The organism is Calothrix sp. FACHB-168, assembly GCF_963889195.1.
Lineage (GTDB): Bacteria > Cyanobacteriota > Cyanobacteriia > Cyanobacteriales > Nostocaceae > Aulosira > Aulosira anomala_A.
Map to the genome: position 1 here is coordinate 1 of NZ_CAWPNJ010000049.1, position 57,671 is coordinate 57,671.

General features: G+C 39.9%; 46 protein-coding genes and 3 pseudogenes (1 of these 49 running past the window's edge). 34 read left to right on the forward strand and 15 right to left on the reverse strand.

What is annotated here, in order from left to right:
- Both AACW45_RS26785 and patD read right to left on the reverse strand, forming a co-directional pair.
- Positions 1-281, reverse strand: a pseudogene (locus AACW45_RS26785) (RNA-guided endonuclease TnpB family protein); the annotation flags it as partial.
- A gap of 489 nt (positions 282-770) precedes the next feature.
- On the reverse strand, positions 771-1,127 hold the full coding sequence (patD, locus tag AACW45_RS26790) for a heterocyst frequency control protein PatD (protein WP_190636023.1): 357 nt from the start codon (positions 1,125-1,127) through the stop codon (positions 771-773).
- Positions 1,128-1,423: 296 nt separating this feature from the next.
- Between patD and AACW45_RS26795 the strand changes: the two genes are divergently transcribed.
- The gene (locus AACW45_RS26795; RefSeq protein WP_190636025.1) at positions 1,424-3,694 is read left to right on the forward strand and encodes a RelA/SpoT family protein; all 2,271 of its coding nucleotides are present in this window, start codon (positions 1,424-1,426) and stop codon (positions 3,692-3,694) included.
- A gap of 242 nt (positions 3,695-3,936) precedes the next feature.
- Here AACW45_RS26795 and AACW45_RS26800 read toward each other — a convergent pair whose 3' ends face one another.
- Both AACW45_RS26800 and AACW45_RS26805 read right to left on the reverse strand, forming a co-directional pair.
- Positions 3,937-4,818, reverse strand: a complete 882-nt coding sequence (locus tag AACW45_RS26800; protein ID WP_190636027.1) for a succinate--CoA ligase subunit alpha — start codon at positions 4,816-4,818, stop codon at positions 3,937-3,939.
- 411 nt (positions 4,819-5,229) lie between these two features.
- A complete protein-coding gene (locus tag AACW45_RS26805; protein ID WP_190636029.1) occupies positions 5,230-6,456 on the reverse strand; it encodes a succinate--CoA ligase subunit beta in 1,227 nt (408 codons plus the stop codon).
- 632 nt (positions 6,457-7,088) lie between these two features.
- On the opposite strand from AACW45_RS26805, the gene AACW45_RS26810 reads away from it, so the two are divergent.
- The 5 genes from AACW45_RS26810 (at position 7,089) to AACW45_RS26830 (ending at position 12,423) form a co-directional block, all read left to right on the forward strand.
- Positions 7,089-9,086, forward strand: a complete 1,998-nt coding sequence (locus tag AACW45_RS26810) for a hypothetical protein (protein WP_190636031.1) — start codon at positions 7,089-7,091, stop codon at positions 9,084-9,086.
- A 106-nt stretch (positions 9,087-9,192) separates the two neighbouring features.
- Entirely contained in the window at positions 9,193-9,462 is a 270-nt protein-coding gene (locus AACW45_RS26815) for a hypothetical protein (RefSeq protein ID WP_313933808.1), read from the forward strand.
- A 345-nt stretch (positions 9,463-9,807) separates the two neighbouring features.
- Complete coding sequence (locus tag AACW45_RS26820; protein WP_190636032.1) at positions 9,808-10,701, forward strand: isocitrate lyase/PEP mutase family protein; 894 nt, start codon at positions 9,808-9,810, stop codon at positions 10,699-10,701.
- 26 nt (positions 10,702-10,727) lie between these two features.
- Positions 10,728-11,213: a glutathione peroxidase gene (locus AACW45_RS26825; RefSeq protein WP_190636034.1), complete on the forward strand. Its 486-nt coding sequence runs from the start codon at positions 10,728-10,730 to the stop codon at positions 11,211-11,213.
- A gap of 388 nt (positions 11,214-11,601) precedes the next feature.
- Entirely contained in the window at positions 11,602-12,423 is an 822-nt protein-coding gene (locus AACW45_RS26830) for an SDR family oxidoreductase (protein ID WP_190636036.1), read from the forward strand.
- A gap of 123 nt (positions 12,424-12,546) precedes the next feature.
- On the opposite strand, the gene AACW45_RS26835 is transcribed toward AACW45_RS26830, so the two are convergent.
- The gene (locus tag AACW45_RS26835; protein ID WP_190636038.1) at positions 12,547-13,143 is read right to left on the reverse strand and encodes a hypothetical protein; all 597 of its coding nucleotides are present in this window, start codon (positions 13,141-13,143) and stop codon (positions 12,547-12,549) included.
- Between the two features lie 728 nt (positions 13,144-13,871).
- On the opposite strand from AACW45_RS26835, the gene AACW45_RS26840 reads away from it, so the two are divergent.
- The 4 genes from AACW45_RS26840 (at position 13,872) to AACW45_RS26855 (ending at position 18,597) form a co-directional block, all read left to right on the forward strand.
- Complete coding sequence (locus tag AACW45_RS26840; RefSeq protein ID WP_190636040.1) at positions 13,872-15,008, forward strand: sensor histidine kinase; 1,137 nt, start codon at positions 13,872-13,874, stop codon at positions 15,006-15,008.
- Positions 15,001-15,684: a response regulator transcription factor gene (locus AACW45_RS26845; RefSeq protein WP_190636043.1), complete on the forward strand. Its 684-nt coding sequence runs from the start codon at positions 15,001-15,003 to the stop codon at positions 15,682-15,684. The genes AACW45_RS26840 and AACW45_RS26845 overlap by 8 nt, the downstream gene beginning before the upstream one ends.
- Positions 15,685-15,767: 83 nt before the next feature.
- A complete protein-coding gene (locus AACW45_RS26850) occupies positions 15,768-17,888 on the forward strand; it encodes a substrate-binding domain-containing protein (protein WP_190636044.1) in 2,121 nt (706 codons plus the stop codon).
- Positions 17,866-18,597, forward strand: a complete 732-nt coding sequence (locus tag AACW45_RS26855) for an FHA domain-containing protein (RefSeq protein ID WP_190636046.1) — start codon at positions 17,866-17,868, stop codon at positions 18,595-18,597. The genes AACW45_RS26850 and AACW45_RS26855 overlap by 23 nt, the downstream gene beginning before the upstream one ends.
- 198 nt (positions 18,598-18,795) lie before the next feature.
- Here AACW45_RS26855 and AACW45_RS26860 read toward each other — a convergent pair whose 3' ends face one another.
- Entirely contained in the window at positions 18,796-19,677 is an 882-nt protein-coding gene (locus AACW45_RS26860) for an eCIS core domain-containing protein (RefSeq protein ID WP_199331243.1), read from the reverse strand.
- A 178-nt stretch (positions 19,678-19,855) separates the two neighbouring features.
- On the opposite strand from AACW45_RS26860, the gene AACW45_RS26865 reads away from it, so the two are divergent.
- The 10 genes from AACW45_RS26865 to AACW45_RS26910 all read left to right on the forward strand — a co-directional run bounded on the left by AACW45_RS26865 (position 19,856) and on the right by AACW45_RS26910 (position 33,671).
- Positions 19,856-20,107: a hypothetical protein gene (locus AACW45_RS26865; RefSeq protein ID WP_242045774.1), complete on the forward strand. Its 252-nt coding sequence runs from the start codon at positions 19,856-19,858 to the stop codon at positions 20,105-20,107.
- Positions 20,107-20,628 carry a phage tail protein gene (locus AACW45_RS26870; protein WP_190545354.1) on the forward strand — a complete coding sequence of 174 codons (522 nt, stop codon included), beginning with the start codon at positions 20,107-20,109 and terminating at the stop codon, positions 20,626-20,628. Before AACW45_RS26865 ends, AACW45_RS26870 begins: the two co-directional genes overlap by 1 nt.
- A gap of 123 nt (positions 20,629-20,751) precedes the next feature.
- Entirely contained in the window at positions 20,752-24,612 is a 3,861-nt protein-coding gene (locus AACW45_RS26875; protein ID WP_190636048.1) for a hypothetical protein, read from the forward strand.
- Positions 24,613-24,653: 41 nt separating this feature from the next.
- The gene (locus tag AACW45_RS26880; protein WP_190636050.1) at positions 24,654-25,196 is read left to right on the forward strand and encodes a CIS tube protein; all 543 of its coding nucleotides are present in this window, start codon (positions 24,654-24,656) and stop codon (positions 25,194-25,196) included.
- A 62-nt stretch (positions 25,197-25,258) separates the two neighbouring features.
- Entirely contained in the window at positions 25,259-26,998 is a 1,740-nt protein-coding gene (locus AACW45_RS26885; protein ID WP_190636052.1) for a VgrG-related protein, read from the forward strand.
- Between the two features lie 262 nt (positions 26,999-27,260).
- Positions 27,261-27,773: a PAAR domain-containing protein gene (locus AACW45_RS26890; protein ID WP_190545346.1), complete on the forward strand. Its 513-nt coding sequence runs from the start codon at positions 27,261-27,263 to the stop codon at positions 27,771-27,773.
- A gap of 816 nt (positions 27,774-28,589) precedes the next feature.
- Positions 28,590-29,003, forward strand: a complete 414-nt coding sequence (locus AACW45_RS26895; RefSeq protein ID WP_190636054.1) for a GPW/gp25 family protein — start codon at positions 28,590-28,592, stop codon at positions 29,001-29,003.
- 124 nt (positions 29,004-29,127) lie between these two features.
- Positions 29,128-31,335 (forward strand): putative baseplate assembly protein, encoded by a 2,208-nt coding sequence (locus AACW45_RS26900; RefSeq protein ID WP_306415009.1) that lies wholly within the window; start codon positions 29,128-29,130, stop codon positions 31,333-31,335.
- Between the two features lie 11 nt (positions 31,336-31,346).
- The gene (locus tag AACW45_RS26905; RefSeq protein ID WP_190636056.1) at positions 31,347-32,378 is read left to right on the forward strand and encodes a phage tail protein; all 1,032 of its coding nucleotides are present in this window, start codon (positions 31,347-31,349) and stop codon (positions 32,376-32,378) included.
- Positions 32,379-32,471: 93 nt separating this feature from the next.
- Positions 32,472-33,671 (forward strand): DUF4159 domain-containing protein, encoded by a 1,200-nt coding sequence (locus AACW45_RS26910; RefSeq protein WP_190636057.1) that lies wholly within the window; start codon positions 32,472-32,474, stop codon positions 33,669-33,671.
- A 468-nt stretch (positions 33,672-34,139) separates the two neighbouring features.
- On the opposite strand, the gene AACW45_RS26915 is transcribed toward AACW45_RS26910, so the two are convergent.
- The gene (locus AACW45_RS26915) at positions 34,140-34,862 is read right to left on the reverse strand and encodes a 2-phosphosulfolactate phosphatase (protein ID WP_190636059.1); all 723 of its coding nucleotides are present in this window, start codon (positions 34,860-34,862) and stop codon (positions 34,140-34,142) included.
- Between the two features lie 314 nt (positions 34,863-35,176).
- Here AACW45_RS26915 and AACW45_RS26920 point away from each other — a divergent pair, with 314 nt between their 5' ends.
- Positions 35,177-35,644 (forward strand): phosphate-starvation-inducible PsiE family protein, encoded by a 468-nt coding sequence (locus tag AACW45_RS26920; protein WP_190636061.1) that lies wholly within the window; start codon positions 35,177-35,179, stop codon positions 35,642-35,644.
- Positions 35,645-35,691: 47 nt separating this feature from the next.
- On the opposite strand, the gene AACW45_RS26925 is transcribed toward AACW45_RS26920, so the two are convergent.
- A complete protein-coding gene (locus tag AACW45_RS26925) occupies positions 35,692-37,005 on the reverse strand; it encodes an MFS transporter (RefSeq protein WP_190636063.1) in 1,314 nt (437 codons plus the stop codon).
- Positions 37,006-37,485: 480 nt separating this feature from the next.
- Positions 37,486-37,653 carry a hypothetical protein gene (locus AACW45_RS26930; protein WP_190636064.1) on the reverse strand — a complete coding sequence of 56 codons (168 nt, stop codon included), beginning with the start codon at positions 37,651-37,653 and terminating at the stop codon, positions 37,486-37,488.
- Between the two features lie 531 nt (positions 37,654-38,184).
- Here AACW45_RS26930 and AACW45_RS26935 point away from each other — a divergent pair.
- Positions 38,185-38,571, forward strand: coding sequence for a hypothetical protein (locus tag AACW45_RS26935; RefSeq protein WP_190692866.1), 387 nt, complete (start codon positions 38,185-38,187; stop codon positions 38,569-38,571).
- Between the two features lie 513 nt (positions 38,572-39,084).
- Positions 39,085-39,774, forward strand: a complete 690-nt coding sequence (locus tag AACW45_RS26940; protein WP_190636065.1) for a DUF305 domain-containing protein — start codon at positions 39,085-39,087, stop codon at positions 39,772-39,774.
- A 274-nt stretch (positions 39,775-40,048) separates the two neighbouring features.
- Here AACW45_RS26940 and AACW45_RS26945 read toward each other — a convergent pair whose 3' ends face one another.
- Positions 40,049-41,737, reverse strand: coding sequence for a patatin-like phospholipase family protein (locus tag AACW45_RS26945; RefSeq protein ID WP_190636066.1), 1,689 nt, complete (start codon positions 41,735-41,737; stop codon positions 40,049-40,051).
- Between the two features lie 320 nt (positions 41,738-42,057).
- Here AACW45_RS26945 and AACW45_RS26950 point away from each other — a divergent pair, with 320 nt between their 5' ends.
- The 3 genes from AACW45_RS26950 (at position 42,058) to AACW45_RS26960 (ending at position 47,444) form a co-directional block, all read left to right on the forward strand.
- Positions 42,058-43,767 carry an efflux RND transporter periplasmic adaptor subunit gene (locus tag AACW45_RS26950; RefSeq protein WP_190636067.1) on the forward strand — a complete coding sequence of 570 codons (1,710 nt, stop codon included), beginning with the start codon at positions 42,058-42,060 and terminating at the stop codon, positions 43,765-43,767.
- Between the two features lie 95 nt (positions 43,768-43,862).
- Positions 43,863-46,934, forward strand: coding sequence for an efflux RND transporter permease subunit (locus tag AACW45_RS26955; protein WP_190636068.1), 3,072 nt, complete (start codon positions 43,863-43,865; stop codon positions 46,932-46,934).
- 24 nt (positions 46,935-46,958) lie between these two features.
- Positions 46,959-47,444 carry a hypothetical protein gene (locus AACW45_RS26960; RefSeq protein WP_190636075.1) on the forward strand — a complete coding sequence of 162 codons (486 nt, stop codon included), beginning with the start codon at positions 46,959-46,961 and terminating at the stop codon, positions 47,442-47,444.
- A 107-nt stretch (positions 47,445-47,551) separates the two neighbouring features.
- On the opposite strand, the gene AACW45_RS26965 is transcribed toward AACW45_RS26960, so the two are convergent.
- On the reverse strand, positions 47,552-47,842 hold the full coding sequence (locus tag AACW45_RS26965) for a hypothetical protein (RefSeq protein WP_190636078.1): 291 nt from the start codon (positions 47,840-47,842) through the stop codon (positions 47,552-47,554).
- On the opposite strand from AACW45_RS26965, the gene rppA reads away from it, so the two are divergent.
- A complete protein-coding gene (rppA, locus tag AACW45_RS26970; RefSeq protein WP_190636079.1) occupies positions 47,843-48,538 on the forward strand; it encodes a two-component system response regulator RppA in 696 nt (231 codons plus the stop codon). It abuts the gene before it with no gap.
- Between the two features lie 156 nt (positions 48,539-48,694).
- A complete protein-coding gene (gene rppB, locus AACW45_RS26975; protein WP_190636081.1) occupies positions 48,695-50,110 on the forward strand; it encodes a two-component system sensor histidine kinase RppB in 1,416 nt (471 codons plus the stop codon).
- A gap of 124 nt (positions 50,111-50,234) precedes the next feature.
- Here the strand turns inward: rppB and AACW45_RS26980 are convergent, their stop codons facing one another.
- The 3 genes from AACW45_RS26980 to AACW45_RS26990 all read right to left on the reverse strand — a co-directional run bounded on the left by AACW45_RS26980 (position 50,235) and on the right by AACW45_RS26990 (position 53,163).
- Positions 50,235-51,191 carry a protochlorophyllide reductase gene (locus AACW45_RS26980; protein WP_190636083.1) on the reverse strand — a complete coding sequence of 319 codons (957 nt, stop codon included), beginning with the start codon at positions 51,189-51,191 and terminating at the stop codon, positions 50,235-50,237.
- A gap of 206 nt (positions 51,192-51,397) precedes the next feature.
- Complete coding sequence (locus AACW45_RS26985) at positions 51,398-51,829, reverse strand: EamA family transporter (protein ID WP_190636085.1); 432 nt, start codon at positions 51,827-51,829, stop codon at positions 51,398-51,400.
- A gap of 383 nt (positions 51,830-52,212) precedes the next feature.
- Entirely contained in the window at positions 52,213-53,163 is a 951-nt protein-coding gene (locus AACW45_RS26990; RefSeq protein WP_190636086.1) for a class I SAM-dependent methyltransferase, read from the reverse strand.
- A gap of 170 nt (positions 53,164-53,333) precedes the next feature.
- Here AACW45_RS26990 and AACW45_RS26995 point away from each other — a divergent pair, with 170 nt between their 5' ends.
- Positions 53,334-53,474: a hypothetical protein gene (locus AACW45_RS26995; RefSeq protein ID WP_190636088.1), complete on the forward strand. Its 141-nt coding sequence runs from the start codon at positions 53,334-53,336 to the stop codon at positions 53,472-53,474.
- On the opposite strand, the gene AACW45_RS27000 is transcribed toward AACW45_RS26995, so the two are convergent.
- Positions 53,457-54,110: a DUF3386 domain-containing protein gene (locus tag AACW45_RS27000; protein WP_190636090.1), complete on the reverse strand. Its 654-nt coding sequence runs from the start codon at positions 54,108-54,110 to the stop codon at positions 53,457-53,459. The genes AACW45_RS26995 and AACW45_RS27000 overlap by 18 nt on opposite strands.
- A gap of 103 nt (positions 54,111-54,213) precedes the next feature.
- On the opposite strand from AACW45_RS27000, the gene AACW45_RS27005 reads away from it, so the two are divergent.
- From AACW45_RS27005 to AACW45_RS27025, 5 genes and pseudogenes are all read left to right on the forward strand, one after another.
- Positions 54,214-54,891, forward strand: coding sequence for a helix-turn-helix transcriptional regulator (locus tag AACW45_RS27005; protein ID WP_190636091.1), 678 nt, complete (start codon positions 54,214-54,216; stop codon positions 54,889-54,891).
- A 168-nt stretch (positions 54,892-55,059) separates the two neighbouring features.
- On the forward strand, positions 55,060-55,701 hold the full coding sequence (locus AACW45_RS27010; RefSeq protein WP_190636106.1) for a hypothetical protein: 642 nt from the start codon (positions 55,060-55,062) through the stop codon (positions 55,699-55,701).
- Between the two features lie 192 nt (positions 55,702-55,893).
- Positions 55,894-56,901, forward strand: a complete 1,008-nt coding sequence (locus tag AACW45_RS27015; protein WP_190636092.1) for an aspartate carbamoyltransferase catalytic subunit — start codon at positions 55,894-55,896, stop codon at positions 56,899-56,901.
- Positions 56,902-56,994: 93 nt separating this feature from the next.
- Positions 56,995-57,249 (forward strand): annotated as a pseudogene (locus AACW45_RS27020) (ArsR/SmtB family transcription factor); the annotation flags it as partial.
- Between the two features lie 126 nt (positions 57,250-57,375).
- Positions 57,376-57,671: pseudogene (locus AACW45_RS27025) on the forward strand (Clp protease N-terminal domain-containing protein); its annotated part runs 181 nt beyond the window's last position; the annotation flags it as partial.

A 57,671-nucleotide genomic window follows, 5' to 3' on the forward strand; every position in this document is an offset into this window, starting at 1 on the left:
GGAATCTTTTTCTTGCAATTATCAAAAAATCTTGAAATTGCTGCCCACGCTCGTTCTGCCATTGCCTGTCTTGCTGTTGAGTTCAGTTTTGATACCCAAGGAAAGTCAGGATTGTCTGACAAAACTTTCGTGTATTTGTTTAAATCAAATCCGGTTTTTGCATGACTATCTAACCAATAGCGCAAGCAAGAATTACGCACAAAAAGAGCAGTTCTCAAGACTTCATTTATCTTGAACAACTGCTCTTTTGTTGTTTCCGCTTTTGCTTCGTAGACTATCATGTTTATACTTAATTTCTATCAAGAATAATACCAAAAGATTGTCAAAAACTCAACTACCCTCCTAGACTAATTTCGTTGCACGAAATATCGTCTAAAAGGGTGTTTCGTTTTTGACCGCTATTCATCTCCCACTAAACCGAAGGTTAGCGGGAGTCTTCTAGCTTAGACTAGATAAATGATGAACTAAAGTTTAGTTTTATATACTCTGATTAGAGAAAAATATTATATGGCAAAGAAGTTTTTTTGACTCAGGTGTGGGATAATGAAAACCTTTACACATCAGAATTTCAGATTTTGAGTATCAGGAAAACGTATGTTTGGGGATCAAAGTTTTTGTAAATTTTCTCCACAGTTGTAATTGCCGAGTCTGCGGTGGGGATCGCGTAAGTTCAAGGGATAGATAACTGATTGGAGAACTTGTGGCGAAAATAGCTGTCAACAATCAGTTTTAAATGGGATGATAAAGTAACAACAGAGAGCAGGGATTAATTATGATTCTTCCCTTGTTTCTTCTGGTCGTAGGATAGCATCGCAATATCGGATCAGAGTTGTCAAGCGATCGCTAATTGTTTGCAGCCTTGCTTGTGCAGTTGACACCTGCCTTGCTCCTTGGAAAAACATAATGTCAATTTCCAACAACCGTAGCTGCTTACTCATCTCTGTCCGATAAGACTGCTCCTTTGAGTCTTCCTCAGTTAAAGGTACAATCTGCTGTACAAACAATTGTTTTAAGGAGGCTAAACGCTGTCGCAGTTGATTCGCATTGAGTTGGGTGTTAGTAGCATCAGAGCGGAACTCCTCTAGAAAGCTAGCCAATACCTGATATTTATCTGTATTTAGAGACATCCAGTGCTAGTTAAGATAGTATTAATGTCAAGTAATTTTTTTTCTACAATAAACTTTCTTAAGCTCTTTTTAGAACTAGAAGCCTCAAATTACGCTTTGAGGCTTCATTTGCCAGCAATATATATTTGGGATGATGCAGCAAGAAACCCGCACTGGATGATTACCATAGGCAATAAAGGTATCAGATTTATATGACTTGATGAACTAGCCTTTGGACAACAGCATTTGCTATCGACAATGCTGTAATTTTTGTCCCTATCTGAAATTAACCACAGATCACCTCTAGTCCCCTTTGTATGAGCACTATAGTTATTAATTCTTCAGTTGATATTCCTCTTCCGGATTGGCTTAAGAAATGCATAACCCATTCAAAAACTAGTAATGGCAATGCTGAAAGCGATCGCAGGTTTAATGATGCTAATTTAATTTGTCGTGCATTTGAATTTGCTTATCAACTGCATCAAGGACAATACCGTAAATCTGGCGAACCTTACATTTGTCATCCCGTCGCTGTAGCGGGATTACTATATGATTTAGGTGGTAGTCCTGCTATGATAGCAGCTGGATTTCTCCATGATGTAGTGGAGGATACAGATATCACAATTGAGCAAATAGGAGAGCTTTTTGGCGCAGAAGTTAGACAATTAGTTGAAGGCGTCACCAAACTTTCTAAAATTAATTTCAAAAGTAAAACAGAAAGTCAAGCGGAAAACTTTCGGCGGATGTTTTTAGCAATGGCGCAAGATATTCGAGTCATTGTTGTGAAGTTAGCAGATAGATTGCATAATATGCGAACTTTACAAGTAATGCCAGATGAAAAACGCCGCCGTATTGCCCAAGAAACCAGAGATATTTTTGCGCCCTTAGCTAATCGTTTGGGGATCTGGCATTTTAAATGGGAATTAGAAGATTTATCTTTTAAATATTTAGAGCCTGATGCTTTCCGGCAAATTCAACAGCACGTTTCTGAGAAACGCACATCGCGAGAAGAAAAATTAGCCAAAGCCACAGCCATTTTACGCGATCGCTTGCAACAATCTGGCATCAATTGTCTGGATATTAGCGGTCGTCCCAAGCATCTTTATAGTATCTACCAAAAGATGCAACGACAGCAAAAAGAATTTCATGAGATTTATGACTTAGCAGCATTGCGGATAATTGTTGAAACTAACGAAGAATGTTACCGTGCTTTAGCCATAGTTCATGATGCCTTTCGCCCAATTCCTGGTAGATTTAAAGATTACATCGGACTACCAAAACCAAACCGTTACCAGTCATTGCATACTGGTGTAATTGGGCTGACAGGTCGTCCGTTAGAAGTACAAATTCGCACAATGGAAATGCACCATATTGCGGAGTACGGAATTGCTGCCCATTGGAAATATAAAGAAACAGGCAATTCTAACAATAGCCATTTAAGTACCACTGATGAAAAATTTACTTGGTTGCGGCAATTACTCGAATGGCAAAGCGATTTAAAAGATGCTCAAGAGTATTTAGATAGCGTCAAAGATAATTTATTTGAAGATGACGTATATGTATTCACCCCTAAAGGTGATGTCATACCCTTAAGCCCTGGTGCCACCAGTATAGACTTTGCTTACCACATTCATACCGAAGTCGGCAACCACTGCGCCGGGGCAAAAGTGAACGGGCGCATGGTTCCCCTCTCAACCCGCTTGCAAAACGGCGATATTGTGGAAATCATGACGCAAAAGAACAGCCACCCCAGCTTGGATTGGTTGAACTTTGTCAGAACCTCCGCCGCTAAATACCGGATTAAACAATGGTACAAGCGATCGCGCCGGGAAGAAAATGTAGCTCGCGGTCGGGAATTACTAGAAAAAGAACTGGGTAAAACCGGTTTTGATAGCCTGCTGAAATCAGATGCAATGCAGAGTGTCGCCGAAAAATGTAATTACCACAGCGTAGAAGATTTACTTGCCGGTTTAGGTTACGGTGAAATTACCCTAAATTTAGTATTAAACCGTTGGCGCGAAGTAGTCAAAGCCCAACAACCCCTTGCTGTTGTCCAGCCATTTCTCCCCAAAGAATCAGCCGCAGCTAACAAAGCTTTACGCGATGCGCCTGCAACCTCCCGTGCCAGTGATTCGCCAATTGTTGGGGTAGAAGGTTTGGTATATCATCTAGCTGGCTGTTGTACGCCCATTCCTGGCGAACCAATTATTGGTGTAGTTACCAGAGGTAAAGGCATTTCCATCCACCGCCAAGGCTGTCATAACCTGGAATGCGTGGAATATGAACGCCTAGTACCAGTAGGTTGGAATGCAGCCGCCGAACATAGTTCTCGTCCCCATACTTACCCGGTGAATGTTCAAATTGAAGCATTAGACCGAGTGGGTGTTTTAAAGGATATTTTATCGCGGTTAAGCGACCAGGGAATTAACGTCCGCTACGCCCAGGTAAAAACAGCGATTGGACAACCAGCATTAATGGACTTGGGTATAGATATACGCGATCGCCCCCAACTAGAACAAGTGTTTGTGCAAATTAAAAAAATGAGCGACATTCTCAATATTCGGCGCATCGGTCAAATTGACGAGTAGGGGCGGGGAAACCCCGCCCTTTGTGCCAATGGTCAGTTGTTAGAGACGCGATTAATCGCGTCTGTACAATGGTAAGGGACATCCAATTTTTTAAATACCCAATAAATTTGTAGTGCGAGCATCTTGCTCGCTTTTGAACACCTGCGAGCAAGATGCTCGCACTAAGAAATATGGGTAATTTATTTTTTGTCAGTCCCTAAATGCCCCATGCCCAATGCCCAATGCCCAATGCCCCATGCCCATCACTTAATCGCTTTCCTCACTAATTCAGGAATTTGTGAAGGGCGTTCGGCTACGGGGACATGTGCTTCTTGGAAAGCCAATAATTTATGTTGTGCTGTGCCAAAGTTGGGATCGCGGCCGATAATGGTGGCTAACGTGCCAGTTTGCCGCCAATGTTTGCCTGGGGGGGCGTGTTTCCCTGCAATATAGGCAATTACTGGTTTATCAATGGCTTCGGCAATGTAGCGGGCTGCGGCTTCTTCACTACCGCCGCCTGGTTGCCCGACTAATACAATTGCTTGGGTGGTTTCATCCTCATCGAGAATTTGCAGCCATTGCAGAAATGATGAGCCGACTATGGTATCGCTGCCAATACTAACGCTAATCGATTGCCCTAAACCTGCTTTGGTTAATTCCCAAGCGACTTCGTAGGTGAGAGTACTGCTACGGCTGACAATTCCCACATTACCAGGGGTATAAAATTCACTGGGGTGAGTACCGAGAATAATTTTTCCCGGAACGATGATCCCCGGACTGTTAGGGCCGACTACCAAAGTTTCACAGGCTTCGGCTTTGCGGAGTAATTGCACCATATCTAAAGGTGGCACGCCAGCTGAGATGATGATAATCTGGCGAATATTAGAAGCGATCGCTTCTAAGGCTGCATCTAGAACTTGGTAAGGATTAACACATATAATAGTTGTGTCAATTGCCCCAAACTGTTTGACAACTTCCTCTACTAAATCGAAGACTGGCAGATCGTACAATTGTTTTCCACCAAATCCAGGATTTACACCAGCAACTAAATTAGTACCATAAGCTTTCATTTGCGTCACATGAGTTGCTGTGATAAATTCACTGAAACCTTGGATGATGACTTTACTGTCTAGGGTTAAATTCATAAAAAATTACGGTAATTTTGCCATCCCAGCGCTATAAGTACGGGGAAGATATCAATACATGAGTTAACGATCCGCTAATTTGCACAATCTTGGGTTAAGACAGTCATTAGTTGTGAAAATAGCAATAACCAATGATAGATAAAGCGATCGCACAATAAATATGTGTTTTAGATTACACGGGGTTACAACAGATAATTTTGACTATATTTTACAAATATTGTGGAAAAAAACTGATTAATTCTAGGTTATGCTACAAAAATGTTAAACAAGTATTGCATAACACATTCACTTATTGTTACTTTTCCCAAAGTTCCGATGAATTGGGATCGCTAACACAAGTTAGTTGTTAATTACAATACTCATTCAACATCTAGTGTATGTCTTAATCGCAGCTATTTTGATTTGCAGAATTTACCGTTTAGATACAGTTGACTTAGCCAAACGTACTGATTCTGCTACTGCTTCGTCTAGATTTTCGACTACGATCAGGCTATCACTTTGGGCTTTTAAGGTAGCTAAATATTTTCTAGCTGTGTTAAATTCTGAACCAGCCAGCCGGACTACTAATCGGGGAGAACCACTATCACGACGGCTTCTTTGCCCGTTAGAACGGACAGCTTGGGGTTTAATTTCTGTTTGATATTGTTGAATAAATTTGCCAATCACCTCAGCCAATTCTGTATCTTGGGAACTGCTACCCAAGAGATTGATCAAAATTACTTGTATGCTTTTATCAGCAGTCAAGATTTTTAAACTGGTATCTAAGCGATCGCAAAATGTCGTCTCGGCTGTATCGCTTAAGAAAGCATGGCGTAAATTTAAGCACAGTCCCGGCTTACCGCCAGAATTGACAACTAAATCTAAAGTTGCCAATACCGAACCCGTACCATTACCGAGAATGCCGATTTTACCGTGTGTTTCTCCACTATCCCATTTACCCCCATGACCGTTATTCTCGCTATTACCGTGAGATTTGACGATTTTGGCTGCCATTTGGGAAATTTCTGGATGTCGCCCAATCGCTCTTTCATTAACTCTGACTTTGCCATTCAAAGCCATAACTTGACCGGAAGCACTCACCCCTAGAGGATTAATTTCGACTAAGTCTAAATCTTTCTGGATGAATAAATGATACATTTTCTCGATCGCATCGCTAATCGACTGCATCAAGGTACCTTCTAAACCCAACTTTAAAGCTAATCTGCGGGCATAAAAGGGCGAAAATTCCTGTTCTACCACCACATACTCCATTTTTTCCCCAGCTGATTCCCAATCAATATCAGCTTCCTTGCAGCCTAAAAGCACTGGGCGACAGACCGCAGTATCTAAAACTACTGCTAAATATAATTCTTGCTTGGCATCATATTTTGACTCTGCCAATACCACCTCCGGTAACTCGCCCCAAATTGGCAAATTGAAGATTGTTTGCGCAGCTGCGATCGCATCGATGGTTGTTTCTACAATCCTGACACCACCTGCTTTCGCCCGTTCAGCTGCATGGACTTGCGATTTTAACACTACAGGATAACGAATTTTTAACCGCTTGAGATCGGTGGGATGATCGATTCTTTGAGATGGCAATACAGGAATGCCGATTTTCCCAAACCATTCTTTAACTTGGTATTCTAATAAATCCATGAACACGCACCTGGTAGCGACATTTGCAGAGTATTTCTGTAACTATTGCTGTTAATCTTTCACAGCAACTTGATGACAAACTTAGCTATACATACCTATAAAAATTTAATTTCATCAATCAATTTTATCTAATTCAGTCACTAAGGTAAATTAAACTTTCTCAGTCAAAAATTAGTAGTAGTTCCCCAATAGGTAATTAATCTCCTCAGTAAATTTCCCAGGTTGTCAGTGAATCATCATATTCATCAGCAACCGCGATCGTCAGGTATATTTAGCTTTTGACAATTCTTAGTGTACTGTAAATGCTCAACTCAAGCTCAGTAGCAGCGATGCATTTTATCTGCCTTAGGAACTGAGGGAAAATAACCAAAGATTTTATTATGCCCATTTTTTAGGAGTAATTTCTCATTTCTGTAAGATTGTCAAATAGTACTTGAATTCGGGGACAACTAGGTAGAGACAGGTAATTCCTGTTCTATAGATTTTTGGTGAAAACTCAGAATTTGTGTTAGAAAGTTGGTCAATCTGATTCTCTGGCTCTGGTTGCTTAAACTGTGCATCTGCATTCCAAAAACGAAAGTCCTAACTTTCCCACTCTCGAAGATAAGAAACACTATATAGAAGAAACCTCTATGAAAGTAGCAGTTCAGCAAGATGACCTACAGCTACTAACCAAAACTTTGCAGGAACTATTTCTGGCCGAAGTCCCGTTTGGTGGAGCCTTCCAAGTGAAGTGTGCTGTCAATAATGATGAACTAATGATTCTCATTCAACATCCAACAGGCTTGACAGTTGACACTCACACCGTCTTTCAAGTACTTGAGGATGCCATTCAGTCACTACTAAGTCATCGGCATGAACCTATACAATGCTTTCTGCGAGTATTGGGTGAAAAACGTCCTTATACCAAACGTTCCCTCTATATTAATCAGAGGGTAGAAATTGATGAAATAAATACCTATAATCCGCAACAGGCAAGTGTTGCCCAAGAATCTACTGATAATACTTTTGGTAATGAGTTAATTTTCCCTTCTTTATCTGACCCCATACCAGAGAACAGAAGCGATGCAGTGAATTCCGACTTCACGCCAACTAATGCCAAAACTGCATTCAGTGATGAGACTGACTTACCTTTTACACCACCTGTATTTGGCCGTTCATTCGCTGATGAACTTGACGACTCATTCCCTCCCCCTGATTCCACACCAACATTCAGCGATTTCAACCACGAATCCGATGCAGCCTTCGCTTCTACTATCTCCAATGGTTCCTTTAGGGATGACATTGAGGAAGAAGCACCCTTCGATCCCTTCGCAGACTCACCAAATTTATTAACTTCTAAGTCCAAAAAACCCATCAAGTTAATATTGTTGGCTGTAGCTGGTGTAGGAACTTTGGTTTTAGGTAGCGGAATTTACTTTCTCGCCAATCCTTGTATTCTTTCAAATTGTCCAGCAATACAAAATGCGGAACAATTAACAACTGAATCTAAACGCTTGATGCGTCAGGCGAAATCTGAGCAGCAATTAGTCGCATTACAACAACAAATCGAAGCTTCCAAGACTGAAATAGCACAAATTCCTGCTTGGTCGCTAAATAAGGGCAAAATTGAAGAACTAAAAACTAATTTAGCTAGCTCGACTGAAAAAATTGATGCCGTAGTCAAAGCTTTACAAGCAGGAACTTTGGCTATCAAGAAAACCCAAACGCCTACTACTAACTTAGAGGAATTACAGGCGAGACAAAAACTATGGCGAAGAGCGATCGCTCCATTAGAAGCTATATCTAATAATAGCGAATTATATAATTTAGCTCAAGTAAAATTGCTGAGTTATCGTGCTGGATTAAACGGTGTTAATCAGCAATTACTCGCAGCAGAGAAATGGCTCAAAAAACTGACTGCCGCAAAAGCTGTAGCGAATGCAGCCGCCCAACAAGAAACCACAATTAAATCCTTAAGGGACTTAATCAAAGTTCAGTCTACTTGGCAAGTAGCAGTTAATGCTTTGATTATCATTCCGCCTAGTAGCTCAGAATATCAACAAGCACAAGAACTGTTAAAAGAATATAAACCAAAATTAGCAACAGCACGCAATCGCGCCACTAAAGAACAACTAGCCGCGAAAACCTATCAACAAGCTATTAACGCCGCCAAGCAAGCTAAAGAGTTTGAGCAGAAGCAACAATGGCAAGGGGCTGTTGCCCAATGGGAACTAGCTTTACAGTCTGCTAAACAAATAAATGAGGATAGCTTTCAATATCGTCAGGCACAATCTTTAATCGAACCTTATTCTTCCACCCTGAAACAGGCACAAGTAAAACTAGAAATTGCAAATAATTTGCAAAAAACTCGTACCGATCTTAATAAAGTTTGTACTCAAGGGCTGCGGATATGTACTTTTACTATCAGTAATCAAGAAATTAATGTCCAGTTAACCCGTGAATATGACCAAGCAAGGCAAAGTAATATACCTGCAAATTCAGGAAATCCGGGGATGATTGCCAATGGTAATAGACACTTAGAAGTTTTACAGCAAGCTTTAGGTGTAATTAGTGACAATGCGAATATGTCTTTGGCTATTTACGATTCCCAAGGCAGACCAGTATATAAGCGATCGCTAGAAGGGTAAATTTGATTATAGGGCATGGGGCATGGGGCATGGGGCATTGATTGCCCTGTGTCTTTGTTTGTGCTTGTCCTGAGGATTTTTTGATCACAGACTAATGGATTTTCTCATGCTTATGGCTAGTGGAATTTATGCGATCGCTAACATTGGTCGGTTTAAAGTGTTTGTTGGTGATGTCCATAGTATTAAACTAGTGTGGCCGGGAATCTTGGACATGCTGAACAGTGGTAGTTATCCGCACACAGCATTACAACAAGAGTGGCGACAAGTCTCACAGCAGCGACATTTCACATTTCACACCCAGCAAGAAATTCAAAACAATCCAGAAATTGTTGGTATTGAGCAACTGGAACCCACAAAAACCACAGCAATCTCGTAGGATTGGGATCACCCCCACCTGTGTCAACTTAAGGTGAAATCCGCTTGATGAAAAGGTTTCGACCTCACCCCCAGCCCCTCTCCCCTGGGGAGAGGGGAGCTAGAGATCCAATTCCCCTTCTCCTTGGGGAGAAGGGGTTAGGGGATGAGGGCGAGAGGGTTTTGCACAACGCCTGCCCTATATAGCTTTCGGCTTAAGTTGACACCTATGGGGGTCACCCCGCCCCTACAATTTGGCATAATTTATTCTTTGGAGTTCCCTAACAACTGACAGGCATAGCGAATCAAATTTGGCATCCAACGCTGTATTCTCAAATAGGGGAATTCTCGATTAAAAAATTACTCTATGTCAGCTGGACAAAAACTGCGTCAGTTATTAGCGCGTCCTGAAATTATTGTGATTCCTGGTGTTTATGACTGTTTGGGTGCGAAACTAGCCCAAAAGTCAGGTTTTGAAGTAGTAGCTACTAGCGGTTTCGGTATTGCTGCTTCTACCTTGGGTTTACCAGATTATGGTTTTCTCACGGCTACAGAAATGCTCTACAGTGTAGGGCGAATTGCTCAGTCAATTGATGTACCGTTGATTGCGGATTTAGATACTGGCTATGGTAACGCCTTGAATGTGATGCGGACTATCAAGGATGCTGTACAGTTAGGTTTGGCTGGGGTACTGTTAGAGGATCAGGAATGGCCGAAAAAGTGCGGTCATTTTGAAGGTAAGCGCGTAGTTTCCCTGGCAGAACATGCAGGTAAAATCCGCGCTGCTGTAGAAGCAAGAGGTGATAGCAATTTAGTTATTATTGCCCGGACTGATGCCCGCGCGCCACTGGGTTTAGAAGAAGCGATCGCTCGCGGTCGTGCTTATATTGCAGCTGGTGCAGATATACTATTTGTGGAAGCGCCCCAATCTGTTGCAGAATTAAAAGCGATCGCTGCCGCTTTTCCTAATGTGCCATTAGTCGCTAATATCGTTGAAGGTGGTAAAACTCCGCAGATGTCTCCGGCTGAGTTACAGCAATTAGGTTTCAAAATCGTCTTTTTCCCCTTAACTGCTTTATTAGCCGTCACAAAAATTATGACTGCTTGCTTTGAGCAGCTTAAAGCCGAGGGAAACACAGCGAATTTTTCCGAATTAGTCAGCTTTCAAGATTTTCAAGCACTGGTTGGCGTTCCGCAATATCTGCAAATTGAAAAGGAGTTTGCAGCAGAAAATTACAAGCCAATTTCTGACAAAATTTAGTAATAATTCACCAGCAAAAATTTAACATGAGCGCTAACATTTCTGACATTACAGTCACAACCATCAATGGTGAGAATAAGCAATTGAGCGAGTACCAGGGTAAAGTACTCTTAATTGTGAATGTCGCATCCTACTGTGGTTATACTCCTCAATATGAGGGATTAGAAAAGTTGAACCAAGAATATCAAGATGCGGGATTAAGCATTTTGGCTTTTCCTTGCAATGATTTTGGCGCACAAGAACCAGGTAGCAACGAAGAAATTGTTCAATTCTGTACTAGTAAGTATGCAGTTAGTTTTGAACTATTCGATAAAGTGCAAACTAAAGGGCCGCAAGAACACCCACTTTATGCCAGACTCACAAATGCAGTTGAACCAACCGGGCCTGTAGCTTGGAATTTTGAAAAGTTTGTAGTTAATAAGCAAGGTGAAGTTGTAGCGCGATTTAAAAGTAGTGTCAAGCCATATTCACCAGAATTAATTGCAACTCTCGAAAGTGAATTAGCAAAATAATCAATTCAAGGATGAAGGATAAAGTAAGTAAGTGTCATTTGTCATTTGTCATTTGTCATTGGTAAAGACTTTATTGTTTACTGACTTACTTATACTTTATCCGTCATCTTTAAATTTTATGATTATCAATACAGCTAATCACACAACAATCACACAACAAAGTTATACAGCAGATTGTAAGTTGGTGAGGTACAGATTATCGTTGATTGTAGGGGCACTGGCACTGCCATGCCCCCAAGCGCGTACCTCATTTACTAGCCTATGTTTTTGAATTCGTAGTGATTACTAAAGTTTTTACTACAAAAAATAACTATAATTAATTTTGCGTAATTCCTGAAAATCATAACAATCTTTCTTTTCTCATCCCTAATCCCTAGCCCCTATCTTTATGAATATTGCAATTATTGGTTGTGGTTATGTTGGTTGTGCAGTTGCTAAATATTGGCAAGAAAAAAATAACTTTGTCGTGACTGCAACTACAACGACACCTGCAAGAATCTCAGAATTAGAAACCTTATCCCAAAAAGTGATTGTCACAAAAGGCAACGATTATGAGGGGTTAAAAGCAGCATTAAAGAATCAAGATGTAGTGCTGTTAACTGTCTCTGCTAAAGGTGGTGATTATGAAACAGCCTATTTGCAAACGGCTAAAACTTTAGTATCTATCTTACCTGAAATATCTACTATTCGGCAAGTTATATATACAGGTTCTTATTCTGTATATGGTAATAGAAATGGCGCGGTTGTCGATGAAGAAACAATCGTGAATCCTAGCAACCAGAATAGTATTATAATGCGACAAACTGAAGAAGTATTACTATCAGCAGCTACTGACAATCTTCGGGTATGTATTTTGCGTTTGGGCGGTATTTATGGCCCTGGTAGAGAACTGATTAAAATATTTGGGCGCGTTGCGGGTACAACTCGTCCTGGTACTGGTGATGATATCACTAATTGGATTCATCTTGATGATATTGTGGGTGTAATTGACTTGGCGCGAGAAGATAATTGGCAAGGTATTTATAATGTGGTAGATGATGCACATTTAATTAATCGAGAATTTTTTGCTCAGTTATTTGCAAAACACAATTTACCGTCAATTAGTTGGGATACTTCTCAAGAAAGTAACCGCCCATATAATGTTTGGGTATCGAATCAAAAAATCAAAGATGCTGGATATGAATTAATTCACCCCCAAATGATTTTTTAATTGATATAGCATATTTCAGGAAAATGAGGTATGCGCTTCGGGGCATGGCAGTGCCAGTGCCCCTACAATCAACGATCATTTCTACCTCACTAACTGGCAATCTGCTGTATATAATTTGCTATCTCACCAATCATTAGATGCTTGAAACCAATACCAGCGATCGCCTAATGGATAAATATGGTAATTAGCAGCACCAAAGGGGCTAGTTTGCGAATTTGGTTGATATGCAAAGCCGTAAGAAACTGTATCCGGGCCTAATCCATCGCCATGACTATAAACTCTAAAATAGCTACCACCATTAGAACTTGAGGCATATTCATCAACTTGATAAATACCTAATTTAGCCTCAATTAATCGCGGTTGGTTCGTTTTGCTGGGATTTTTTGCTAACCATTGTACAAACGCTGGGCGAGAAAAAAAGAAGCCAATTCTCCGGGGTACATAAAACTTTAGCAAACTATAGGAAACTATAATAATAAGGAATGTGACTGTTAACCTTTGGAATTCTGACTTGAGGGTTGGTTCTTTGCGCCTTAACCAAAGTTTAATTCCCGCGATCGCACAAGCAGCTAACAAAATTAACCAGAGAAATGCGATCGCAATAAAACCTAATAACCCATTAAGAACACCAGGATATATACTCAACACCAAGGTTAAAGCACAGGTGAAAATTGCATAAAACAATAGTAAGTTGGTTGGTGCAATGAAAATGGCTGTCATTGGTCAATAGTCAATAGTCAATGGTCAATAGTCAATAGTCAATAGTCATTGATTATTGGTAGGGGTACGGTGCTGTCTGAGAATTATCTGTATTCAGCAAATTGTAATCTGCTGTAAGTAATTCGGTATAAATCAACCTAAATATATTAAGAAATGTAAATAAACCTTAACCTCTTACCAATGACAAATGACAAATGACAAATGACAAATGACAGCCTTTGCCAGCTATATTTAATTACGCCGACTTACATATATGACCAATCATAATTATTTTTTGAGACTTAATATTTATTTTAGAAATTAGCGCTCAGTTAATTATTCAAGGCTGAAGAAATATTACAGCAGTCCACTCTTGATTAACGTTGGTAAACGCCCAACATTGAGCTGAAGGCAAATGATAATATCTAATTATAGTTAACCCCTCCTGCGAAAATCCCTAACCTGGAAGAGTTTGTGATTGCTTTGACGAGCGATCGCCTGTTTGCATTAACGTTTTGATCCTCCTGCGGGATGATGTCTTCAAAAAAATTAAATATTTTTTGCCTTGTATAGTTTTATGCTGTTCTGCTATACACAGGTAAGTTGTGACTGAGTGGTGGAGGTGCTTAACTGAAGTAGGCGATCGCAATCTGTCTGCTGATGAGTTGATTCAGTAGTCAGTATTCGGTTTTTTTGGGTGTATTTATTTGCTTAAGTATAAATCTTTATTCGCATAAGTGAGTCAAGCTATGAAAACAGGCTTTTCTCCCCAGCACACAGAACAGGATTTTGATGATTTAAATTCATTCAATATTCAAAGTTTTTGTCAGCTGCAATCTGAGCAATTAATTAGTCACTATCCCATTATATTTGCGCGGATTGTCTATCATGATTGTCTGAGAAAAAATCATCAAGAAGTTATTAGTTATGCACCAAATCAACCCCCATTCTCTGTTAAAGAATTAGCTTATCTTCGTTCAGAAAGTTGGCTGAATAATTACCCCCCAGTCTTTGAGGTACAAGCCAGTAATTTGCATAATCTTGCCACTTTCGCTTATATTTGCCCCATAGGTTATAGAAATCAAAAACCAGAATATATTCAGATAATTACAAAGGAAGCACTTTCGTTAGATCGGCAACAGCAATTACAGCAATCTGCAATGTTACTGAGTAAGTATGCCAGCATATATTTAGTATATGGCAGACAAAAAACCGAAATCCAATTACTAGAAGAGTTAATCCATAAAATTGGGCATCAGTTGCGTAATTCTTTGGCAATGATTGGACTTTACGCTCACAATTTATACTTGGGCTTGACCGGGAATAAATACCAAGAACAAGCTACAATTATTCGTGAAGGTATAGAAGATTTAGATACTAATTTAAGTCAATTAATAGATTGCGGTCAAGGGGCGAAATTAAGAAAATCTTCTCAAGATTTAAGAACTTTAGTGCTAGAAAGTATCAAAGGATTAGAACCGTTAATTCAACAAAAACAAATCAACATTAATATTCCTACGACATCTACCAATCTCCTCATAGACCGCTTACAAATGAAGCAGGTTTTTGATAATCTTTTAAGTAATGCAGTTTACTTTAGTCCTCATGCTGCAACGGTAACTTGTAGCTGGCAGATTTTTCAGGAAGAAATTTTAATTAAAATTAGCGATCGCGGGACGGGATTATCACCAGAAGATATTCAAAAAATATTTACGCCTTTTTATTCTAAGCGTCCTGGAGGTACAGGATTAGGTTTAACTATTGCGAGAAAAATTATTTTAGACCATCGCGGAAACCTATGGGCACAAAGTGTAGCAGAAGGTGGTGCGCAATTTTGTGTAGTTTTACCTCGACAGAAAATGTCTAGGAGTCTGGAAGATGGTTAATAGTAATAGTCACAAACTTACTGTTCTGCTCGTAGATGATGAAGAACGTTTTCGTCAAGGTATACGTACTCTCTTGAATTTTTATAGTATTAGTGCAGCATTACCAATAGAAGTGGTAGGTGAAGCTGATTCTGTAGAGCAAGTGTTAAAATTTACGCTAAAAAATTCACCAGATTTAATTTTACTAGATTTACAATTAAGCGGCAGTGATGGCATTACAGTTTTACTCAGGCTGAAAGAAATTGCTTACACTGGTAAAGTTTTAGTATTATCAGCACATCAAGAAGATGATTGGATTTTTCGCGCTATGCAAGCGGGTGCTGCTGGTTACGTGTTTAAAAATCGTTTGGCTACCCAATTAGGTGATGCTATTAATACGGTGATGCAATCGGAGATTTACTTACCTTCAGAAGTTGCTAGCCGATTTTTCCGGTTTTTTCAAGCTTACTCCGATTCGACTTTAAGAGCTTGCCATCAGTTACACTTAACAGAAAGAGAACAAGAAGTTTTATATTGGTTAACTCAAGGTGCTTCTAATGAGGAAATTGCTAAACATTTATATGTGACAGTTGCTACAGTCAAAGCTCATCTGACGAGTATTTTTGATAAGTTAAAAGTTACTAGCCGAACTCAAGCTATTGTAGCGGCGCTGAAGTTAGGGTTAGTAAAAGCGTGATTTGTCATTTTTCAGAGACGCGATGAATCGCGTCTGTACAATTGTCCCCCTAGCCCCTATTTTCTCCTCTCGCTTCCAACCTTATGCCTGCGGAATTTTATCAAGAATATCCTTGTTCCTACAATGCTCCTTTAAATTGCGATCGCCCTTTTCAAACTGCGCAGGAAATCAAAGGTGCTAAATTTTGTTTAGAATGCGGTTTTCCGGCGACTTTACCCGAAGAAGCTGTGATTAAGGGAAATCGGGATAATTATCAGGTAGGTAATTTTTTGGGAACGCGGGGAAATGGGCGATTATATACAGGAATTCAACTTAAGGATCGCCAGCCTGTAATTATTAAAGAATACCTCCTCCCCAGCCGTTGTTTTAACGAACAAGAAACTCGCGAACGCAAAGACACTTTTAAGCGGGTGGGAGGGGTAACGTTAGCAGATAGCAGAACACAAAATTTCCGACTTGTCAATACCTGGGAAGCGATCGCGGATGAAAAAGGCGAACGCTGCTATTTAATTACCAAAGGTACAGAAACCGCCCAAACTTTACGTCAATATATTACCCAAAATGGGGCAATGACAGCCCTACAAGTGCGCGAATTACTCAATCAAGCTCTGCAAACATTAGAATTTTTACATAGTCAAAAACTGCGGTTTCCTTCAAATCAAGTGCAGCAAGGATTAGCACATGGTAACCTGAGTTTAGATAGTATCTTAATTCAACTAGAAAATAATCAACCATATATCTATTTTGACGATTTAGCTATTTGGGAAAATGTCTTTATTCCTCCCGCTAAAACCCAACCTGCACCTTGCAAGCGAGAACAAGATTTAGAAGCATTAGGATTAGTGGCGTTTTATTTATTGGTAGGAAGAACCACAACTTATTCTAATGAACCTCTCAACCCTAGAGACAACGATCATTGGCCGCATACAGATAATCATTTAAAAAAGTTTATTTATCGCCTATTAAGGCTCGAAAACCCCTTTGCTAGTGCGGAAGCGGCGCGTCAAGCTTTACTGCAACTTCCCCCAGAAAATCAAGTAAATAATTCATCGCAATTATCAGCATCAGAAGATAAAGAAAAAGATTTCCGGAAAAAATTAATTTGGCTGTTAATCTTTGTTTTATTATTACTAGGCGGGGGAATTTGGTATTATTTATCCCAGCGCCAACCAATAGAAGATAAAAGCAAATATGCAGTTTGGCTGGGACTTGTTCGCAGATTTTCGGAAGTAAATAATGTACCTTCTGGGAAATTCAGCTATACAGGTGAAAGAGATGGAACCTGGAGTTTTATTCTCAAGCAACAAATTGAAGATCAGACGCTGGAAAAATGGTTAACAAATCCCAAACCAGAAGTTAAAGCCGAATTTAACTATCAACCAGTTAAGTCTCAAGATTTAGATAATGTTAATCAATCTTTAGAAGCAGTAATTAGCGGCGAGCAAAACTTTGCAATTACGAGTGTAGTTGATAAAATCACAGATAAATTAGAGAAAAAGTCCTTTGCTGATGATGGGTTACTTGTATATGTAGCATTTAATAAAAAAGATTCTAATTTAGCCAATGCTTTAGGCGGAAAAATTACCCTAGAGCAATTACGCCAAATTTATACGGGTAAAATTACCAATTGGCAACAAGTTAATCCTAAATTGCCGAATTTACCAATTAAACCATACGCACCGACTGAACCGGAAGCGATATATCAATTTCAAAAATTAGTTTTGCAAAACGATCCTCAAGATGTAGCTTTATTTAAAAATATCCCCAGACTGGATACAACCAAAACGCAAAACACCATCCGCAGTGAAATTTTGGAGGGTAAACAAACGGGAATTATTGGTTTTGGGATTTTAACCAAAACCTGGGCCCAGTGTACCGGCTATCCTTTGGCGATAGTTAATGGTAATAACAATCCTAGTCAACCCCTATTTCAAAAACGCGATCGCCGTCCCATTAACCCTGCTGATGACCTGTGTCAGCATGATAACTATTTTTTTGATGTCACGGCTTTTCAACGCTATCCTTTAAGATACCCTATATTTGTGGTCTACCCTAAAGACAAAAGTCGTCAACCACCGGGGTCTACATTTGCTGAGATACTAACTACTCGTCAGGGCCAGTGTTTACTTAGTAAAGTAGGTCTTGTCGCTTTACAAAATATACCTGATGATATAAAGTCCTATGCCTGCAAATCGGTGCCCTAATCCTAGTTGTGAATATTTTAACCGGGCTTTGCCCAACAACGCCAAAGTTTGTCCTTGGTGTTCAACTCCCTTGGGGAATGTAATTTCACCCACACCAACCAAACAAGTTTCGCCACAACCAACATCACCCCAAGCATATCCCCAGCAGCCAATTCCACCCCAACCACATCCACCCCAACCACATCCACAGCAACAAATTCCCCAACAGCCAATTCCCCAACAGCCAATTCCCCAACAGCCAATTCCACCCCAACCAAGTGCTATACCTGGGGTAAATCAACCCACCTATCAACCCCCAGCTGATTATGCTACAGAATATCAGCAACGAGGGAATCCATATATTCCACCTGTACAACCGGGTTATCCCCCACCACCAAGGCTACCAGTTCTCAAGCTGATTCACACCACAGGTAGAGAATTTATTTGGTCGGGAGAAGCAGGTTTTATCGGTCGTCGCAGTCAAAGTATGACAGTTGCCCCAGAAATTGACTTAACAGGGATTCCCAATGAGGGGATAGTATCTCGTCGCCATGCACGCGTCAATTGGGACTGGTCGCAAAATGCTTATATGATTGTTGATATGAGTACAAATGGTATCTATTTAAACAACACACCTTTAAATCCTGGTGTGCAATATCGTTTACTCAATGGCGATTCAGTGCAGTTTGGTCAGGATAATCTCGTAAGATTTACGGCGTATATTATGTAGCGATAATTACTTTGCTTATAGGTTAAAGACTCTCATCCTCCGCAGATTTGACGGAGGATTTTTTTCTTAGTCAATAGTCAATAGTCAATAGTCAAGAGTCAAGAGTCAAGAGTCAATAGTCAATAGTCAATAGTCAATAGTCAATAGTCAATAGTCAATAGTCAACCGTCAACCGTCAACCGTCAACCATCAACAATTTCAATGATTTTGCTGAACAACGTGGGTTAATTCGTGCGCCAGTAATTCTTGACCTGATTGGCTTCCTGGTTTATATTCACCTTGACGGAAGAAAATATCTTGTCCGGTGGTGAAGGCGCGTGCTTGAATTGATTTGTTCATTTGGTCTGAGTTAGAATCGTTGTGGATTTTAACACTACTGAAATCATAACCAAATGCTTGCTCCATCGGTTGTCTGACATCATCGCCAAGGTTTTGTCCGCTTCCGCGTGCTTGTTGAATAGAACTTTCTAGATTTGATGAGGTGTCTATTCCACTTCCAGTAGATTTGGCTTGTAATTCTTGATCTTCTTCTGGCATTTCTTCCCGTTGTAGGGGAGTTATAGAATTTGTCAGAGATTTGGCTTGTAATTCTTGATCTTCTTCTGGCATTTCTTCCCGTTGTAGGGGAGTTATAGAATTTGCGAGAGATTTTGCTTGCAATTGCTCTTCATCTTCTTCTGGCATTTCTTCTCGTTGCACTAGGGGAGTGATAGAATTTGCGAGAGATTTGGCTTGCAATTGTTCTTCATCTTCTTGTGGCATTGCTTCCCGTTGAATCGACTGCTGATTTGCAGGTTGACTCATGTTTTGCATTACCTGCTGTGCAACTCTATCTGCTTCCTGTTCGTACATATCGTTAGGCTGACTAACTGTTAGTTTAGCTTGAGGACGCAGGGAGATGCGGCTAATATCATGGGTTAATGGTTGACTTTGGCGTTGTACCTGAGTCAAGGCTTGAGGTGTAGTTTCAGCAGATTGGGAACCAAAGCCACGTTTTGCTTGCTTGAGTGTAGGTATGGAAATGGGTGGAATAGCTGTATTATTAGTCTTCTGACGCTGGGCTAATATCCGTTCTTTCATAATTTTCTCCTAATGCCCTAGCAGCAAGCAAATTTTTTACCAATATGAATATCTAGGATACTGCGATCGCATTTCTCAAACTATTCTGCCAAAGTCTAATTTGGTGTAACTCAAGTTCGACTTTTGGCTAATGTTGATTCTGCGGCAGTACCTTTAGCCTTGATTTTAGGATAGATTTTTGATTTTTAGTATGGATTCCCAAGACAAGCAAACTTTTTTTACACCTGTGGGCGAGGTTGGGGGTTCTGTTGCTTATGGGGGTGTACCCATCACTTCTAACGGCAAACAGGCGGCTAAAGCGGCTGATAAGTATCTTAAAGATTCATTGCTGTTAAATAAGCTGACGGATCGTGTGTATGAACTTTTACTGACAGACTTGCGTTGTCAACAGGAAAGATTTAGTAACTATACTCATCAAAGGTGGTTGTAATGCCTGAAGGTAATAATAACGGCAATGTTACTCACGAATTAAAGTATGTCACTACCAATCACTTCTATTTAGAAATAGATAGTACGATTGCTGCGTCTTTTACAGAATGCTCTGGTTTAAGTTTACAAATCAAGAAAAATGTTTTTATGGAAGGAGGTGTCAACGATCAGCAAAGAATTTATTTAGGACATGCTGAATTTTCTGATGTTACTTTAAAACGTGGAATTACCGATAACCCTGGTTTTTGGAACTGGATTAATGCCATGTTTGATGAAAATTCTACGAAGCGGCGTAATGTCAATATTCTGGTTTTTAATCAAGCTGGTGAAACTATGATGAGTTGGACTTTAATTGGTGCAATTCCCATTGCTTGGAAAACCCCAAATTTACAAGCAGATGGTAATGCAGTCGCAATAGAAGAATTAACTTTAGCTTATGAAGGTTTGCAATTAGGTAAATCTAATGGAGGCGGTAATCCGCAAACTAGGGAGAAAAAATCAGGATTTTTCTTGTCTAATTAATTGGCAATTTTTCTATGGAAATCATGCCTGTTATTCAACCAATATTAAGTAAATCGGTAATTACATCCAACTATATTAAACAATATCAATAATCTGGAAACTCTTACCAAAGACAAATGACTAATGACTAATGACAGCCCTTCTCAGCTATCTTTAAATGCACCGCGATACTTGGTAAATAGAATCCCATTAATTGGACTAGGGGTAAAAAAGCCTCTAGGTCAAAAGTATAGCCTTTTAGCGCGAAAAGAGTCTAGTTCTGTGCCTGGACAAAGCAGTGCAATTAAGCCTATAGGAAATCATTTACCATTAGTTACAGCTTCACAATTTTTACTATCTCCAGAAAATCCCACTTTCAGCGAACCGATAATAGATAATCATGATGCTGCTGAACCGGATTATATTAATACTGGGGTTACTTTTATTGATTTTGATAATGCTGATATTAATGAAGAAGTTAGCAATAGTTTAGATAGTCAAAATATAGATAATAATCCGTTAGACTTAAATCATCAAGCTCAGTCTAATTCTAAAAAATCTCAAAAAAGTTCTAGTAAACAAGAAAAATCAAAAGCTAAACCTAAAACGACGAAAAAAGCTAAATCATCGGTTAAGGATAAAGGTAACAAGCAGGATCAGCAAATTAACTTGAGTGCAGTAGATGATGCTGCAAGTACAGCTATAAATTTAGAAAATAATCAAGCACCTAAATTCACAGATAATAATAATGATAGAGATACAGCCAGCACAATTCCCAATACTATATTTTTAGATTCGCCTTTAGGAGAAAATTTAATTAGTGAGGAAACATCAGGATTTACTGATGCTGCTGCTAGTAATGTGAATTTTCATGATGAAAATATATCTGATAATCTAACGCGATCGCCAGAACATACAACGTCGCAAACTCCCATAAATCAAGGGTTTCAGACTCCAACAACAGAAAATAATATTGAAAACGCTGTTAAAAATACAGTCTCATCGGATATTAATATTCGCCAAATTCCCCAACAGCAAGAGGCTGATAATTCTGCCAAGTTTATCGCAAACCAAGCAGTAGATAGGGAAGGAGTAGTTTTAATTGAAAGAAAATCAAACGCGGATAATATAATTTCCGAACAGCCAATAGTCGCTTCACAAGCGGTTGATTTATCAGATATATCAGAAAATATAATTGCACGAAAATCTGATATTTCTAGCAATATACCTGTTGAGTTTACACCAACTCCACCTGTAATCTTCAATCCGGTGGAAGTGACGGAGGAACAAACAGACACAGAAATAGAGAAAGTTGTAATTCATAGGGAATTTGACACAGATAATATTATTGCAAACCAACCAATAGTTGCTTCCCAAGCGGTAAATTTGAATGTGTCAGAAAATGCGAGCGCGCGCCAAAAAGAAAATCCCAATATCCCTGTAATTGCGGATAATTCAGTAAATTTGGATGTGTCAGAAAATGCGATCGCGCGCCAAACAGAAAATCCTCATTTACCCGTAGAGTTAACGCCAACACCACCTGTAATCTTCAATCCGGTGGAAGTAACACAGCAAGCAATAAACAGCGATAATATCATTCCCCATCAACCAACAGTTGCTTCCCAAGCGGTGAATTTGGATGTTAGGGAAAATGCGATCGCACAAAAATCAGAAAATCCGAATATACCTGTTGAGTTAACGCCAACACCACCTGTAATCTTCAATCCGGTGGCAGTGACAGAGGAAGCAATAAACACCGATAATATCATTCCCCATCAACCAACAGTTACTTCCCAAGCGGTGAATGTAGATGTTTCAGAAAATGCGATCGCGCAAAAATCAGAAAATCTGAATATACCTGTAATTGCAGATAAACTTGTACATTTGGATGTTAGGGAAAATGCGATCGCGCAAAAATCAGAAAATCCGAATATACCTGTTGAGTTAACGCCAACACCACCTGTAATCTTCAATCCGGTGGAAGTGACAGAGGAAGCAATAAACACCGATAATATCATTCCCCATCAACCAACAGTTACTTCCCAAGCGGTGAATGTGGATTTGAGGGAAAATGCGATCGCGCGCCAAACAGAAAATCCCAATATACCCGTCGATTTAACTCCCACTCCACCTGTAATTTTCAATCCGGTGGCAGTGACAGAGGAAGCAATAAACACCGATAATATCATTCCCCATCAACCAACAGTTGCTTCCCAATCGGTGAATTTGGATGTTTCAGAAAATGCGCTCGCGCGAAAATCGGAAAATCCCAATATTCCTTTGGAATTAGCACCAACTCCACCTGTAATTGCAGATAAACTTGTACATTTGGATGTCTCAGAAAATGCGATCGCACAAAAATCAGAAAATCCGAATATACCTGTTGAGTTAACGCCAACACCACCTGTAATCTTCAATCCGGTGGAAGTGACAGAGCAACCAACAGACACCGATAATATCATTCCCAATCAACCAACAGTTGCTTCTCAACCGGTGAATGTGGATTTGAGGGAAAATGCGATCGCGCGAAAATCAGAAAATCTCAATATAACTGGGGAATTAACCCCAATTCCCCCTGTAATTGCGGATAATCTTGTAAATTTGGATGTTTCAGAAAATGCGATCGCGCGCCAAACGGAAAATCCCAATATCCCCGTTGAGTTAACACCAACTCCACCTATAATCTTCAATCCGGTGGAAGTAACGGAAGAACCTATAGACACCGATAATATCATTCCCAATCAACCAACAGTTGCTTCCCAAACGGTGAATGTGGATTTGAGGGAAAATGCGATCGCGCGAAAATCAGAAAATCTCAATATACCTGGGGAATTAACCCCAATTCCCCCTGTAATTGCGGATAATCTTGTAAATTTGGATGTTTCAGAAAATGCGATCGCGCGAAAATCGGAAAATCCCAATACACCCGTCGAGTTTACTCCTACTCCACCAGTAATTGCAGATAATCCAACATTCGCTTCCCAGACGCTAAATTTGTCAGATGCGCCAGTCAGTCAGGTTTCAGCGTTAGATAATAGCCAAGTCAACACAGATATTCCCACTGGTGTGACTCCACCTATTTTCAGTGAAAATACAGAAGTAGATGCAAATATAGCATCTAAATTTACTCAATTTAACCTTACCAAAAATCAGACACAAAACCTAGATAATATACCAGCACCTCAAGGTTACGCCACAGGGGGACAAGTCACGCATTCCTCAGTAGAGAAGCCACACATAGCATCTTCGGATACTGTACCTGCTATGCTCACACCTGGGGAGTTTGTGGTTAACGCTAACGATGCTCAAAAAAATCTTCACATACTCCGGCATATTAATACAGGTGGTGTAGCAGAAGATATAATTCTTCCCAGTTTAGAAATACCTACTCCAGAAAATCCGACTAAAGTCGATTCTTTTGACGACACTTCATTACAGCGTCATCCTGCTGACTTGGGAACAGAAATTAGTCAGCAAAGGTTGTCTCCACATAATTCTTTGCAGCTGAATCATGTAAATCGTCAAGCTACAGCAGCAAATCCACCCTCACCCCATTACTCCCTACCAACATTAATATTCCGCAAACCAAGCGGTAATGATAACACAGCTTATGAGACTCCTAACCAATGGTCAACTGTAGAAGAATTGCTGAATGGAAGTAACGATCCATTTACATTTTTTAACTTAAATAATGAAGGAGAATCTAATTGGCAAAATTCTTCAGATTCTCAAAGTTCTCAATCATCATCAACATCACCACAGGTATTTACTAAACGTCTATCTCCCCAAGGCTTTGCTAATGGTGGTGAAGTAAAAGCGCCTGATATAGCTACAGATATACCACCAGTTACTCAAACAATCCAAAATCCATCTGTAGCTAATCCTGAAGCTGATGAATCTGCAAATTTGGAAGCTTTAGCCTATGAAATATATAACAGATTGCGCCAAAAAATAGAAGTTGAGCGAGAGCGTCAAGGTATCTATTTAGGACGCTTACCTTGGTAAATTTTATCTCAAAGTCACCCCAAAGAAGGAGAAAAATTAAAATGGCTAATCCATCAATTTTCATTCCCACCAAACGCAATCCCCAACTGCAAAAAGCTAAACTTGTGGGTTATAACGGCGAAGCGCCAGATATAGAAGTTATGTTTAATCCCACAGAAATCAGTTTTACACGTACTGTTAGCTGGAAAAGCGATCCAGGTAATAGAGGAACTACGCTTTTACCTAAAGTTAACTTTTCTGGTGTCGAGCCTTTTAAATTTACTTTAAAACAATTACTTTTTGATACTTATGAAACCAAAAAATCAGTCATAGATGAACATATTAATATTATCAAAAAAGGAGTAGAAACTATTGAAGGAAATCCCGACAAACGCCCGCCAGTGTACATTTTTACCTGGGGAACCGAATATTTTTACTGTGTAATTACTAGTCTAACATACAATTTAACCATGTTTCTCACCGATGGTACACCAGTCAGAGCAATGGTAGATATCGCCTTACAAGAAGTAGATAAAAACAACCTCCCCGGTAACAGACAATCAGCTTCTACAGGCTCAGATCGCGCCAAAGATTCCCGCATATGAACAAATTAATCTAACTTGCTGTTGATCGGAGTAAAACGAAAAAAAAAGACAAATGACAAATTATGCCTGATCCAACTCTCTATTTAAGCCAACCAAAAATAGAATTAGGAGGACAAGCCGCTTCTCCTGAATTAATGAAAGATTTATTACAAATTACTGTAGAAGAAAGTTTACATTTACCAGCGATGTTTACGCTGGTTGTGCATAATAGTTATATGCCCACGGTTGACCGTGCAGAATATAAACCTTGGCGACATGAAAATCTCTTTGAAATTGGTAAAAAAATTAAAATAGGATTTACTTCTAGTACGACGCAAGACGGGAATTTTCAGAAAAAATTAGATGATTATTTAATTGAAGCAGAAATTACAGCAATGGAAGTTCACTTCAATGAAAAATCGGAAGCCCACATGATTATACGCGGTTACGATATCTCCCATCGTCTCCATAGAGGTCGTTATAATCGCTCATTTTTAAATAAAACTGATAGCGATATTGTTAAAGACATAGCTTCAGAAGCGGGAATAGGAATTGAGAAAATAGAACCCAGTGGAGAAGTTCATGAATATGTCTTTCAAGAAAACCAAACTAATATGGAATTCTTGCGCGAAAGGGCGGCGAGAATAGGTTTTGAGTTATTTATTCAGAATAATAAATTATATTTTCGCAAACCAGAAAGCCAGGAATCGATAAAACTAAAATGGCTGGTTGATATTAGTAAATTTAGTACCCGCGTTACCAGCGCAGAACAGGTGAGTTCTGTAGAAGTGCGCGGTTGGGACTATACTCAAAAACAAGCGATCGCATCTACAGCCAAAGCAGAAAAGGTAATAACGGAGACAGGCAATAATAAAGGTAGCAGTAGTAGTACCAAGTTCGCCAACTTAAAAGCGCCGAAAATGACAGTAGTCGATCAACCCATTGCTACCCCTAACCAAGCCCAAAAAATGGCGCAAGCTTTGTGCGATGAACTTGGCGGAGAATTTGTCTACGCAGATGCAAAAGCCGTAGGTAATCCCAAAGTTAGGCCGGGAAAAGTAATTGAAATTGAAGGTTTGGGTAAACGCTATAGTGGTAAATATTATGTCACCGAAACTCGGCATTTCTACACCCAGCGCATTTACACCACAGAATTTAGCATTCGCGGATTGCGGGCGGGTAACTTATTTACCACTCTTTCCAGTCAAACCCGTCTCCAACCCGGACAAACCTTCTTAGTCGGAATTGTTACCGACAACAAAGATCCCAAAGGATTGGGGAGAGTAAAAGTTAAATTCCCCACCCTCACAGAAGAACATGCTAGCCACTGGGCGCGAATCGTAGCTGCGGGCGCAGGAAATCAACGGGGGTTTGATTGTTTACCAGAAATCAACGATGAGGTATTAGTCGGGTTTGAACATGGTGATATTCATCGCCCCTATATACTAGGCGGCGTTTGGAATGGTAAAGACGCACCACCAGAAGGCGTGAATGATACAGTTGTCGGCGGTAAAGTTAGATTACGCACCGTTAAAACCCGTACAGGACATACCTTACAATTTGTCGAAGAAGCTCAAGGAAGCAGTAAAGCCGGAGTGCGCGTCCAAACCAAAGGCGGGCATAAAATTTATCTTAACGATAGCGATCGCTGTATTGAAATTCAAACCAACGGCGGTCATAAAATTAAAATGGACGATCAAGGCAAAGCAAAAATTACCGTAGAATCCACAGGCGACTTGTCATTAAATGCACCAAAAGGTAACATTGAGATTACCGCCGGGATGACTGTAACCGTTAAAGGTACGTTGATTAAGTTGAATTAATAGTCGTATATTTTTACTCACGCCAAGACGCAAAGGCGCAAAGAATTTATCGTACATTCAAGGGTTAAATCCCCGACAAAAAATGTCCTTACAGCATCTTCCTGTAAATAGACCACACTGTAGGGGCACGGCACCAGTAAAATTATTTTATGTGCCAAAAGATTGTCGGTGCCGTGCCCCTACGACAGATGTGGTTTAAATAGGTGAAAACTGCTGTAATTTTGAATTTTGAATTTTGAATTTTGAATTTTGAATTGTTATTATGCCAGGAAAACCAGCAGCAAGAATTACAGATTCTGTAGCCCATCCCTTACCGCCAGTTCTGACACCGGGGCCTGGTAGTAAAGATGTGTTAATTGGCAATTTACCAGCTTGGCGAGGAATACCAGCTGCGGCGGTTCCAGCTTTGCAGTCTGCAAAACAAGCAGCCGATGTAGCTATTCAAACAGCTGAAGCGGCAACGGCGGCGGCGGCAGGAACACCAGGGGCACCAGCCGCTTATTCAGCAGAACAAACCCTGAAAACATCGTTAGGGGCGAGTATGGGTAGTATGATTTCTGCGGCGGCTGCATCTGCTATTCCTGGCGCAGATATTCATCAATGTACTACACCCTTACCCGTACCTCCTCACGGCCCTGGTGTAGTCATTGACGGAAGTAAGACAGTATTAATTAACGGACTACCCGCTTGTCGCCTGGGTGACACTGTTTTAGAAGCACTAGGCCCGCCCAATAAAATTACCAAAGGTGAAACGACTGTTTTAATTGGAGGTTGACTTAAGAGGCTGGGGGGTAGGGTAGGGACTTCCAAATAAAAAAATATACAACTATTTATTGTGGGGTGGGCGTCTCGCCCGCCCATAGTCAAAGGTGGGCAAGATGCCCACCCCACAAGATTGGATAATTTATTTCTTGGAAGTCCCGTATTGGTGTCAACTTAAGCTAAAAATAGCCTGACTCTTAGCTTTGTCGCCCGCCTTTCGACTTCGCTCAAGGCTCATAGTCCAAGTCTACTGAAGTAGACTAAAGATTTTGAGGATATTTAGTCATCTTGAGATGACTTTGGCTATGAGCAAGGAACTTCAGTTCCTTGCGGGGCAAAATGCGCCAGCTTTATGATTTACAAATATTCAAGACTCATTTTGAAATTTTGTGTAAACAAAAAAGGCGATCGCTTTCTCATTTATCTCAATCAAGTACTCATTTTCCCATTTTCAGTAAGCAAAAAGCCATTTCACCTTCTCATTAAGCCATATCGCCTACTCATTATTGTGTTTTCCGCAAGTAAAACACCATTTCACCTACTTAAAAAGCCTTATCGCTTACTCGTTTCGGTAAATCACGCACCCATTTTAGTGTTTTCCGCAGGTAAAATACTATTTCACCTACCCATTTAGGTAAATCGCGCACCCATTTTAGTGTTTTCCGCAAATAAAAAGGTATATTGCTGGCGCAAAAATTGCCATGTTTGACAATAGGCAGCTGTCTAGCTACCCCCTACCCCCTATCCTCATCTCGACCTTTGGCGAATAGGCTTAAATCTGCCATACCGATATCTTTGAAAGTATAGATATCACTGCCATATAGCAACTATGGTTTATGGTCAACCACGAGACTATTTAGGAACTGGTTGGGCTTTTCCCTTGCGCTTAAATTTGCAAGGAGGGATACAACTCACCAGCGAAGAAGAAAAAGTTAGAGAATCCATTTGGATTATTCTCCGTACTGGCGTAGGCGAAAGAGTTTATCGCCCTAATTTTGGTTCGCGTTTATCGGAATTAGCATTTGCACCGATGAACAACGACACTCTCATCCAGATTCGCCTGTATGTTTTAGAAGCCTTAGAAGTTTGGGAACCCCGCATTACGATAGATCGCGTCATCACCGAACCCGATCCGGTGCGCGGTCGAGTCAACATCAATATTATTTATCGACTTAAAGACAATCCTGATATTAACAACTTTGTTTATCCATTTTATTTATTACCTCCTAACGAAGAAGAATAATTAGTCATTTGTCATTGGTCAATAGTCAATAGTCAATAGTCAATAGTCAATAGTCAATGGTCATTTATCCCCCTTGTCCTCCTTGTCCTCCTTGTCCCCTTCCTAGTCCCATGCCCCATGCCCCATGCCCCATGCCCTTATGAAATTCGATTTTTTACCACAATTACCATCTTCCAATTTAGACGATCGCACTTTTGATGATTTAGTCGAAGAATGTATGATGCGTATCCCGCGCTACTGTCCTGAATGGACAGATCATAACCTCAGCGATCCGGGAATTACGCTGATTGAATTATTTGCTTGGTTAACTGACCAAATGTTACTCCGGTTTAACCAAGTACCAAGAAAAAATTATGTTGCTTTTTTAGAATTATTGGGGATTCGCCTCCAACCCCCCGCACCAGCCCATACTGAATTAACTTTTTATTTAAGTTCTGATTTACCTGAAGCTTATACAATCCCTACGGGTACGGAAGTTTCCACAATCCGCACGGAAACTACACCCGCAATTATTTTTAGTACAGATTCGCCTTTAATTATCGGTAAACCCCGATTACAGCATTTTCTCACCGCCCAAACTGTAGAAGATATCCCCCAATCTCCGCGAGAACGCTTGGCAAATGTTTGGTCTCGTCAGTCTAATGGTTTGTGGACTGGGGGAGAACAAGCGGTGTTTAGCGAACAACCCCAAGCGGGAAATTGCTTTTATTTGGTCATTAATTCCGACGATCCTTTAGATGGTAACGTGATTGAAGTCACGATCCAAGGGGCAGCCGCAACACCTACAGGCATTGACCCCAATCATCCCCCCCGCACATGGGAAGCTTGGGATGGACAAAATTGGCAACCTGTGTTAATGAAAGAGTCGGATGACCAAACCAGGGGATTTAGTTTTTACGAAATTAACCAGCAAGGAGGAAACCCCGCCCAAGGTGCAGATGTGCGCCTACATTTACCGCAATCTTGGCCTGTAACTATCTTTACTACATACCGAGGACGTTGGTTGCGTTGTCGCTATACTAGCCCAGAAGAAAATCAAGCAGGTTACAGCCGTCCGCCGAAAATTACAGGTTTAGGGGTGCGGTCAATTGGCGGTACAGTGAGAGCGAGTCACAGTACTTTACTGCAAGAAGAACGTTTAGGAATTAGTAACGGTAAGCCCGGACAAACTTTTCAATTACAAGCACCGCCAGTTTTAGCCCGCCGGGAAAACGAATATATTATTGTCGCGCCTCCTGGGGGTTTACCGCAAAATTGGCAAGAAGTGAGAGATTTTGCCGATTCTACACCCCAAGACCGTCATTATGTGATTGATTCCTTAACAGGTATGGTGCAATTTGGGCCGTTGATTCGCGAACCGGGACAAATCCAACGCCAGACAAAAGTGCGATCGCGGATTCAACAACCAAGACTAGATGAAACCATAGCTCAACCCAGTGATATTGAAAACGCCCTTGAGCATCAATACGGAGCCGTTCCCCCCAAAGGTGCAGAAGTTAGAATTCTCGCTTACCGCACAGGGGGAGGAAAAGAAGGTAACGTACAAGTAGGTTCGCTACAGTTTTTAAAGTCGGCTGTCCCCTATGTAACCAGTGTCACAAATTACAAACCTGCAATTAACGGTGCGGATGCCGAATCTTTAGAACAGGCGGTGATTAAAGCACCAAGAATTTTGCGCACACGCGATCGCGCCGTCACAGCAGAAGACTTTGAGGTATTAACTCAACAAGCCGGTGCAGGTGCGATCGCCCGCGTGCGTTGTTTACCCGCCCTTGCTAATAGCCAAGCAGGTACAGTCAGTTTACTCGTAGTCCCCCAAGCCAATACAGATAACCTGATAGAAGGTATCAAACCCACACAATTTGCCCTCAGCCCCGCCCTGCAAGAGCAAATTTTACAATACTTAGACGATAGAAAGTTATTAGGAGTACAAATTAGACTCTTAGAACCAGACTATGTTGGCGTCTCCGTGCAAACAGAAGTCATCCTCGAACCCGCTTATGAAAACCCCTTAGCCAGCGCCGAAATCCTCCGCAACTTAAGAATTGCTATGTATAAATATTTAAATCCTCTTACCGGAGGCATTGAAGGTAAAGGCTGGCCTTTTGGGCGACCGGTTTATACCTCAGACATCATCGCCTTAATGCAACAAACCCCAGGCGTGCGTTATTTAGGCCCAGTTCTACTATTTCCCATCCGCAAACAAGGAGACACCTGGAGAAGACAACCATCACCAGAACAAATCATCGATCCAGGAACCCAAGGCTTAATTTGTTCTTGGTTTGACGCTAATCTGCGTTCCAGTCATGACATCCAAATTAGTACTCGCTAAAACAAAAGCTTATGGTTCAAAGCAGACATAGCCCAGCCGTAGAAATTAAACTTACCCCCATGCAAATACCCGAAGCCATACCTGGGGCGGGTTTATCATTTGCAGGGCCAGAAGGTATGAATGCAACAGCATATAACTTGCTTTTGCATCCCGGACAACCCAGCGAGATGATTGTCCATATCAAAAACCTAGAAGAACGTCCCTTAAGGTTGGGTTTAAAAGTAGAAGGTGAATTTCCTTCCCAATGGTGCCAAATTGGTACAGAAGGTAGAGAAATTCCCCCAGGCGGACAGATGGATGCAGTATTATATTTCACCGTTCCCGCCACATTTTTTGAAGACCAAGAAGCAATTTCCCCAGGGAAAAAAGACAAATTAACACTTAACTTTCACTGTTTAGTAGTAGTTAATATTGACCCCGGTACAGAAAGAGAGCAAATTCAACACAGCGAAATATTTAATTTATATATTCGCCCCTACAGTTTCTACATGGAATTTTTGCCCGTTCTCTATCGCGAAATTGACTTCATTGGGCGCTTCATCAAAATATTTGAACAAGCTTATCAACCAGCAGTTGATAGCTTCAACGTTATGTGGGCAAACATCGACCCCTTAACAGCACCAAAAGCCTTACTTCCATTCTTAGCCCATTGGGTAGCTTGGCAAGTAGATTCTGTTTGGGATCTCAATCAACAACGTCGTTTAATTCGCCGTGCAGTTGAAATTTATCGTTGGCGAGGAACCCGCAAAGGATTGCGTCTTTACCTCCACCTTTATACAGGTTTACCCCTAGACGAAGATATCCCCAACGAACGCGATAAACATATTAGTATTACAGAACCATTTGGCCCCAGCTTCATCTTAGGTGATGCCCACATCGGCAGCGCCGTCTTAGCAGGCGGACAAGCATATCATTTCGTAGTCAACTTACGCAAAACCCACACCACTCAACTCATCAACGAACAATTAATCAGAACAATTATCGAACAAGAAAAACCCGCCTTCTGCACCTATGAACTATTTATTGAAAACCCAATTACATAAAAATAAAAATTTATCTTTCTCACTCTTCTTAAAATCTTTGATCTCCTTTCTATCTTCTTCGTGTTCTTTGCGCCTTCGCGGTTAGTTACCAATATGACACACCCATTCCCCCCACCAACCATCAAATCCTTTGAACGCCTACAAGCCTCCGATGGGCTATTAATAAATGCCGAACGTTGGAGTAAAGCCCATGAATACCACCGACTACGACAAAACACCCACTATCAATGCTTAAACCAACCAGGAATAGTCTGCGGTTTAGGCGTGCGCGTCATTCCCGCACCGCGCCAAGTAGAAGCAAAATATCGAGATGGACGCTGGGTACAAATTCAACCAGGAATCGCCATCGATGTAGCCGGAAACTTAATTGTAGTCCCCAAAGCATACGACTTTTCGCTTGATTTAGAATTAGTTATTACCGAACCAATTCCGATTTACTTAGTCATCAGTTACTTAGATCCAGACGAATTACGACGCGGACAATCAAGAGATATTGTTCAAGAAACATATCGTATAGACCAAAAAAATTCTCACCTAGAAAGTCACGAAATCGAACTTTGTCGCATCCTCTTACAACCAGGACAAAACACCATTACCCAACCTGCCGATGTCTTCTTTCCTGGTTACCAAAACATTGATTTACGCTATCGCCGCCACGCCCAAGCAAGACCACAAACAAATATTGCGATCGCGCAAGTAAATCATAGCGATTCTGAATGCGCCCGCAACTTTTTCAACCTTGCTTATTTACTTCAATCTATCGAACATCTCTACCCATCTTTACGGGGAATTGATGAACCAGGACAAGTATCTTTAGGCGAAAATATTCAAGACTACGACTTACTTTATTTAACAGGACAGGAAGCACTATCTTTTAACAGTATTGAATTTGAATCACTGAAAAATTATTTAAATTTTGGTGGCATACTTTTAGTAGATGCGCCGCAAAATGCCAATGCCTTAATTGACAGTACCCACGCCTTAGCCCAGCAACTAGAAAATCCCTTAAAACCTTTAGAAGAACTACAAAGAAGTCATCCTTTACGCACCAAACCCTTCTTATTTGCAGCTTTACCCAATGTCAATCAAAACTTCATTCGCCTGTTAATTGGTGGCGGAATCATATTAGTAATTGGTGATTTAGCCAGCGCTTGGGGATTAGATAGAGAATTGAATTTACCCAGAGTAGCTATTAGAACCGCTCAAGAATTCGGCATTAATATTTTGCATTATGCTTGGAGAAGGCGACAGTATATTGGCTTACAACAAGAAGATGACACAGGTAAATGGTAGAAGGGAGACAAGGGAGACAAATGTCAACTTAACGCAAAACCCAGCTACCGCAAGGAACTGAAGTTCCTTGCTAATAGCCAAAGTCATCTAAAGATGACTAAATATACTCCAAATCTTGGGGAGCATCCCAATTTTGACGCAATACCCTACAAGGGTATTGCTATACCAACAAAGCCTGCCTTCTTTTGCTAAAAGTTTGATAGCCTGCGTTCGTCGAAGACGTTCCCGAAGGGTAGGCAGGCTTCGTATTTCTAGCCCCACCCTTATAGGGTGAGGGCGTTTTTGCACATTTGGGATGCTCCCAATCTTGAGTCTACTTTAGTAGACTTGGGCTATTAGCCTGAGAATTCATTCTCAGGCGGGTGACAAAGCGGTGACAAAGCTAAGACAGAGGCTATTTTTAACTTAAGTTGATACGTATGAGCGCTGCCGTGACCTTACTATTATACCTTAATAAGTTGAAAAACACTATAAAATATATCTATTAACATAAGCATTTTCAGTTAACAAAGGTACGCAATCACTAATATTAAAAACTGCTGCTAATTCCACATCTAACTCATAACCTTTAGCAATTAATTCTTTCCCTGAACTAGATTTTTTCAAGTATCCTAACAACTCATTTCTAAAAGTCTGAAATACTGCTAAAGCACTTTCAGCCTCTGGAGAAAAACTACCATTTAAAAAACTCAAAATTGCTCCTACACCAATTAAATCTTCAAAAGCCGGTCTTAGCGTACCATCCTCCCACTTTTCCCCAGCAGGAATTACAGCAATTTTAGAGCCATATTTCTGCGCAAATTTTGCCACTGCTTCACAATTCCGTAAACAACCAGCTATTGTTGGTGTTTTACCTGTGAGTAATGTGAGAGTCGAACCATTAGGAGAAGGTATAACTAATCTACTTCCTGTCGGAATTTTAGTTAAAGATGCAGGAGAAAGAGAATAACCTGCTTGCGACATCCTACTTTTTGCTAATTCCCCATTAACAGACTTAGCATAATTAATTGCGGAATCATCTCTCCATTGATAGGGATATATAATTGCGCCATTCTTAGTAGCAATTTCTGTCGCAGTCGAAAAAGATAGTACATCGACAATGATAATTACATCACTAATAGGTGCAAGTTGAGTAACACCTTGTACACCCCACTCACAGCGTAAATCAAATTCTGCTTGATCGTAAATCATTTTTTTGAAATCAGTTAATACATTTAAATTTAAAATCTGTTGTTGCGTAACATACTAATGCCCTAATATCAATTTTCTATAAACTTGCAATAAATTATTACCTCTCTATTTCTTGGCGTACTTGGCGTACTTGGCGGTTCATTTATAAATATTAAGTGCATCATCACAGAGAAATTGTATAAAAACATATTGCTGATAAATATGTGCTTTTTGCGCCATTTATAGGAGTGATAAATGAATATATATTTACCACCGCTAAATAGTTAAACGCCTATGATAATGGCTATCGACAATTTAAGAGTCTTCGGAATTTTATGGTAAAAAAAGTATTAGCAGATTTAAATAATTATTTTCAGCGAGATAAAATTGTGCGCAATCTGGAATTTTTTCAAGATTTCATAATTGTGTTTCTCTGCTTAGGCTTATTTTGCGTCATGCTGATTCGCCTAGTAGATATGTTCTCTTCTTTTGTCCGTCCTTTAGATTTAAGACAAGTAACATCTGATATCCTCTTTATTTTAATTCTTGTCGAACTCTTCCGCCTCTTAATTGACTATATAGAAGCACAGAGTATATCTGTAGCCGCCGCAGTAGAAATTACGATTGTTTCTGCTTTAAGAGAAGTGATTTTGCGTGGTGTACTGGAAATTCCCCGCGATCAACTTTTGAGTATTGCTGTATTTTTACTGGTTTTAGCAGGAATTTTTATAGCTTTACCACGCCTGTCTAGGTTGTTTGAACACTCAAGAATTTCTCATTCAGAAACCACAGAACACAATTAAAAAATGAAAATTCTCATACCCCTAAAGAAACTTAGGGGTATGACTGATTAATTTGATGTAGATATTAACCCAGTTTGCTTATAAATAGGGCATACTATCTTTTTAATTTCTGGTAGCTTTCTTGCAAAATACAACGCGCTGAAAGAACAACAAACACCTCCAAATAATAAAGCATTTGCTACACCAATGTGACCTGCCAAACCTCCAAAGAATAAATTACCAAAAGGTAATATCCCTAAAAAGCCTGTTGTGAATATACTTGTAACTCTACCTCGTTTATTTTCATCAACAATGATTAATTGAATAAAATTGCTAATAGCAATTAAACTCAAGGTATTAGTCATGCCAACAATAAAAATTAAGATGAGACAAAGTTCTAAATTAGCAGAACGTGAAAAGAATATCAGACTTAAACCTAAAATCAAAGTAGAGTTAGCCACAACTTTCTCTAAGCCAGTAACTTTCCTTCTGAGTATTAAAAAAAGTCCAGCAACTATCGAACCTAATGCCGAAGCTGTCATAATATAACCCATAGTTTCGGCATTACCATTCAAAATATCAGTGGTGAAAATTGGCATCAAGTTAACATAAGTCATAATCATAAAACAAATTATGACTTGCATCATTAATACATATTTAATAGGTAAAAATTCATAAGTATATACAAAACCCTCTTTTAAATTCTGCCAAATATGCGGTTTTTTAGTGGAGTCGTTGTTAGCGAATGACTTAATTCGCACGGTTAAAATTGCGGAAATAAAGGGGAAATAGCTAACGCTATCAACCAAAAAGCAGGATGCTGCGCCTACTTTCGCCAGTAATAATCCCCCAACCATAGGACTGATAAATTTAGCTGTATTAATTAAGAAAGAATGAATAGAAATTGCGCTATAAGTATCAGCTTTATTATCGACAATTCGGGGGATAGCTATTAAGCGAGCAGGTAAATCAAAAGCTTTGACAATTCCTTGCAGTATCCCAATTACCAAAATCCAAATAAAGTTAATTTCCCCAGTCAGACTCAAATAAGTTAACGCACCGGATAAAATAATAGATACTAACTGAGTCGCGAGTAAAACATATCTGAGGTTCCAACGATCTAATAAAACTCCTACTATCGGTGTAAGTACTAAGCCTGTTGCTTGATTGGTAAATCCAGCAATACCCACTAATACTGCTGAATTAGTTAGTTGATAAACCATCCATACTAAAGCAAATTGTGTCATCCAAGAACCAAAAAAAGATACACTTTCTCCAATGACAAAACAGCAAACATTTGCAGATTTCAGCGCTGGGGGAATCTGGAAAAAACCAAACTTTAGTTTGTGTTTTTCAGAATTTGCTTGATGAATTTGCGCCATGAATTTTTCCTTTTTTGAAGATAGATACAACCCTTTATGTCAGTACAATGGCTGACGTAAATTAATTAGCAACAATTTTAGATAAGCTGAAATTTAGCTCAACATAAATTTAGGATGCTTAGTATTTGACGATAAAAAACTGACACAAGCAATAACTGGCTAGAGTTAAAGATCGTGTCACTAAACTACGTTAATTTGGTAGATATATCGTAGTATTATATAGGATATCTTCAAAAAATCTCAACTAAGACTAACTATCTGATATGCACCTATAGCCTATAAGAGTAGGCTATACAAACTCAGCCTAGTTACGCAGAGTAATAAACTTATTTTTTCGTCTTATTGCTAAAATAGGATGTTTATTAAAAACTTAACAACTCAGTATAAATACTTTTAATCAATATGTGAGCGCCCCAGGAGGGGGAAGTCAAGAGTCAAAAGTATTCAACTACTCTTGTAACAAATGAAACTAGCACATTTTTATTGTTTGCCTAAAAACCTTGCTAGATAACGGTTATAAAATCTGTTAGTTAGGAAGTATTGTTTTTTGTTGCCAGCGATCGCAGTAGGTGAGAAACTGTAACTACATACTACAGCGAAGATCCGCGATCGCAATTTTTGGGTAAGAGCATCAACATCACCCCACATGCCAAGATTGCGCTAATTCAACTGATGCTTGCACGATAATTGCTTGTATATAAATTTTAGACAATTGCTAGCTCCAATCAGGATTTATTGCTTAGGGTAGACTATAAATCTGAATAGCCAACTCTATTGGTGGAGTGAAAATAATTTTTTATTAGTTATATGTATTATAAGGCTTTTAACTTAATTGCCTCTGCTAAATAGACAAATCTGCGTTTGCATAATTTGAGATTTATCCCTGATTTACCAACATGTATTGAGCGGAGATTTTCCACTTGAACTAATATCTAATTGGAGAAAATGAAAAATTCAGTATTTCTAGGGTGTGTTAGATGTTGCATGTAAGTTAACATCGCAATATTGAGGAGCATTACAACAGTAATAATCCACCCAATGATATGTATAAAAATCAAATATGAATGCAACGCCTAATTTTTCTTTAATTAGCGAAGTCTGACACATTTAATTTCCCGTATTAGTCAATACAAAAATATCTGTTTAACAATTATATAAATATAACCGAGAACAATTTATATGCAATTTAGAGAAGTATGGCATAAGTCCCCTGATATAGATATATTCTCCGAGCAAAGTCCCTTTAACAAGGTTCAAACTCAACCTGTAAAAACTGATAATTTTGTGTTCAATGACGCATTAATAGCCCAGTCAGGAAGTTTTCTGGCTTTTATAGTTTTTTGGGGTGGAATCTTCATAATTTGCACAAAAAAACTAAAGTTATTATCTGAGAATAAGCTAACTGAACCAATGAATGATTGTGCTAACTTACCCTGTATAAAATGCCATTACTTTGCGAGAAATCACTATTTGAAATGCGCTGTACAGCCTGGAATAGCGTTGACTAAAGAAGCAAATAATTGTGCTGATTATCATCCCAAGAAGGAAGTGATAGCTAATGATTAAAAATTAGCACTAAATTTTGATTAATTTGTAGTCAGAATCTTAGTAATGCTGTAATTCATCACTAAAACCCTGACTACAAAATTATTCTTGGACAACAAAGCGTAAATAAAGCTACTATTTAAAACAGTCACAAGCCTTGATTTATTAACTTGTTGACTGTTGAATGTTGAATGTTGACTGTTGACTGTTGACTGTTGACTTCCGCTTGGTTTGCATATATTATTTACACTTGAGGACACGGAATTTCCTGATTAATATTTTATTTTCACCCGATTGGGCGATTCGTTGAACTATATTGCTGCTTTTATTGCCTAAATCATCAATAAAAAGATGTAATTTCATCCTGATTTCATTTTTGCCTGTAAAACTATGTATGGGAGTGTAGAAGTCAGTTTTTATGGCATTATCTGGGGAATTGTTTTATCTAAGGAAAAAATCAATTACTCAAAAGCTTGACTCTCCACTCGACTAGAGATTGCTTAATGAAATTAGGAACCTATTGAAATTATCTTTATGCAACTGCCTACTCGGAAAAATAGCGTTTTGGCATTTACTTTAATAGCGATCGCCTCTGTATCTGGTAGCCTATTAACAGCCTGTACTACCAGTACTTCTCAAAGCCAAGCGCCAAATCTGGCTACTGATGCTAGCGACAAGCACCAAAGTCACCAACATGCTGGGATGGATCATAGCATGGCTATGGATTTAGGCCCGGCTGATGCCAACTATGATTTGCGCTTTATTGATGGAATGATTCCTCACCACCAAGGCGCAGTTCTCATGGCTCAGGAAGCGCAGCAAAAATCAAAACGCCCAGAAATTAAAAAGCTAGCAGACGAAATTATTAAAGCACAGAATCAAGAAATTACTCAGATGAAAAGCTGGCGCACAGCTTGGTATCCCAAAGCTGGGGATAAACCGATGGCTTATAATTCTCAGAAGGGTAAGATGATGGAAATGTCATCTGAGCAAATGCAAGCGATGATGATGAATATGGACTTAGGTAATGCTGATACAGAATTTGACCTACGCTTCATTAATGCAATGATTCCGCATCATGAAGGAGCCGTAACTATGGCTCAAGATGCTTTACAAAAATCTCAGCGAGCGGAAATTAAAAACTTAGCTCAAGCAATTATTAAAGCACAAGATACAGAAATTCAGCAGATGAAACAGTGGCGAAAAGCTTGGTATAACAAATGAATAAATGGGGAGCATCCCAATTTTGACGCAATACCCTAGAAGGGTATTGCTATACCAACAAAGCCTGCCTTCGCAGGCTATCAAACTTTTAGCCTGCGTTCGTCGAAGACGTTCCCGAAGGGTAGGCAGGCTTCGTATTTCTAGCCCCACCCTTATAGGGTGAGGGCGTTTTTGCACATTTGGGATGCTCCCAATAAATGTAGGCAATGTCCACTAAAATTTAGATTTTGTGGGCATTGCCAACCCTAAATATACTTTAATTTGGGATAAAAATTTAAGATAATACTTTAGGATTAGAAGAGAAATTCTGCCAATCAATAACTAAATTATTCCACAATTTACGAATATCTTGAGGATAGGAATTAGGTTGATCGCCATGCTTGCGAGTAATATAAACCATTAAGTTATAACAAGTAGTAACTTGTCCGGCAATCAGCAAATTATCTAGTTCGTTATCTTCCATAAACCAAAGTGTAGTCGGCATACTTGCAGCAGCATCAATAATTTTGAGAATTGCCGATGATGGTGGTTCGACTCCTGGTAATTGAGTTAATTGGCTACCTGTTCTTAGTTCATAAATCAGGTTAGAAATTAATTTTTGGCGAGTTGTTTCATCATATTGTTGATAAATAAACCTAAAGCCAAGACTGCGAATACGTTGCATAAATACGGAGCCAGCCATTGCTTGTAAAGAACTTAAACGTAAATAAATCCCATTAACTACTTGATTAACTGTGAGATTTTTTAAATCTTTCCATGCAAGAATGCCAACTTGGGGGATTAAAGGGAGAATTCGCTTTTTAATAATATTGCGACTCCAGACTAAGATAGAAGCGGTTGTAGCTGCAAGTAAAATGGGGATAATATATAGGAAAAAATCTAGCCAAATAAATTGACCATTGATATAGTCTTTAATAAATTCATAACCAATTGTTACCAATGTAAAAGCACAAAAGCCAATTAGTATTTTTGAAATCCAATCAATTGCTTTTAAAGTTAGCGGACTCACTTTAAAAGGGGCGGGAAAAGAATATAAACTACCCGGTCTTTGATCGACATCAGAAATAATAAATAAATCCAGCTTCACCTCACTGCGTTTTTCAGCTAGCCATAAACTTTCAATTCCCTGATTATCGTAAATTCCTCCATCCATCAAAGCAATATCTGTATCTTTTTGACCAGAAATTATTGGTATATTGCTATCTACCGTTGCTAATTCTTCATCTGATGCAAGTGGGTTTTCATCTGCTATTGGTTGTTTTAAATCCACTTTTGGAAGTGTTTTAGCTACTGTTTTTTTAATATTATTTAATGCTTGGCTATCTGACCAATTAAAATCTCCGGGAAAGGCTAAAGGTTCAAAACCACCAGGGAAACAAGAAGAAGCAGCAACAATATCAGCAACTCTAATATCTTCAGCATCAGACCGATCTATTGATATATTGCCATTACCAATTCTGGCTTTAGGGTTAGCACTACGCTGAAACCTAAAAGCTAATCCACTGCGAAATTCTGTAGCGTTAAAAATGACTTCTTGGAGAGGAATGTTAGCATTAAGAATATGCCCAAAGCGGTAGGGTTTACCATCAGCATCTTTGAAGAATTTTTCTGCATAAACTTGAGCGCTAGCAGTAATTAAGTCAGTTCTTGATGAGGGTATGTTGATTTCTTTTCTATTAAGCTTATTTAAAGCTAATTTTACTAGTTTGGTATTTTTGAGCAAGGCATAATATTCTTGATAAAATTCTGGAAATGTTTGCCCAGCAACTAAAGATAAAGTGTATTTTGCCCCTGTAAATGTTCCCCCAGAGACGGTAGATATCATTCTCACTTGCTGCAATAAATTGACGCGATTTAAATAAGATAATAATCCTAAATGAAATCCTGCTGCCCGATAACCACCTCCTGACAATGATAAGCCAATATGCTGAGGTAAATTTGATTGCTGGTGAGTTTGAGTCATGGATTTTTCATGAATAAACTGAGTTTACTTAGCTTGTGAAATTGCTACCTTAAGCGCGATAGCTTGGATTAATAGCCCAAGAAACCGAGCATAAATTTATATAAGTCCTGAAACTGCTGTAAAAAGGGCTATATTTCCCCAATAGGGATTATTCTACTTTAAATAAAGTGAGTAAAAAATATTACTTAACATAAAAACAGGGAAGTTACGGTGCTGATTTTAGACCTTTTCTTCTCAATACTTAGAGTCTATCATTGATTGATTTCATCTTAATTTCATATTTAGATGAAACACTGGAAAATATAGCTTTGTTGATAGCGATGTCTAAACCTCTGCGTTCCCAACCACCTCAAGCAATTCGCTCTGTTTCTAGCACAATCGTCAGTATACTGATATTTACAAATCCCGCAGTAGTTTTAGCTCACGGCGGGCATGGTAATGAATTTCAAGGAGGAAGTCAAGCAAATTCCTCTACCACAGCGATTAAAGTTGATGCGCAAACAGCGCAACGCTTGGGTATTAAAGTTGAGCCAGTGAAAAGCCAGGCGTTAGCTGTAGGAATTAAAACTACGGGACAAATTGAGACTTTACCCAGCCAAAAGGTAGAAGTAAATACACCAATTGCTCAAGCGAAAGTAGTGGAGTTGTTGGTAGAACCGGGTGCTACAGTCAAAAAAGGTCAAGCAGTAGCGGTGGTATCTAGCCCGGATTTGGTGGAATTGCGGGTTAATTCCCAAGAAAAACTGGCAGAAGGTCAGGCGGATTTACAACAAGCTTTAGCTGATTTAAAATTAGCTCAACAAAATCGCGATCGCTATCAACAAATAGCCAATGCAGAAATCGCTCAAGCGCAAACACAAGTAGCATTCGCCCAAGAAAAATACAATAAAGATCAGCAGTTAGTCGCTGCTGGCGCTTTACCCCAACGTACAGCCTTAGAATCGCAAACCCAGCTAGCGCAAGCTAAAGCCGAACTCACTAAAGCTAATAGTCGCCGGGAAGTAATTGAGGCGGAAAATCAGCTAAAACGCGCTGCTTCCGCCGTTGAAGTGGCAAAATCGCGCATTCAACTAAGCAATACCACTTATCAAACTCGCCTCTCCCAATTAGGAACCCGCGCCAATGCTCAAGGATTGGTGACGGTGGTATCCCCGATTACTGGTAAGGTAGCGGATAGAGAAGTTACCCTCGGTCAATCCTTTGAGGATACGGGCGGTAAATTGATGACGATTGTCAATGACAGCAAGGTTTTTGCCACCGCAAATATCTATGAAAAGGATTTAAATCAAGTTAAGACTGGTCAAAGGGTAATTGTTAAAGTTGCTGCTGTGCCTAACCGTAGTTTTACAGGCAAAATTACCCGCATTGGCTCGGTGGTGGAAGGAGAAACGCGAGTTGTTCCCGTACAAGCTGAATTGGAGAACTTCGGCGGATTGCTCAAACCGGGAATGTTTGCAGAACTGGAAGTGTTAACAGCGCAAACCGCATCGCCTAGTTTAGTGATTCCCAGTGCGGCGGTAGTGGAAGCCAATGGTAAAAAGCAGGTTTATATCCAAAATGGTAACGCCTATCAATCTGTGGAAGTGACTTTAGGGCAAACCTCTGGCGATATGGTGGAGGTAAAAACTGGGTTATTTGCTGGGGGTTTAATTGTTACCCAACGCGCTCCGCAACTTTACGCACAATCGCTGCGGGGGAGTGGTGCAGTAGAGGAGCATGGACATGGCACTTCGACTTCGCTCAGTGCCCAAACAGAAGAGAAAAATTCTAATTCCTTAATTCCTTTGTGGGTGGGTGTAGGGGGAGGTGTTGCACTTTTTAGTGTAGCTTTTATGGGTGGTGTTTCTTGGGCTAGTCGTCGCCGCAAACATCAATATCAATTGAATACAGCATCAGCAGATATATCCCCAGAATGGGTTGATAACCATTACGTAGCGAAGCAGGATTCAGGTGGTTTGAATAACGAACCGCATTCGGCGAAGCCGTTCCCGCAGGGTAGGCGCGAAGTACACAAAGAAGAAGTTTTTTGAAAGAGAGAAGTAAAAAAGATAACAAAATCTCGCCAATGTTCAATGGGCAGGATTTTTAATCCAAAATCTAAAATCTAAAATCTAAAATTCTCAAGATGCTTAGTGCGATGATTAAATGGGCGATCGCTCGCCGTTGGCTAGTGGTTTTGAGTACAATTATCCTGATAATTTGGATATTTCGTACAATTATCCAAATGCCTTTGGACGTTTTTCCTAGTTTTGCGCCACCACAAGTAGAAATTCAAACGGAAGCGCCAGGACTCGCACCGGAAGAGTTGGAATCTTTGGTGACTTTACCGATTGAAAGTGCAATTAATGGTACTCCTGGGGTGACAGCAGTGCGTTCATCTTCCGCAGCCGGGATTTCTGTGGTGAAGGTGATTTTTGATTGGGGGAGTGATATTTATCAAGCGCGTCAGTTGGTAACGGAAAGGTTACAACAAGCACAAGGTAAGTTACCTGCTGGGGTGGAAACGCCACAAATTTCTCCTACTAGTTCCCCAATTGGTACTGTATTACAATATGCTTTTACTTCTGATATTACACCTTTAATGGAAGTGCGGCGAATTGTCGATTGGCAAGTGACAAATCGGCTTTTGGCTGTGCCGGGAGTTAGTCAAGTTGTTGCTTATGGTGGTGATATTAGGCAATATCAAGTATTAGTCGATCCAGAAAAATTAAAAGCTTTTAATGTTACTTTAGCTGATGTAGAGGAAGCAACGGCGGCTGCAAATATTAATGCTCCTGGTGGTTATTTGATTACCCCAGATAGAGAGAAATTAATTCGGGGGATTGGTAGAATTGAATCTGTTGAGGAATTACAACAATCTGCAATTACTGCTCGCAATGGTACGCCAGTTAAAATATCTGATGTGGCTGATGTAAAAATCGGCGCAGCAATTAAAAGAGGTGATGGCAGTTTTAACGGGAAACAGGCTGTTGTTGTCACAATCAACAAGCAGCCGCAAGCAGATACACCAAGCGTTACCCGCGCTATTGAACAAGCGATCGCAGAAATTAAAGCTGCTTTACCAAAAGATATTCAAGTAACGGCGACATTTCGCCAAGAAAACTATATTGATGCTGCGATTGAAAATGTCCGCGCAGCTTTAATTGAAGGTAGTATTATTGTTGCTATTATCCTCATTCCTTTTTTAATGAATTGGCGGAACCTCGCCATTTGTTTAACTGCTTTACCTCTATCTTTATTAATCGGTATATTTCTCCTCAATTGGTTAGGACAAGGTTTAAATACCATGACTTTGGGAGGGTTAGCTGTTGCGATTGGTTCGGCGGTTGATGATGCAATTGTTGATGCAGAAAATGTTTACCGCAACTTACGAGAAAATAAATATTCTCCCCATCCTCGCCCAGTTTTAGATGTGGTATTTGATGGTTGTCAAGAAGTAAGAGATTCGGTATTTGGCGCAACTATCATTACTATCGTTGTCTTTGCTCCTGTATTTGCTTTAACTGGGGTAGAAGGTAGCATTTTTATCCCAATGGGGTTAGGCTATATGGCGGCTGTGATTGCGTCGAGTCTGACAGCTTTGACGATAACTCCCGCTTTATGTGCAATTTTATTACCTCACGGTCACTTGCCAGAAAATGAACCTTGGGTAGCGAGATTTTTTAAGCGGTTGTATTATCCTCTGTTGGGGTTTTCGCTGCGAAATTCGGGAATTATTTTAGCCTTAGCCCTTGCAAGTATAGTAACTGCGATCGCGATCGCTCCTAGTTTTGGTAGAGTCTTTTTACCAGAGTTTCAAGAGCAAACCTTGGTAAATACCCTGACACTCTACCCTGGTGTTTCCTTGGAGACTACCAACGCTGCGGGGGAAGCAATTCAGCAAGCACTCAAAGGCGATCCGCGATTTCCTTATGTACAGTTGCGTTCCGGGCGCGCACCAGGTGATAGCGATGCAGGAGGGGTAAATTTAGCACATTTAGATATTGAATTGAGCCGGGAAGCCCTAGAAGACAGGGAAGGGGCGATTAAAAAGCTGCGGGAAGAAATGGCGAAATTACCAGGAGTCGCGCCCAATATTGGCGGTTTTATCTCCCATAGAATGGATGAGGTATTATCTGGGGTAAGAAGTGCGATCGCAGTTAAGATTTTCGGCTCCGATTTAGCACAACTCCGCACCATTGGGAGTCAAGTAAATGAGGTAATGAAAACTGTAAATGAGATTGTCGATTTACAACTAGAACCGCAAGTACCCATCGAACAAATACAAATTAAATTTAATCGCACAGATGCTTCCCGCTATGGTTTAACAGTGGGTAAAATTTCCCAAATTATGGAAACTGCTTTAAATGGTAAAGTAGTTTCACAAATATTAGATAAACAACAAACCTTTGATTTAGTAGTTTGGTTAAAGCCCGAATCTAGGCAAAATTTAGATACAATTGGTAATTTATTAATTGATACTCCTGCTGGACAAAAGATACCATTAGCCCAAGTCGCCACAATTGAAAATGGTACAGGGCCAAATACCATTAATCGGGAAAATGTCTCCCGGTTAATTGTCGTTTCTGCGAATACTAGCGGTAGAGATTTACGCTCCGTTGTCAATGAAATTCAAGCAAAAGTCAATCAACAAGTACATCCCCCATCTGGTTACTATATCCAGTATGCAGGGCAATTTGAAGCCCAAGAAAGAGCCACACAAAATATTTTAATTTATAGTGCGATCGCTTTTATTGCCATTACAGTTATCATGTACATTTCCGTCAAATCTATTCCTTCAACCGCCACAATTATGATTAACTTACCCTTGGCATTAGTAGGAGGAGTATTTTCTGTAGCTTTATCTGGCGGAATTATTTCTATTGCTTCTTTAGTTGGCTTTGTTACTCTGTTTGGCGTGGCGACTCGTAATGGTTTATTACTAGTAGATAATTACAATACCAAGTTTGCCGAAGGAATGCCTTTGAAAGAAATTTTAATCAAAGGTTCAATGGAAAGATTAAACGCCATTTTAATGACAGCCTTTACCTCTGCTTTAGGTTTAGCACCTTTAATAGCTGACAGCGGCCCTGGTAAGGAAATATTACAACCGCTTTCTATAGTTGTCTTGGGTGGTTTATTTACATCTACAGCATTGACATTGGTAGTAATACCTGCTTTATATGCTAAATTTGGCAAAATTTTGCTGCAAAAATGATAAATTTTATTGAGGATTAAATCTATGAATTCACTCAAATCTAGCTTACTAATTATTAGCAGTATTAGCTTATTATTTTTAGGTGCTTGTAGTAACAATCAACAAGCAGCAAATACAGAAAATAATCAAGCTAATTCTAGTCCTAATAGTCAAACATCAGCCGCACCCATAGCGAAAACAGAACCACAACATGGTAAAACTCATGGCGGACAAGTTGTAGAAACAGGTGCTTACCATTTAGAGTTTGTTCATGTGAAAGAAGCCAGTGGAACGCATCTAGATTTCTATTTACAAACAGGAGATAATCATGAAACAATATCTAATGCTAAAGTGACAGCGCAAGTGCAATTACCTGATGGTAAACAGCAGACAGTTCCTTTAAGCTATGATGCTAAAGATAAGCATTATGCAGGTTTATTAAAAGAACAATTAACAGGTCAGTATCAGGTGAAGATTAATGCTGATATTAACGGTAAAAAAGTAGATGGACGCTTTAATTTTAATCGGTAGATGTTTATCGCCCTGCGGGTAAATTCGTCTTCCCGTTTTCGTGTTTCGCGTAGTCTGGGAACATCCAATTTTTTAAATACCCAATAAATTTGTAGTGCGAGCAGCGCTCAGTCGAACGCTGCTCGCACTACGAAATATGGGTAATTTATTTTTTGTAAGTCCCCTGTAGCAACTTCAGGGTTCCTTGAATCAACTTCAGGGTTCCTTGAATCAACTTCAGGGTTCCTTGAATCAACTTCAGGGTTGACGTTTCCGTGTTTCGCGTAGTCTGAATTAACTTCAGGGTTCCTTGAATCAACTTCAGGGTTGACGTTTCCGTGTTTCGCGTAGTCTGAATTAACTTCAGGGTTGACGTTTCCGTGTTTCACGTAGTCTGTAGCAACTTCTGGCTTTACCATATGCGAATATTACTAGTAGAAGATGAAGAAGATTTAGGCGGTGCTATTAAGCGAACTCTTACCCAACATAAATATTTAGTAGATTGGGTAATTGATGGTGATGATGCTTGGGCATATTTAGAAAATAGTTGGACACAATATACCCTAGCTATTTTTGATTGGATGATACCGGGAATATCAGGCTTAGAATTATGCAAACGCCTACGCCAGCATAAAAATCCTTTACCCGTTTTAATGCTCACAGCCAAAGACAGCATGGAAGATAAAGTTGCTGGCTTAGATGCAGGTGCAGATGATTATTTAGTCAAGCCTTTTGGTATGGCAGAATTATTAGCTAGATTGCGAGCATTACAAAGGCGATCGCCCCAATTTCAGCCACAGGAATTAACTGTTGGAAAATTAACTCTCGATTATGGTAACAATTTAGTTGTCAGTCATGATTCTGCGGGAAACAAACAGGAAATTCCTCTAACAAATAAGGAATTTCAGCTACTAGAATATTTTATGAAACATCCCAACCAAATTGTCACCACAGAACAAATTCGCAATCAACTTTGGGAAGTCAGCGCCGAGCCAGTTAGTAATGTAGTAGCAGCACAAATGCGATTGCTGCGACGTAAATTAGCTCATAGCGGTTGCGAGAATATGATTGAAACTTTGCATGGTACTGGATATCGTTTGAATCTTCTCAATTAAATTATTTTGGATTTACTATTTCTTTCTTGTGCAAGTCATATCAAAATCTTCATGATGTTCTTATTTTTAAGATTCCCAAAAGTCACATTTTAATATCACACTCTACTTATATTCTCCAATTTTAAATTTTATTCCATAGGTTTAAAATGCTTAATTATGAATCAAAATACACTATTTCAAAAAACTCGCTTGCGTTTAGCGCTGTGGTATGCCCTGGTTATGGCTTTCATTTTAAGTATTTGTGGGTTTGGTATTTATCAAGCAATCTCTCATGCTCACTGGATGACATTAGATAGAGAACTGGAATCTGTAGCGGGAACTTTACACGATACCATCGAATTAAAACTACATCAACCTGCGCAATTAGAACCAGTAATAAACAGAATTTTACCGAATATTTGTGTAGTTGGTGAAAGTTGCATTCAAGAAAAATCCAACTCTAAACGTCATATTTTAAGCGCCATTAATCAAAGCAATTACTATGTCCGATTTTTTGATAATTCAGGACGTTTAATTGCTATAGCGGGGAATCATCCAGCAGGATTAACCACAGCCTTTAATAAAGAACTTTGGCAAACTCTTAAAGATAAAAAAGGCAACTTATATCATCAAATTTCTTTTGTTTTACATACCCAAGATAATCGCGATTGGGGTTACATTCAAGTAGGGCGCAGTTTGGCAGATTTTAATAGTTATCTGACGGGGGTAAAACTCACTTTAATTTTTGGATTACCAATTGTCATGCTTTCGGTGGGGATTGCTAGTTGGTGGTTAGCAGGATTAGCAATGCAACCGATTTATCGCTCATACAGACAAATTCAACAATTTACAGCCGATGCAGCCCATGAATTACGCACACCTTTAGCTGCAACTCAAGCCACAGTAGAATCAGCATTGATGTTGTCTCACCTGGATGAAGCAGAAGCGCGGGAAATTCTCCGCACTACCCAACGTCAAAATCAACGACTAACTACTTTGGTAACAGATTTACTGCTATTAACTCGCTTAGATCGTCAATCAGTACCAATGCAACGGGAGATTTGCGGTTTGGATGATATTATCAACGATTTAATCGAAGAGTTTGCAGCTTTGGCGATCGCATCTCAAATTAAACTCACCGCTTCTATCTCAGTTTCCCATCCCCTAAATGTCATTGGCAATCAAGATCAGCTTTATCGCCTATTTTCTAACTTAATTGTCAATGCCATTCACTACACCCCAGCCGGCGGAAAGGTAACGCTTTATGTAGATTGCAATGATTATTATGCTGTAATTCAGGTGCAAGATACAGGTATTGGGATTTCCCAACCAGAGTTGACGCGCATATTCGATCGCTTCTACCGCATAAATAGCGATCGCTCTCGCAGTACTGGCGGTTCTGGGTTAGGATTAGCGATCGCCCAAGCAATTGTACAAGCACATCACGGTAGCTTAGATGTCAAAAGTGAATTAGGTAAAGGTAGTACTTTTACTGTTAACTTACCCTTTAATGTTGGCTCAATTGATAGCGTTCGCTCAATTTACCCCTTAAAAAGATTGTATCGCTGGTTACGCCATATTAATAAAAATTAAACTTGCCAAAACTTGTACTTTGCTCTCTTGATTCTTGGCGGATAAGTTTTCTGTGAGCATCATTAGTGGGAGTTTAAATCCCCCCACTAACAAATTTAAATTTTGAATTTTGAATTTTGAATTTTTAAGCTAATCCGACTAATTTGGCGCTTAAATCCCACAGTTTTTCTGCTTTTTCATCATCGCGGGCTTGGGGAGATACTTTTTGCACAAAGGATTGGCGGTCTTTCTTTTGGCGATTTCCCCAGCTCCAGTAAGCACCAGATTGCTTATACTCAGGATCGGCAATGACTGATGCAACTCTTTCCCCAGACAATTCCTGAGATACATAGCCGCCGGTAATGTACTTTTGGAAAATGGGGAATATTTTTTGGAATAGGGGATAATGGTTGCGGAATAAAGGCGTTTCAGCTACACAACCGGGATACAGAGAACTGAAAACAATACCAGTTGAATCGTGATAACGGCGGTGTAGTTCCCGCATAGTTAACACATTGCAGACTTTGCTATCTTTGTAAGCTTTGACAGGTTCAAATTTCTTACCGTCAATCATCGTGATTGGTTCTTTAAATCCGTTAGCAAAACCTTCGAGATCTCCTAAATCTGGGCGTGGGGGAATTTTACCGCCCAATTCATCGGGGTTATGGGTGACAGTTCCTAAAATGACAAGACGGCGATCGCCATGAGGTGATTTTTTCAAATCCTCAAGCAGGAGGTTACACAGCAGGAAATGTCCGAGATGATTAGTAGTCATCGTCAACTCGTAACCTTCTGGACTGCGCAACGGTTCTTTAATTAAAGGCATATAAATTGCCGCATTGCACAGCAAAGCATCTAGACTTTTACCGCTAGCGCGAAAGTTATTCACAAACTGCCGCACGCTATTCAAGGAGCCTAAATCGATATGCAGAACAGTATAGCTATCCTTGGGTATGCCTACAGATTGGGCTGCTGCTTCCGCTTTCTCTAAATTACGACAGGCCATCACTACGTGCCATCCCTTGTTAGCCATCGCCTTCGCAGTGTATAAACCCACCCCTGAAGATGCACCTGTAATGATAACTGTTGACTTCCCAAACATTGTGTTTAACCTCCACATAATCTCTAGACTTTATCTAGAATCTCATGCATCATGACTTCTATTAACAAATGCTATCTCTAATGAAACAGATTGTTATGTTTGCAGCCACAAGCTAGACTCTTTACATAGAGAGACTTTTATGCGTTATATAGATATTCTTTTAAGCTGTTGACTGGTGTAATTAATATGTTTAACTACTTAACAGCTTAACGAATCAAAATAAGTGTACCAGTTAAAATCAAGCCAGTCCCTAATATCACTTGCAGCGTTAGTTGCTCCTTGAGAAAAAATACCGAAAATATCAGCACCAAAACCAAGCTCAATTTGTCTAAAGGTGCGACTAAAGAAGCTTTGCCAAATTGTAAAGCCCGAAAGTAAAACAACCAAGAAAAACCAGTTGACAACCCTGAAAAAACAAGAAACAGTAGAGTTTTTGGGCTAATTGTCAGTAATGTATTGAGTTGTCCTTTAGCGAGAACCCAACCCCAAACAATGATGAGAATAACTACTGTACGGATTGCAGTTGCTAAATTGGGATTAATCGATTCGACTCCAATCTTGGCAAAGATGGTCGTCAACGCTGCAAAAAATGCCGATAACAGGGCATAAAATATACTATTTACTTCGTTATCTAGCATTTTTATCCTTAATACATAAATCCTTATTGAGAAATAATATCACTAATTTTACTAGATACTATTTAAAAATAATCTAGATTGCTTGACTAGATGTTGCTCGTGAGATGCTTTTGCTTTTTTGAGCTTTATGGGAGGATTGCTGGCTACAAAAGACGAAAAAACCCCTGGTAGGCAGGGGGGGTATCAACTCTAGGAGGTCGTATTATGTCTACCTATCATTCCTTAGATAGAAGATTATGCAATTTTGCAAAAAAATTTGGGGCATTGGGCATTGAAACAATTTTGGATTTTGGATTTTGGATTTTAGATTTAGATTAGAATCCAAAATTGCAAATCTAAAATCTAAAATTCTTTGTCTTCCTTGTCCCCTTCCCCTACTCTCCTTACTCAGGCTTTCTCGCCACAATAGTCCGATGGCGAGGATCGCTAGCTACTGTAACTGGTGGCGCGAAACCTACAGCTTGCAATGTAGCTTCAATATCAAAGGTGTAGTAATCATCGCTCCAGGGTTCGGTGCTTTTCATTAATGTAAATAGCACTGGTGGCAGGTTTTGGATTACCTGGGATTTGGGATTATTATCTACAATTGCGATCGCACCACCAGGTCGTAGTAATCTTAAAGCTTCCGCGAAAATTGCTTGACTAGCATACCCTGGCAATTCATGGGTGACAAACTGAAGCGTTACCAAATCAAAAGAATTATCAGGTAATTTTGTATTCTCTGCTTGTGCGTGAATCCACTCTGTTATCTCACCCTTGGTATCAAGATTGCGGGCAACAGTTAGCATATAGGGTGATAAATCTAGCCCTACTGTACGCACAGGATGACTCTGCTTTTGTTGATAATAGCGGTGTAAAGCTAAAGTAGAAACCCCTACCGAGCAACCAATATCTAAAATATCTCGGACTTCCTGAGGTGCATAAGTAGCGAGAACTTGATGAAAACTACCTCTGAGGCGTGCATGGGCGACTTCCCAAGTTAAGTTTTCTTTCGGCCATACCCGTAACGCCATTGAATAGGTAGCGGACTCAGTTTCAAAAGCCGCATCCCAGCACAGATTACCCTCACTGTAGGCGTGAAACGGTACTTTATAATAGTCAGGATAAACAACATCGGGGTTAGTCATCTTGGTAATTTGCTCTGTGATTCCCGATGATTTCAGCGTTTGATAGTTTTTCCGCCAGGGAACGCCGTTTTTCTCAGCAGTGTTGATGAGTACTTTCCTGGCTTGCTGCTTCATCAATTGATAGATGGGTTTAGTCTGTATCAGGAGATTGACAAACTTGGAAAGCGTATCTTCTCCAGCCCAATCCGGTTTTAGCTTAGTGTTCATCGGCTTGCAAAAATCAAGGCAAGATAACTAATGTAGATAGGTCGAAACCAAGATAATTATCAGGTCTATCTGTTGCCGATTCTCATTAAATTAAAATGAGCAACCTCAATCCTCAAAGCGATCGCCTGAATTTTAATCGTTTCATTCCTATATATTGATATAGTACAGTAATGAATGCCCCAACTCCTGACCATTGTACAGACGCGATTCATCGCGTCTCTGTCTCTAACAAAAAAGCGATCGCACCAGAAGAAATGCGATCGCTCATTATGAGATTAAGGAGTGAAAGTAAATTAAGCAGTCGGTTCTAACAACTGGATATTAGAGAAGATAAATTCCTGAGTTGTAACTTTTCCTTCAATCTCAGTCTTAATTTCCCGGCGATTGAGAATGAAATACTGACCAACTTTTTCATATTCATCGGTAAACTCACTTCTACCACCCTTTTGTTCACCTGTTGCCGGGTCATGGTATACAGAATCGTAGGTGTGAGACAAATAGCCTTCGCCAGTTTGGTGACTGCTAAAGGTATCAATGGTCACAAAAGTACCGTGAACCAAACGATGAACGTGGCTAACTTCATTATTGCGGACTTTATATTTATCGCCCTCAGCCTTACCACCAACTAAAATTTCTACAGAACCATCAGCTTCGGTAGCGCCATAGCTGAAAGTATTAGCACTGTGGGTATCTTCAAAAGCACGGCGGACACGGTGAATCGCGATTTCCCAAGCTTGATATTGAATCGCTTGCTTGGCTTGATCGTCCGATGCATCTGAAACTTCCGCCTTAAGATTAGCGCTAACGACTACCTTAGCTGTAGCCACTTGAGCGTCATTTTTCAAGGTAACATCAGCTGTATAGCCAGGAAAATCCTTGTCCCAAGTGTAACGATTTTCATAAGCAGCCCGGAAAAGTTCCTGAGCAGAAATTTGTGTAACTGTCATGTGTTTACCTATAGCCAGTAGTGATATTAGCGTTTTTGCTTTCCTTGGTATTAGCATAGAAGTAATTGTGAAGCTCCGCATAGTCCCCAACTGGGTACACTTTATGACTAATTCTCTTCATGCTGCATTTGCTGCGATCGCTAACGTCGGCAATGAGCAAGAGCTAAAACTCGCGCTCACGGACAAAATTAGCGAACATTTTGGCGTGCAACATTGGGGTATCTCTTTCATAGATGACCAGTCAAAGACTGAGATTGATGTTTCCGATATTCCCGCCGTCTGCTTACAAGGTAATCCCATCGGACGCTACGTAGTTGAGCGTCATGCACCTGCGCACGAGCAATTAATACTATCAGAACAAGATTGGAAGCATATTTGTCCGCGTCACGATCACGAACATGTAATGACAGGCCCCATAGTCTGTGACGGTCGTCTGGTAGGAACCCTCAACTTAGCTCGCGCTCAAGGTAGTCCACCCTTTGACGGTAACGATTTAGCCGATTTGAGTGCTTTATGCATTCACATTTCCGCAAAAATTGCCACCTTGCGGGCAAAACCTCAAATTATCAAACCCTCATTACCTAACCCCCTCACACCAAGGGAGTTAGAAATTGCTGAATTAGTCGCTCAAGGCTTAACCAATGGGGAAATCGCCGCTCGGCTGTGGATTAGCCAAAATTCTGTCAAGCAAGCCCTCAAACGCATGTTTCGTAAGCTTGGGGTATCAGCGCGGACAGAAATGGTGACAAAGCTACATTCAACAATAACTCGTAATTTATGAAAATCTATCGTTATGGTTTAAATTTAAATCCATATCCATTAGGACTTACGCACATTCTACGAACTCTTGGCGTACTTGGCGTCTTGGCGGTTCCATAAATTAAGGATTTGGAAAATTTTTGCGTAAGTCCATATCCATAACGGAATAAAAAATTTGGCTGATGCTTTTATGAACCGCCCGTGCATTCTGCAAGCAGGTACAAGTGACACATTTAGTAAATATTTTGAACTGCCTTATGCACCAGCTGAGATTCTTGCAGAATTTAATTGTACTTATCAACGTCAACGGCTGGATTTACCAAAATATAGAGATAAACTTAATGGTTTAGACTTTTTAAGCGGCTACTTGTCAAGAAATTTAGCCTACGTTAACCCCATAAGTGAAATGGCAAGAAGAGAGGTATTAATTGCCCCCACTTTATTAGAAATTTGTGCAGAAACCCAAACTCAATTAAATATTGAATATCCCATTAATGTTAACGAACAGTTAAAAGGTAGCTTTGATTATTACATTAACAGTGATGCGGGAATATTAGTAATTGAAGCCAAGCAATCTGATTTAGGTCGAGGATTTACTCAATTAGCAGTAGAATTAATTGCCCTTGATCAATGGACACAATCACCAACACCTCTACTTTATGGCGCTGTCACCACAGGAGAAGATTGGCGATTTGGTATATTTCACCGTCAAGAAAAACGCATTGTTCAAGATTTAAAACTTTATCGCGTACCTGAAGAATTAGAAGAATTACTGCGGATTTTGGTAGGAATTATTGTTGCGCCTATATCATTAACTGAGGAGAAGAGTTGAGTTATCGAAAAAGTGCGATCGCATCAGAGATTGCTAAATTTCTGTCAACAGTCAACAGTCAACAGTCAACAAATTAATTGTTTTTTTAGAGTTCGCTAAAAGACAGGTGGTATCATTGCCTCTGCATATGTAAATTAAAAGCTGTAGAGAACTACTTAATCATCATCTCTACGTAAAAACCGAACAATATTTATGCCTACTACCACCTGGAATCGTCATCACATTCTTTCCCTTAACGACTTTACTACCGTTGAATACGATGCTGTATTGCAAACAGCTGCGAGTTTCCAAGAAGTGCTATCGCGACGCACAAAGAAAGTACCAACTTTACAGGGACAGGTGGTGGCGAATTTGTTCTTTGAACCTTCTACCCGCACTCGCAGTAGTTTTGAAATCGCTGCTAAACGTCTCAGCGCAGATACCCTCAATTTTGCCGCCGCTACTTCTTCCATGACAAAGGGCGAGACAATTTTAGATACAGCGAAGACTTATTTGGCGATGGGAACTGATATTATGGTGATTCGCCATCGAGAAGCTGGAGTACCAAATGCGATCGCACAAGAAATGGATCGTTTAGGTGTTAAAGTTAGCGTACTCAATGCCGGTGACGGTCAACACGAGCATCCATCCCAAGCATTGCTAGACTTATTCACCATCTGTACTTTAATCGATCCAGCCAATCCCCACATAGAATTGTTAAAAGGTAAAAAAATTGCCATTGTTGGCGATATTCTTCATTCTCGTGTAGCGCGATCGAATATTTGGAGTTTAACAGCCAGTGGTGCAGAAGTTCATTTAGCCGCACCCCCAACCCTCTTACCCAAAATCTTTGCCGAGTATTTCTCAGAAGAAACAACTTCTCCCCAGCGTCAGCTATTTTTACATTGGGAACTAGAACCTGCTTTACGCGACGCTGATTTTGTCATGACTTTGCGCCTGCAAAAAGAACGCATGACTGCCCATTTATTACCTAGTTTGCGAGAATATCATCAATTATTTGGCATTACTCGCGATAAATTGCAACTTTGCCAACCTAATGTCAAAGTATTGCACCCAGGGCCAGTCAATCGCGGTGTGGAAATTAGCTCCGACTTGATGGACGATCCAGAATTTAGCTTAATTCAAGCACAAGTTACCAGTGGTGTAGCCGTGCGGATGGCCTTGTTATATCTCATTGGTAGCGGTAAAGTCTCAGCCTAATCATAAAACACACCCGTAGGGGCGGGGTCTCCCCGCCCTTAGTTTCTATTGAGCATGAGTTGACAAAACTATTATTTCGATTATTCTAGAAATATGGCAATAAATAATGAAGACACAGCTCGCTATGCAGATATCTTTGCTGCATTAGGTTCAGAGCCACGTTTAGAAATTATGCGGTTGCTGTTTGCGAGTTATCCAGATGGAATGACAGTAGGCGAGATTCAGGAAAAGCTGAAGATTCCTAACTCCACCCTATCGCACCATTTGGAAAAGCTGAGAATTGAAGGATTAGTTAATAGCCGCAAAGACAAGCAATTTTTGTGGTATTCCGCCAATGCAGAGACAATGGAAGATTTATTGTCTTTTTTGTCTACCGGAAGAACAAAACGCGATCACAATCTTGATGCAATCAACAATATATCCCAGCAGGAGGGGTTTATGTTGGAAAGATTTTTTGAATCGATTTTTGAAAAAATCTTAGGATTTACATCTAATAGATTCCACCTCAGAGGTTTTGAAAGATTCACCCAAAAAGCCTTGATAGCTATATCCATAGCGCAAAGTGAATCTCGCCGCTTAGGACATCGATACATTGGTACCGAGCAAATATTGCTAGGACTCGTTGGTGAAGGTAGCGGTTTTGCAGCACAGTTTCTCAACTCTGTAGGGGTAAACTTAGAAAATGCTCAAATTGAGGTAGAAAAAATTATCGGTAGAGGTCGGGGATTGACACCCCTGGATATTCCATTTACATCCAAAGCTCAGAAAGT

Coding starts and splice junctions, on each gene's coding strand:
- AACW45_RS26875 (WP_190636048.1), top strand. CDS start 20,752: ATGACTAATGACAGCCCTTCTCAGCTATCTTTAAATGCACCGCGATAC.
- AACW45_RS26915 (WP_190636059.1), bottom strand. CDS start 34,862: ATGATTTACGATCAAGCAGAATTTGATTTACGCTGTGAGTGGGGTGTA.
- AACW45_RS26995 (WP_190636088.1), top strand. CDS start 53,334: ATGAATGCCCCAACTCCTGACCATTGTACAGACGCGATTCATCGCGTC.
- AACW45_RS26955 (WP_190636068.1), top strand. CDS start 43,863: ATGCTTAGTGCGATGATTAAATGGGCGATCGCTCGCCGTTGGCTAGTG.
- AACW45_RS27000 (WP_190636090.1), bottom strand. CDS start 54,110: ATGACAGTTACACAAATTTCTGCTCAGGAACTTTTCCGGGCTGCTTAT.
- AACW45_RS26825 (WP_190636034.1), top strand. CDS start 10,728: ATGAGCGCTAACATTTCTGACATTACAGTCACAACCATCAATGGTGAG.
- AACW45_RS26805 (WP_190636029.1), bottom strand. CDS start 6,456: ATGGATTTATTAGAATACCAAGTTAAAGAATGGTTTGGGAAAATCGGC.
- AACW45_RS26960 (WP_190636075.1), top strand. CDS start 46,959: ATGAATTCACTCAAATCTAGCTTACTAATTATTAGCAGTATTAGCTTA.
- rppB (WP_190636081.1), top strand. CDS start 48,695: ATGAATCAAAATACACTATTTCAAAAAACTCGCTTGCGTTTAGCGCTG.
- AACW45_RS27010 (WP_190636106.1), top strand. CDS start 55,060: ATGAACCGCCCGTGCATTCTGCAAGCAGGTACAAGTGACACATTTAGT.
- AACW45_RS26860 (WP_199331243.1), bottom strand. CDS start 19,677: ATGAAAGAACGGATATTAGCCCAGCGTCAGAAGACTAATAATACAGCT.
- AACW45_RS26855 (WP_190636046.1), top strand. CDS start 17,866: ATGCCTGCAAATCGGTGCCCTAATCCTAGTTGTGAATATTTTAACCGG.
- AACW45_RS26930 (WP_190636064.1), bottom strand. CDS start 37,653: ATGTGGGGTGATGTTGATGCTCTTACCCAAAAATTGCGATCGCGGATC.
- AACW45_RS26920 (WP_190636061.1), top strand. CDS start 35,177: ATGGTAAAAAAAGTATTAGCAGATTTAAATAATTATTTTCAGCGAGAT.
- AACW45_RS26845 (WP_190636043.1), top strand. CDS start 15,001: ATGGTTAATAGTAATAGTCACAAACTTACTGTTCTGCTCGTAGATGAT.
- AACW45_RS26815 (WP_313933808.1), top strand. CDS start 9,193: ATGCTTATGGCTAGTGGAATTTATGCGATCGCTAACATTGGTCGGTTT.
- AACW45_RS26810 (WP_190636031.1), top strand. CDS start 7,089: ATGAAAGTAGCAGTTCAGCAAGATGACCTACAGCTACTAACCAAAACT.
- AACW45_RS26965 (WP_190636078.1), bottom strand. CDS start 47,842: ATGGTAAAGCCAGAAGTTGCTACAGACTACGTGAAACACGGAAACGTC.
- AACW45_RS26985 (WP_190636085.1), bottom strand. CDS start 51,829: ATGCTAGATAACGAAGTAAATAGTATATTTTATGCCCTGTTATCGGCA.
- AACW45_RS26800 (WP_190636027.1), bottom strand. CDS start 4,818: ATGAATTTAACCCTAGACAGTAAAGTCATCATCCAAGGTTTCAGTGAA.
- AACW45_RS26990 (WP_190636086.1), bottom strand. CDS start 53,163: ATGAACACTAAGCTAAAACCGGATTGGGCTGGAGAAGATACGCTTTCC.
- AACW45_RS26980 (WP_190636083.1), bottom strand. CDS start 51,191: ATGTTTGGGAAGTCAACAGTTATCATTACAGGTGCATCTTCAGGGGTG.
- patD (WP_190636023.1), bottom strand. CDS start 1,127: ATGTCTCTAAATACAGATAAATATCAGGTATTGGCTAGCTTTCTAGAG.
- AACW45_RS26850 (WP_190636044.1), top strand. CDS start 15,768: ATGCCTGCGGAATTTTATCAAGAATATCCTTGTTCCTACAATGCTCCT.
- rppA (WP_190636079.1), top strand. CDS start 47,843: ATGCGAATATTACTAGTAGAAGATGAAGAAGATTTAGGCGGTGCTATT.
- AACW45_RS26950 (WP_190636067.1), top strand. CDS start 42,058: ATGTCTAAACCTCTGCGTTCCCAACCACCTCAAGCAATTCGCTCTGTT.
- AACW45_RS26890 (WP_190545346.1), top strand. CDS start 27,261: ATGCCAGGAAAACCAGCAGCAAGAATTACAGATTCTGTAGCCCATCCC.
- AACW45_RS26935 (WP_190692866.1), top strand. CDS start 38,185: ATGCAATTTAGAGAAGTATGGCATAAGTCCCCTGATATAGATATATTC.
- AACW45_RS26895 (WP_190636054.1), top strand. CDS start 28,590: ATGGTTTATGGTCAACCACGAGACTATTTAGGAACTGGTTGGGCTTTT.
- AACW45_RS26945 (WP_190636066.1), bottom strand. CDS start 41,737: ATGACTCAAACTCACCAGCAATCAAATTTACCTCAGCATATTGGCTTA.
- AACW45_RS26795 (WP_190636025.1), top strand. CDS start 1,424: ATGAGCACTATAGTTATTAATTCTTCAGTTGATATTCCTCTTCCGGAT.
- AACW45_RS26870 (WP_190545354.1), top strand. CDS start 20,107: ATGCCTGAAGGTAATAATAACGGCAATGTTACTCACGAATTAAAGTAT.
- AACW45_RS26905 (WP_190636056.1), top strand. CDS start 31,347: ATGGTTCAAAGCAGACATAGCCCAGCCGTAGAAATTAAACTTACCCCC.
- AACW45_RS26885 (WP_190636052.1), top strand. CDS start 25,259: ATGCCTGATCCAACTCTCTATTTAAGCCAACCAAAAATAGAATTAGGA.
- AACW45_RS26910 (WP_190636057.1), top strand. CDS start 32,472: ATGACACACCCATTCCCCCCACCAACCATCAAATCCTTTGAACGCCTA.
- AACW45_RS26840 (WP_190636040.1), top strand. CDS start 13,872: ATGAAAACAGGCTTTTCTCCCCAGCACACAGAACAGGATTTTGATGAT.
- AACW45_RS26835 (WP_190636038.1), bottom strand. CDS start 13,143: ATGACAGCCATTTTCATTGCACCAACCAACTTACTATTGTTTTATGCA.
- AACW45_RS26925 (WP_190636063.1), bottom strand. CDS start 37,005: ATGGCGCAAATTCATCAAGCAAATTCTGAAAAACACAAACTAAAGTTT.
- AACW45_RS27015 (WP_190636092.1), top strand. CDS start 55,894: ATGCCTACTACCACCTGGAATCGTCATCACATTCTTTCCCTTAACGAC.
- AACW45_RS26900 (WP_306415009.1), top strand. CDS start 29,128: ATGCCCCATGCCCTTATGAAATTCGATTTTTTACCACAATTACCATCT.
- AACW45_RS26820 (WP_190636032.1), top strand. CDS start 9,808: ATGTCAGCTGGACAAAAACTGCGTCAGTTATTAGCGCGTCCTGAAATT.
- AACW45_RS26880 (WP_190636050.1), top strand. CDS start 24,654: ATGGCTAATCCATCAATTTTCATTCCCACCAAACGCAATCCCCAACTG.
- AACW45_RS26830 (WP_190636036.1), top strand. CDS start 11,602: ATGAATATTGCAATTATTGGTTGTGGTTATGTTGGTTGTGCAGTTGCT.
- AACW45_RS27005 (WP_190636091.1), top strand. CDS start 54,214: ATGACTAATTCTCTTCATGCTGCATTTGCTGCGATCGCTAACGTCGGC.
- AACW45_RS26940 (WP_190636065.1), top strand. CDS start 39,085: ATGCAACTGCCTACTCGGAAAAATAGCGTTTTGGCATTTACTTTAATA.